This is a genomic window from Lacrimispora sp., assembly GCF_046972725.1.
In the GTDB taxonomy this organism is placed as follows: Bacteria; Bacillota; Clostridia; order Lachnospirales; family Lachnospiraceae; genus Lacrimispora.
This window is the reverse complement of record NZ_JBKVXF010000001.1, coordinates 230,685-288,355: the sequence shown is the minus strand read 5'-3', so window position 1 is coordinate 288,355 and position 57,671 is coordinate 230,685. Positions and strand designations below refer to the sequence as shown.

Annotated in this window: 56 protein-coding genes (2 of these 56 cut by a window edge); 3 read left to right on the top strand and 53 right to left on the bottom strand. The window is 42.5% G+C overall.

The window, feature by feature from the left end; translation table 11 throughout:
* A protein-coding gene (gene lexA / locus ACLTWA_RS01395) for a transcriptional repressor LexA (protein ID WP_412325765.1) crosses the window boundary here: on the bottom strand, positions 1 to 257 show its 5' end (the start). Its footprint begins 364 nt before the window's first position; 257 of the gene's 621 nt are visible here — the first part of the coding sequence; the start codon lies at positions 255 to 257; the stop codon falls past the left edge of the window.
* A gap of 173 nt (positions 258 to 430) precedes the next feature.
* Here lexA and ACLTWA_RS01390 point away from each other — a divergent pair, with 173 nt between their 5' ends.
* The gene (locus ACLTWA_RS01390; protein WP_412325764.1) at positions 431 to 736 is read left to right on the top strand and encodes a LysM peptidoglycan-binding domain-containing protein; all 306 of its coding nucleotides are present in this window, start codon (positions 431 to 433) and stop codon (positions 734 to 736) included.
* Between the two features lie 710 nt (positions 737 to 1,446).
* On the top strand, positions 1,447 to 2,508 hold the full coding sequence (ytvI, locus tag ACLTWA_RS01385; RefSeq protein WP_412325763.1) for a sporulation integral membrane protein YtvI: 1,062 nt from the start codon (positions 1,447 to 1,449) through the stop codon (positions 2,506 to 2,508).
* Positions 2,509 to 2,567: 59 nt separating this feature from the next.
* On the opposite strand, the gene ACLTWA_RS01380 is transcribed toward ytvI, so the two are convergent.
* The 11 genes from ACLTWA_RS01380 to ACLTWA_RS01330 all read right to left on the bottom strand — a co-directional run bounded on the left by ACLTWA_RS01380 (position 2,568) and on the right by ACLTWA_RS01330 (position 14,361).
* Positions 2,568 to 3,170 (bottom strand): DedA family protein, encoded by a 603-nt coding sequence (locus ACLTWA_RS01380; protein WP_412327157.1) that lies wholly within the window; start codon positions 3,168 to 3,170, stop codon positions 2,568 to 2,570.
* A 35-nt stretch (positions 3,171 to 3,205) separates the two neighbouring features.
* Positions 3,206 to 4,261, bottom strand: coding sequence for a tyrosine-type recombinase/integrase (locus ACLTWA_RS01375; RefSeq protein WP_412325762.1), 1,056 nt, complete (start codon positions 4,259 to 4,261; stop codon positions 3,206 to 3,208).
* A 401-nt stretch (positions 4,262 to 4,662) separates the two neighbouring features.
* On the bottom strand, positions 4,663 to 5,088 hold the full coding sequence (locus ACLTWA_RS01370) for a VOC family protein (protein WP_412325761.1): 426 nt from the start codon (positions 5,086 to 5,088) through the stop codon (positions 4,663 to 4,665).
* A gap of 17 nt (positions 5,089 to 5,105) precedes the next feature.
* A complete protein-coding gene (locus tag ACLTWA_RS01365; RefSeq protein ID WP_412325760.1) occupies positions 5,106 to 6,665 on the bottom strand; it encodes an LCP family protein in 1,560 nt (519 codons plus the stop codon).
* Positions 6,666 to 6,763: 98 nt separating this feature from the next.
* Positions 6,764 to 8,320: a C40 family peptidase gene (locus ACLTWA_RS01360; protein ID WP_412325759.1), complete on the bottom strand. Its 1,557-nt coding sequence runs from the start codon at positions 8,318 to 8,320 to the stop codon at positions 6,764 to 6,766.
* 102 nt (positions 8,321 to 8,422) lie between these two features.
* Positions 8,423 to 9,280: a Cof-type HAD-IIB family hydrolase gene (locus tag ACLTWA_RS01355; RefSeq protein ID WP_412325758.1), complete on the bottom strand. Its 858-nt coding sequence runs from the start codon at positions 9,278 to 9,280 to the stop codon at positions 8,423 to 8,425.
* Complete coding sequence (locus ACLTWA_RS01350; RefSeq protein WP_412325757.1) at positions 9,277 to 10,017, bottom strand: glycerophosphodiester phosphodiesterase; 741 nt, start codon at positions 10,015 to 10,017, stop codon at positions 9,277 to 9,279. The genes ACLTWA_RS01355 and ACLTWA_RS01350 overlap by 4 nt, the downstream gene beginning before the upstream one ends.
* Before the next feature lie 25 nt (positions 10,018 to 10,042).
* The gene (locus tag ACLTWA_RS01345) at positions 10,043 to 11,431 is read right to left on the bottom strand and encodes an ABC transporter substrate-binding protein (protein WP_412325756.1); all 1,389 of its coding nucleotides are present in this window, start codon (positions 11,429 to 11,431) and stop codon (positions 10,043 to 10,045) included.
* A gap of 43 nt (positions 11,432 to 11,474) precedes the next feature.
* On the bottom strand, positions 11,475 to 12,383 hold the full coding sequence (locus tag ACLTWA_RS01340; protein WP_412325755.1) for a carbohydrate ABC transporter permease: 909 nt from the start codon (positions 12,381 to 12,383) through the stop codon (positions 11,475 to 11,477).
* Positions 12,383 to 13,249: a carbohydrate ABC transporter permease gene (locus ACLTWA_RS01335; RefSeq protein ID WP_412325754.1), complete on the bottom strand. Its 867-nt coding sequence runs from the start codon at positions 13,247 to 13,249 to the stop codon at positions 12,383 to 12,385. The genes ACLTWA_RS01340 and ACLTWA_RS01335 overlap by 1 nt, the downstream gene beginning before the upstream one ends.
* 11 nt (positions 13,250 to 13,260) lie before the next feature.
* The gene (locus tag ACLTWA_RS01330) at positions 13,261 to 14,361 is read right to left on the bottom strand and encodes an ABC transporter ATP-binding protein (protein ID WP_412327156.1); all 1,101 of its coding nucleotides are present in this window, start codon (positions 14,359 to 14,361) and stop codon (positions 13,261 to 13,263) included.
* 467 nt (positions 14,362 to 14,828) lie between these two features.
* Here ACLTWA_RS01330 and glmS point away from each other — a divergent pair, with 467 nt between their 5' ends.
* Positions 14,829 to 16,646, top strand: coding sequence for a glutamine--fructose-6-phosphate transaminase (isomerizing) (gene glmS / locus ACLTWA_RS01325; protein WP_412325753.1), 1,818 nt, complete (start codon positions 14,829 to 14,831; stop codon positions 16,644 to 16,646).
* 92 nt (positions 16,647 to 16,738) lie between these two features.
* On the opposite strand, the gene ACLTWA_RS01320 is transcribed toward glmS, so the two are convergent.
* From ACLTWA_RS01320 to ACLTWA_RS01120, 41 genes are all read right to left on the bottom strand, one after another.
* Positions 16,739 to 17,209 carry a pyridoxamine 5'-phosphate oxidase family protein gene (locus tag ACLTWA_RS01320; protein ID WP_412325752.1) on the bottom strand — a complete coding sequence of 157 codons (471 nt, stop codon included), beginning with the start codon at positions 17,207 to 17,209 and terminating at the stop codon, positions 16,739 to 16,741.
* A gap of 1 nt (position 17,210) precedes the next feature.
* Entirely contained in the window at positions 17,211 to 17,849 is a 639-nt protein-coding gene (locus ACLTWA_RS01315) for an AAA family ATPase (RefSeq protein WP_412325751.1), read from the bottom strand.
* Positions 17,850 to 18,089: 240 nt separating this feature from the next.
* The gene (locus tag ACLTWA_RS01310) at positions 18,090 to 19,007 is read right to left on the bottom strand and encodes an RluA family pseudouridine synthase (RefSeq protein ID WP_412325750.1); all 918 of its coding nucleotides are present in this window, start codon (positions 19,005 to 19,007) and stop codon (positions 18,090 to 18,092) included.
* On the bottom strand, positions 19,004 to 19,522 hold the full coding sequence (gene lspA / locus ACLTWA_RS01305; RefSeq protein ID WP_412325749.1) for a signal peptidase II: 519 nt from the start codon (positions 19,520 to 19,522) through the stop codon (positions 19,004 to 19,006). Before lspA ends, ACLTWA_RS01310 begins: the two co-directional genes overlap by 4 nt.
* A gap of 10 nt (positions 19,523 to 19,532) precedes the next feature.
* Positions 19,533 to 20,621, bottom strand: a complete 1,089-nt coding sequence (gene aroB / locus ACLTWA_RS01300) for a 3-dehydroquinate synthase (RefSeq protein WP_412325748.1) — start codon at positions 20,619 to 20,621, stop codon at positions 19,533 to 19,535.
* Between the two features lie 170 nt (positions 20,622 to 20,791).
* Positions 20,792 to 21,313, bottom strand: a complete 522-nt coding sequence (locus ACLTWA_RS01295) for a cell division protein SepF (protein ID WP_412325747.1) — start codon at positions 21,311 to 21,313, stop codon at positions 20,792 to 20,794.
* Positions 21,310 to 22,014 carry a YggS family pyridoxal phosphate-dependent enzyme gene (locus ACLTWA_RS01290; RefSeq protein WP_412325746.1) on the bottom strand — a complete coding sequence of 235 codons (705 nt, stop codon included), beginning with the start codon at positions 22,012 to 22,014 and terminating at the stop codon, positions 21,310 to 21,312. Before ACLTWA_RS01290 ends, ACLTWA_RS01295 begins: the two co-directional genes overlap by 4 nt.
* A gap of 12 nt (positions 22,015 to 22,026) precedes the next feature.
* Positions 22,027 to 23,466, bottom strand: coding sequence for an HlyD family efflux transporter periplasmic adaptor subunit (locus ACLTWA_RS01285; RefSeq protein ID WP_412325745.1), 1,440 nt, complete (start codon positions 23,464 to 23,466; stop codon positions 22,027 to 22,029).
* Between the two features lie 101 nt (positions 23,467 to 23,567).
* Positions 23,568 to 23,987: a twitching motility protein PilT gene (locus ACLTWA_RS01280; protein WP_412325744.1), complete on the bottom strand. Its 420-nt coding sequence runs from the start codon at positions 23,985 to 23,987 to the stop codon at positions 23,568 to 23,570.
* A gap of 89 nt (positions 23,988 to 24,076) precedes the next feature.
* On the bottom strand, positions 24,077 to 25,045 hold the full coding sequence (locus ACLTWA_RS01275; protein WP_412325743.1) for a D-alanyl-D-alanine carboxypeptidase family protein: 969 nt from the start codon (positions 25,043 to 25,045) through the stop codon (positions 24,077 to 24,079).
* A 14-nt stretch (positions 25,046 to 25,059) separates the two neighbouring features.
* On the bottom strand, positions 25,060 to 25,455 hold the full coding sequence (mgsA, locus tag ACLTWA_RS01270) for a methylglyoxal synthase (protein ID WP_412325742.1): 396 nt from the start codon (positions 25,453 to 25,455) through the stop codon (positions 25,060 to 25,062).
* 16 nt (positions 25,456 to 25,471) lie between these two features.
* Positions 25,472 to 26,596: an FtsW/RodA/SpoVE family cell cycle protein gene (locus ACLTWA_RS01265; protein ID WP_412325741.1), complete on the bottom strand. Its 1,125-nt coding sequence runs from the start codon at positions 26,594 to 26,596 to the stop codon at positions 25,472 to 25,474.
* A gap of 1 nt (position 26,597) precedes the next feature.
* A complete protein-coding gene (gene minE, locus ACLTWA_RS01260; protein WP_412325740.1) occupies positions 26,598 to 26,876 on the bottom strand; it encodes a cell division topological specificity factor MinE in 279 nt (92 codons plus the stop codon).
* Positions 26,877 to 26,887: 11 nt separating this feature from the next.
* Positions 26,888 to 27,679, bottom strand: a complete 792-nt coding sequence (gene minD, locus ACLTWA_RS01255) for a septum site-determining protein MinD (RefSeq protein WP_412325739.1) — start codon at positions 27,677 to 27,679, stop codon at positions 26,888 to 26,890.
* A 34-nt stretch (positions 27,680 to 27,713) separates the two neighbouring features.
* Positions 27,714 to 28,379, bottom strand: a complete 666-nt coding sequence (gene minC / locus ACLTWA_RS01250) for a septum site-determining protein MinC (RefSeq protein WP_412327155.1) — start codon at positions 28,377 to 28,379, stop codon at positions 27,714 to 27,716.
* A 20-nt stretch (positions 28,380 to 28,399) separates the two neighbouring features.
* Positions 28,400 to 31,264, bottom strand: coding sequence for a penicillin-binding transpeptidase domain-containing protein (locus tag ACLTWA_RS01245; protein ID WP_412325738.1), 2,865 nt, complete (start codon positions 31,262 to 31,264; stop codon positions 28,400 to 28,402).
* Positions 31,257 to 31,775, bottom strand: a complete 519-nt coding sequence (gene mreD, locus ACLTWA_RS01240) for a rod shape-determining protein MreD (protein ID WP_412325737.1) — start codon at positions 31,773 to 31,775, stop codon at positions 31,257 to 31,259. The genes ACLTWA_RS01245 and mreD overlap by 8 nt, the downstream gene beginning before the upstream one ends.
* 14 nt (positions 31,776 to 31,789) lie before the next feature.
* Positions 31,790 to 32,668, bottom strand: a complete 879-nt coding sequence (gene mreC / locus ACLTWA_RS01235; protein WP_412325736.1) for a rod shape-determining protein MreC — start codon at positions 32,666 to 32,668, stop codon at positions 31,790 to 31,792.
* Positions 32,669 to 33,364 (bottom strand): RadC family protein, encoded by a 696-nt coding sequence (gene radC / locus ACLTWA_RS01230; protein WP_412325735.1) that lies wholly within the window; start codon positions 33,362 to 33,364, stop codon positions 32,669 to 32,671.
* A 49-nt stretch (positions 33,365 to 33,413) separates the two neighbouring features.
* Entirely contained in the window at positions 33,414 to 33,665 is a 252-nt protein-coding gene (locus tag ACLTWA_RS01225; protein ID WP_412325734.1) for a DUF4321 domain-containing protein, read from the bottom strand.
* A 91-nt stretch (positions 33,666 to 33,756) separates the two neighbouring features.
* Positions 33,757 to 35,037, bottom strand: a complete 1,281-nt coding sequence (locus ACLTWA_RS01220) for an aminotransferase class I/II-fold pyridoxal phosphate-dependent enzyme (RefSeq protein ID WP_412325733.1) — start codon at positions 35,035 to 35,037, stop codon at positions 33,757 to 33,759.
* Positions 35,034 to 35,990, bottom strand: coding sequence for a tRNA (adenosine(37)-N6)-dimethylallyltransferase MiaA (gene miaA, locus ACLTWA_RS01215; RefSeq protein ID WP_412325732.1), 957 nt, complete (start codon positions 35,988 to 35,990; stop codon positions 35,034 to 35,036). The genes ACLTWA_RS01220 and miaA overlap by 4 nt, the downstream gene beginning before the upstream one ends.
* Positions 35,990 to 37,960, bottom strand: coding sequence for a DNA mismatch repair endonuclease MutL (gene mutL, locus ACLTWA_RS01210; RefSeq protein WP_412325731.1), 1,971 nt, complete (start codon positions 37,958 to 37,960; stop codon positions 35,990 to 35,992). The genes miaA and mutL overlap by 1 nt, the downstream gene beginning before the upstream one ends.
* Positions 37,961 to 37,978: 18 nt before the next feature.
* The gene (gene mutS / locus ACLTWA_RS01205; RefSeq protein ID WP_412325730.1) at positions 37,979 to 40,633 is read right to left on the bottom strand and encodes a DNA mismatch repair protein MutS; all 2,655 of its coding nucleotides are present in this window, start codon (positions 40,631 to 40,633) and stop codon (positions 37,979 to 37,981) included.
* Between the two features lie 27 nt (positions 40,634 to 40,660).
* Positions 40,661 to 42,109 (bottom strand): tRNA (N6-isopentenyl adenosine(37)-C2)-methylthiotransferase MiaB, encoded by a 1,449-nt coding sequence (miaB, locus tag ACLTWA_RS01200; RefSeq protein ID WP_412325729.1) that lies wholly within the window; start codon positions 42,107 to 42,109, stop codon positions 40,661 to 40,663.
* 63 nt (positions 42,110 to 42,172) lie between these two features.
* The gene (gene abc-f / locus ACLTWA_RS01195) at positions 42,173 to 43,687 is read right to left on the bottom strand and encodes a ribosomal protection-like ABC-F family protein (protein WP_412325728.1); all 1,515 of its coding nucleotides are present in this window, start codon (positions 43,685 to 43,687) and stop codon (positions 42,173 to 42,175) included.
* 308 nt (positions 43,688 to 43,995) lie between these two features.
* Positions 43,996 to 44,685, bottom strand: coding sequence for a flagellar motor protein MotB (locus tag ACLTWA_RS01190; RefSeq protein ID WP_412325727.1), 690 nt, complete (start codon positions 44,683 to 44,685; stop codon positions 43,996 to 43,998).
* A gap of 18 nt (positions 44,686 to 44,703) precedes the next feature.
* Entirely contained in the window at positions 44,704 to 45,510 is an 807-nt protein-coding gene (locus ACLTWA_RS01185) for a motility protein A (protein ID WP_412325726.1), read from the bottom strand.
* A 158-nt stretch (positions 45,511 to 45,668) separates the two neighbouring features.
* Positions 45,669 to 46,913 carry a glutamate-5-semialdehyde dehydrogenase gene (locus ACLTWA_RS01180; protein ID WP_412325725.1) on the bottom strand — a complete coding sequence of 415 codons (1,245 nt, stop codon included), beginning with the start codon at positions 46,911 to 46,913 and terminating at the stop codon, positions 45,669 to 45,671.
* Entirely contained in the window at positions 46,910 to 47,479 is a 570-nt protein-coding gene (locus ACLTWA_RS01175) for a 5-formyltetrahydrofolate cyclo-ligase (RefSeq protein WP_412325724.1), read from the bottom strand. Before ACLTWA_RS01175 ends, ACLTWA_RS01180 begins: the two co-directional genes overlap by 4 nt.
* Entirely contained in the window at positions 47,457 to 47,678 is a 222-nt protein-coding gene (locus ACLTWA_RS01170; RefSeq protein ID WP_412325723.1) for a DUF896 domain-containing protein, read from the bottom strand. Before ACLTWA_RS01170 ends, ACLTWA_RS01175 begins: the two co-directional genes overlap by 23 nt.
* Positions 47,679 to 47,688: 10 nt before the next feature.
* Positions 47,689 to 48,552 carry a glutamate 5-kinase gene (proB, locus tag ACLTWA_RS01165; RefSeq protein WP_412325722.1) on the bottom strand — a complete coding sequence of 288 codons (864 nt, stop codon included), beginning with the start codon at positions 48,550 to 48,552 and terminating at the stop codon, positions 47,689 to 47,691.
* Between the two features lie 64 nt (positions 48,553 to 48,616).
* Entirely contained in the window at positions 48,617 to 50,212 is a 1,596-nt protein-coding gene (locus ACLTWA_RS01160) for an NAD(P)/FAD-dependent oxidoreductase (protein WP_412325721.1), read from the bottom strand.
* Entirely contained in the window at positions 50,209 to 51,441 is a 1,233-nt protein-coding gene (locus ACLTWA_RS01155; RefSeq protein ID WP_412327154.1) for an NAD(P)/FAD-dependent oxidoreductase, read from the bottom strand. The genes ACLTWA_RS01160 and ACLTWA_RS01155 overlap by 4 nt, the downstream gene beginning before the upstream one ends.
* Before the next feature lie 50 nt (positions 51,442 to 51,491).
* The gene (locus ACLTWA_RS01150) at positions 51,492 to 51,878 is read right to left on the bottom strand and encodes a hypothetical protein (RefSeq protein ID WP_412325720.1); all 387 of its coding nucleotides are present in this window, start codon (positions 51,876 to 51,878) and stop codon (positions 51,492 to 51,494) included.
* Between the two features lie 53 nt (positions 51,879 to 51,931).
* Complete coding sequence (locus ACLTWA_RS01145) at positions 51,932 to 53,608, bottom strand: polysaccharide biosynthesis C-terminal domain-containing protein (RefSeq protein WP_412325719.1); 1,677 nt, start codon at positions 53,606 to 53,608, stop codon at positions 51,932 to 51,934.
* Complete coding sequence (locus ACLTWA_RS01140) at positions 53,595 to 54,740, bottom strand: DUF3048 domain-containing protein (RefSeq protein ID WP_412325718.1); 1,146 nt, start codon at positions 54,738 to 54,740, stop codon at positions 53,595 to 53,597. Before ACLTWA_RS01140 ends, ACLTWA_RS01145 begins: the two co-directional genes overlap by 14 nt.
* Entirely contained in the window at positions 54,737 to 55,234 is a 498-nt protein-coding gene (gene ybeY / locus ACLTWA_RS01135; RefSeq protein WP_412325717.1) for an rRNA maturation RNase YbeY, read from the bottom strand. The genes ACLTWA_RS01140 and ybeY overlap by 4 nt, the downstream gene beginning before the upstream one ends.
* On the bottom strand, positions 55,224 to 56,240 hold the full coding sequence (locus tag ACLTWA_RS01130) for a PhoH family protein (protein ID WP_412325716.1): 1,017 nt from the start codon (positions 56,238 to 56,240) through the stop codon (positions 55,224 to 55,226). The genes ybeY and ACLTWA_RS01130 overlap by 11 nt, the downstream gene beginning before the upstream one ends.
* Positions 56,227 to 57,471, bottom strand: a complete 1,245-nt coding sequence (gene yqfD, locus ACLTWA_RS01125) for a sporulation protein YqfD (protein WP_412325715.1) — start codon at positions 57,469 to 57,471, stop codon at positions 56,227 to 56,229. Before yqfD ends, ACLTWA_RS01130 begins: the two co-directional genes overlap by 14 nt.
* A gap of 25 nt (positions 57,472 to 57,496) precedes the next feature.
* Positions 57,497 to 57,671: the 3' portion of a YabP/YqfC family sporulation protein gene (locus tag ACLTWA_RS01120; RefSeq protein WP_412325714.1), read on the bottom strand. The gene runs 92 nt beyond the window's last position; 175 of the gene's 267 nt are visible here — the last part of the coding sequence; its start codon lies beyond the right edge, outside the window; it ends in the stop codon at positions 57,497 to 57,499.

The following is a 57,671-nucleotide window of genomic DNA, read 5'->3' as shown; positions in this document are numbered from 1 at the left end:
GGAACATTCACTAATTCTCTGCGGGTCAGATTAAAGCAGTCATCAATAATTTCAATAGTTCTTGGTTTGGTAGGATCTCTTCTTATGTATCCCTTTTCTTCCAGTGTCTCCAAATGAGAGTGAACGGAAGATGTTGATTTCAAATGAACCGCTTCACAGATTTCCCTGACTGCGGGGGGATAACCCTTCTTTAAAATCGTCTCTTTTATATATTCTAAAATCTCCTGCTGCTTGGGTGTTATCTTTTCTTGTGCCATAGCACAGCCTCCTCAATCCTTTGTCATTAAATCTATAGTAACATATGTTCGAAGAAAATGCAAACCTTTGTTCGAAAAAATGCAAAACGAATTGACAAACGTATGTTTGGATGTTATTATCTTCTTGGAAATAAGAACATATGTTCTGAACGCATTTTACAGGAGGTATCTGTATGATAAGACAATTAATTGTACTGTTATTAATTACGTTACTGGGATCCCGTGCATTTGGAAGTTCAAAGGGACAAAACTCTGCCGACGGTTTTGATGCTGCGGCAATAGAAAGATATTACACCAGTATACAGATTCAGCAAGGAGACAGTTTGTGGAGCATTGCATGCAAATATAAAGAAAACAGCGGACTAACAGTTGAACAATATATAAGGGAGTTAAAGAACATCAATGGATTAAAGGAAGATACTATTCACAGCGGACATTATCTGACTGTCATGTATGTTACCTCTGATCAGCTCCCTTAATACTCATTCTGTAATATTTTTAAGGAACATACCGAAATTCGTTGATTTTATAAGGATAATAACTTAGAATAAAGGCAGTATTAATCATTGAGCCTCAGGATGGTTCTTATGAAAATATAGTTGATCGGAGAGGAGCTTGCTGCCTGATATTGCAGTTCATTTAAGTTATGAACGAAAACATATCCGGCGACTGCATTCGATACAGAGAATGTGATACGATAAACCTGTGTAATTTAACAAATGAATCGGAACCACATATTATTTCAGCACTTTAATATTAATTTTTGTTAAACTAATAATTCATGTTAATGTATTCTCCATTTTTAACAGTTACCATTAACAACTATCTCCATAGTATTTATATTAAAATATATATTAAAAATAGAAAGGAAGTATTTCAGATCAGATGGTTACTGTTATCCGAATGTTAGTGGTTATTATTTATCTAATAACGGGTATAACTAAAATATAGAACTTAAGCAAACATCCTGTATCAAATAATACAATTAATAGGGAAACGCTTGACTTAGGAAGGATAAACGTTATAATACAACCAAGGATTCCTAAAAAAAGTATTCTTTTGTGCAACCAATCATTTAATTTCCGGCATTTTAAGTTGAAGTAATGTCTATAATGGATTTTAAGAATGTAAAAATCATTATCAGGTATTAAGGCTTATGAATGTTAAAAACAGAAAGGTATAGTGATACATGAGTTTAGAAAAGCAGAAAGCATTTATTATCCATTGTATATTTGCATTTATTTTATTAATTATCGTATATGCAGGAGTTAAATATGTTTTCCCCCTTTTAATGCCATTTATAATCGGTCTGATCATTGCTATGGCATTCCGTAAACCCATTGATTTGTTAGTTAAGAAATTAAAAATCAAAAGGACATTTGTCTCCATTTTTGTTTTACTGATATTCTACAGTGTTTTAGTATTAATTATCAGCTTAATCGGCGTCAGGTTTTTTCAGTTTATCAGTACCTTATTTAATAACCTGCCTTCTTTATACAAAGGAACCATCCAGCCGGTGCTGCTTTCATTCACGGATCATTTATCTGCCAGGTTTCCAAGTATAAAAGATTATCTGGATAATTTTATTAATAACATTGGGCAATCCATATTTACTTATATCTCCAATATTTCGACAAAAGTAGTATCGACGGTAACCGGATTAGCCGGTCAGGTGCCAACCTTATTGATAAAAGTGATTTTTACCATTGTTTCATCCTTTTTCTTCACTATTGATTATTATAAGCTAAGCAAATTTATTATACGTCAATTTGGAAATGAACGCAGAGAAGTTATTATTAACTTAAAGAATAATGTTATAGGAACCTTAAGTAAGTTCATTCGGGCATACGCATTGATTATTTCTATTACATTTATAGAGTTATCCATAGGTTTTGCAATAATTGGAATCCCTACACCGTTTCTTATTGGTTTAATTGTTGCGATTATCGATATCTTACCGATTCTAGGCACCGGAGCAGTGCTTTTGCCCTGGTCCATAATTGCCTTCTCCATGGGAGATACACGGGTGGGAGCAGGTATGTTGATTCTTTATATCTTTATTACGGTAGTGAGGCAGATCATTGAACCTAAGATTGTTGGACAGCAGATTGGCCTGCATCCTATAGTAACTTTAATTCTAATGTTTGTAGGCGCCCAATTAATGGGGATATTAGGTCTGTTTATGCTTCCGATTATTGCAACCATTCTTATTAAGCTGGATAAAGAGGGCAGTATTCATCTATTTAAATAAACGTTATCTTTAATAAACAGGCAGGGACTTTTCAGCCCCTGCCTGTTTTGTCAAAAGAGTTATTTTCGTTTTTTAATAAACCATACAATAACAGCAACGCCAATAACAGCCAATCCTATAACTGTTACATGGGAATAAACATCCATATATCCTACAATGCGTTCCCAACGGGAGCCGGCAAAGGCGCCAAGAAACACAAGGACAATGTTCCATATAAATGTACCAAGAGTTGTATAAAGAAGAAATTTCCCTATATGCATCCTGGCCATGCCTGCTGGAATGGATATCAAACTACGTATAAGCGGAATAAAACGGCAGAAGAAGATGGTTGGGGTTCCCCGCTTTTCAAACCAGCCTTCCGCGCGCTTAATATCAGCCCTTTTCAATCCAAGGATATGTCCCCATTTATCAACCAGCAGTTCCAGTCTTTCTACGGGCAGCAACAGACCAACGCTATAAAGAACGCAAGCACCCACAACAGATCCAACGGTCGCAAACAGGACGACTAACCATTTATTCATTTCGGTATATGTGGTCATAAAGCCGCCAAAAGTCAGAATCAGTTCTGATGGAATCGGTGGAAATATGTTTTCGATTGCTATAAGCAAAGCAATCCCCAGGTATCCATATTGATCCATAGTATTAATTATCCATTCCTGCATGTTCAAGTCCTTTCTTGATTTATTATTATCGGTAACTAGCTTTCTCGTAATTTAACCTTATTTCTTGCACTTCGGCGCCGTTCATCCTCTATAGCTGCATAATGTTTTTTGGTGGTATTAACATCTGAGTGGCCAAGAACATCCGCAACCAGATAAATATCACCCGTTTCTTTGTATAAACTGGTTCCATACGTGCTGCGCAGCTTATGCGGAGTGATCTTTTTTAAGGGAGTAACGAGTCTGGAATATTTCTTCACCAGGTTTTCGACGCTGCGAACAGCAATGCGTTTTTTCTGAAGAGAGAGAAAAAGTGCTTTTTCATGGCCCTCCTGGGGAATTATCACGTTTCTTTCTTCCAGATAATCGAGTAAAGCATCCTCGACCTCTGAGCCGAAATAGACCATAACTTCTTTGCCGCCTTTTCTGACAATACGAATTCCGCCGTTTTTAAAATCAATATCATCCAAATCCAGCCCAACACATTCTGATACACGGATTCCTGTACCAAGAAGCAGTGTGAGAAGAGCCAAATCACGTATTTTTGTTTTCGCATGGTAGGCCTTTTGCTTATCAGTCAGAGCATCCCCGCTTTCAACCTCATCAAGCAGAAGAGCAACTTCATCCACATCTAACCGAATAATATCCTTTTCATGAAGCTTTGGCAGCTGAACAAGAGCCGCCGGATTGTTTTGAAGCCGTTCATTCCGGTAATAATAATTATAAAAGCTTTTCAATGAGGAGATTTTCCTCATAATTCCCCGTTCTTTATTGGTTACTTGTTGATTTTTGTCATTGAAACGATATTTAAGGTATTCCATGTATTCTTCAATATCCACAACCTTGAGATTATCCAGGTTATCAAGGGAAATATTATGCATATCAGTCTTGCATAGAGACGGATTTTCTTTTTGCAGGAAATCAAAAAAAACTTTTAAATCATATGCATAAGCGATTCTTGTACGCGATGATGTACGTGGCTCAATGCCACGGAAGAAATCTCCGCAGAAATTGGGAAGTTCTTTTATTAATTCTCTAAGATGCCTTATATTTTCAATATCCTTTTGCTGATGATAGGATAGAGGAGCACTCATAATTTCACCTCATTTCTTTAATCGTAGTAGAATAATAGTTCCGTAAGGACTGGATCCGATTAACAATTGCATGGCCGATGAATAAATTAAAAATACATAACTTGAGTTGCACAATAATTAAACACATGAGTCATAGTCATATAAATAAGAGAAAGAAGATAGTCTAAGAAATATTTGTATACAGAGAGAAAACAATGCATAAGCACCTGAAACAAAATTCAAGTATAATTAGCAGATTGAACGAAAGTCTAATTTACGCCTTCCAACTATTCGTTAAACTAGACTTTCGCGAATAGTTGGAAGGCGCCATCTTATAAAGTCATTTTTTTATAACAAAAAAACACTTCTCTGTAAATTTTCCTTACACCAAATACTAGACTATTGCTTCTGCTTATAATCATCTACAACAATCCAAAATGCTCACTCTCCATAATTGCTTTCATCTGGCATAAGCAAAAAGGGTGTCCGGCAGGATCAAACATGACTCTCCAATTATCAGAAAATTGCTGATCTGCGGTTTTTGCTCCACACTGGATGGCATATTCAACGGATTTTTCTAAATCATTAACAGCGAAGTCTATATGTGCCATTTGCTGTTGAGCATCAGGCTCTTCCGGCCATACAGGAGGTTTATATTCACAATTCCGTTGAAACAATATGCTGGGATATGATCCTTGATTGGTTCCTGGAGCATATGCACAGGCATAGTCTTCATCCATAACCAGAACTTCCCACTTGAGCAATGCGGCATAAAATTTTGCTAATTCATTTGGGTCTTTGCAATCCATGGTAAATGCATACATTTTGATTTTCAATTCATCAGCCATTAAGCTATCCCTCCTTATTATTGAACTCCCGGACCGGCCTCTTCGTTATCTTGCAGCCCGGTCTTTTCTTCAGGATTTTCCTTTGTTCTGGTTTCTTCTTTTGTATCTTCTTTTGTTTCCTTTTTTGCTTCTGTTTCTTTTTGCTTTTCTTTCTGATCTTTTTGGGGTTGCTGCAAATCGGCACCTGGGCCTATGAGACTGCCATCTCCATTGGTTGGAACTGCAGTACTCTCCTGTTTCTCTGTCTCTGGTACTGTTTCCTCCGTACTTTCGTCGGATGGTTCGGTTATAGTTTCAGCCGTCGTTTCCACCGGCGCTTCCGTCTGGGGTACATCAGTATTTACAGATCCGGAAGAATTTTTCTTTTTGCTTTTCTTTGTGCCTCCTCCGGAAGGAGCATTTTCCCCAGGTTCAGAAATACCGCTTTCTTTGGCAATTCTGCTGCTGATTGCTTTAACGGTTGCTGATGGATGATAATCGGTTGTGCCATAAAGAAATTGCTGGAGCTGTATTACATTGCTTTCCAGCGTTGTGGCAATGACACAGTCCATGCGTCCCATTTTCATGGTAATACGTGAAAATGGAAAACCGGCAGTCTCTCCAATATGATATTTACTGATTCCTTTCGCAATCGACAGCACATCATTCATGCCGATACTGGTTGATATCTGAGGAAATACGGCAGTTACCAGACTGCTTCGCGTTGCAAAGTCAGCATTCTTTGCTTTTTCCATAGCCAGATTCACTACTTTACGCTGCCGTTCCGTCCGGTTAAAATCCGTATCCATAAGACGAAGTCTGGCATATGCAACTGCTTGTACCCCATCCAAATGATTCATACCGGCATGCTTTAACTGATAGGAGCCGATTCCTGTGGAATTAACGGTCTCTGTAATAAATCCATTTATGTATTTGAATTCCGAATCTGTAATCTCCAGGTCAATTCCTCCCAGAATGTTGATGGCATCGGCTACAGACTTCCAGTTAAATGTGGCATAGTCATCAATGTTAAGATCCAGATTTTCATTTAATGCTTCAATTCCCTGTTTATGACCGCCTTTAAAATAGGCCTCGTTGATTTTATGATAAGTCCCCTTGCTGTTGATTTTTAAATAAGTGTCCCGGAATACAGAAGCCAGCTTAATTTCTCCGGTAGCTTTATTGATGTTGCAAATCATTATCACATCGGACAGAGCACCCTTATCCAACTTTCCATCCCTGGAATCCACGCCGAAAATGGCAATGGTCCAGAATCCTTTCTGGTGAGTGCGCTGCTTCAGCATAAAGAATCCTGCAAATACCACCAAAACAAGGATTGCAAGCTCCATTAATATGATTCGCCGCTTATTCTTTCTCTTCCGCTTTTTTGCATTCCTCTTTTGACCGCTCGGAGAGCCTGCACGATGGGCCCTGGGGTTCCTTCCGGCTCCTTCGCTGTAATAGGTCCTGTCCCTTCCTGACGCCTGCTGCCGGTGTTTTCTTTGCGTTGACCGTTCCGTTTCACTGCTTTGCCCTCTCTTACTGTTCCCGCGTTTTTTACGGGCTCGCATCCGGTCTAATTCATCCTCATAATCCATGATCGAATCATCTATCCTTTCCTGAATTGTCTTAGACAGACTCTATTTCATTTTACCAGAAATGCATCTGTTAGTTCTTGCTTTTCTCTTAATTTTTTTCAATCGATTAATTTTCGGTAATAGGGCCAGTTAGCATCCATTGTCGTAACGGTAACATTGTTTACCAATGCACTGGATTCATGGATTACGGTCATAGTTCCATCCCTTTCCCAGCATAAAAACATAACTACATGCCCCTCATCTCCTGTCTTTAAAATGATATCACCTGGCTGCAGATCATTTCTTTGAACAGCTTCTCCGGCAGCTGCAAGACCAGATGTACTTTCAGATGAAAGCCTTTTATGGATCGAAGACCAGTACACCCAACTGATCCATCCGGAACAGTCAAGACCTTTCATGGCTCGTCCCTTTTCATCAGGTGTTACAAGTGCTCCAAAATTATTATTTTCATAATCTGCACAAGCCGGTTTTCCACCCCAGTAATAGGGAACTCTTCCTACGGATGCCAATGCATAATGAATCAGCTTACGCCTGTTCTCAGAAAGGTTTTCTGGAAGACGGTTCATATAGTTGTCAATTTCTTCATAGGAAAGAGGCTTTGTAAGAAAAGAAGGGGTCAGAGTCAGGCCGTAAGCTTCCGTCCAATTCTGATTCGCCAGGTTCCTGGCGCTCTTTTTAGTTTCCTCTGTCCACCCGGGCCAATTTACAGTATTATTTTGAGTATTGCCTATGGCGTCCAGGGAAAATAACCCTTTTTTACTGTCTGATAATCCTGCAATGACAGCCTTCACATGAAGATCCACATGCCCTGGACATGCAGTTTTCACAAAAGTCTCCGCTGGTTCTGTTGGCTGGGCTTCCGCTGTCACAGTCTCCGCTTTTATTAAGTCAATGCCAGGACCGATTTCCTTTGACGGTTCTGTTTCATTTTGTTGGATTTCCTCAGCGTCTGGCAGATCTGCCTGCGATGGAGAAGCCTCATAAGCTGCAGCGAAAGAATTCTCAACCAGATTTCCTTCAAGGGAACCTCCGCAATCATAGATGTCACTGATGGAGTATTGAAAGCTATGGGAGCTTTCCCACAGCTGATTGGCATAACTTAAAAAAGCATCGTAGTCTTCCGGTGCAGAATAATAAAGATATGTATTGGCCATGGACATGATTTCCTGTATGTTGGATCGGGGAGAAATCTGTTTTCCATTTTCATCATAAAAGCAAATATCTGCGTTTTCAAAAGAAAGACCTTTCAAAGAACCAGATGGCATCCCAAGGCTTGCAGCCACCTTTTCCGGGCTTTCATTTGCCAGTTGGTATATAGAGGCCAGCCATGCAGAATCCTTTAGAGACAGCATTTCTGCTGCCTCTGCTCCAAGGCTTTTTTCCTGGCTGCCGCCTTCTCTATAAAGAAAGGCCAGATTCAATGCTGTAAGGGAAGGAACATAAGGAGCAGGTATCTCCTGCACCTCTTTTATCCTGACAGGATGTTTTTTTTCTGCTGCTGCTTTCGGTTTGGGTAATGAATCATCCGCAAACGCAGCCAAAGGTCTGTCATAAAAGGAAATATAAGATTGGGAGAACCTGCAAAGACCGCCTCCCAAAAGAGCCATTAATATGGCGGCTGATATCTGTACTTTTGCTGTTTTTTTTCGTTTCATCTGCTATTGTTCCTGTAATTATTCTTCTAAAACAGAACTATAGCACAACACAGCAGTAAAATACAGACAAAAAGATTTAATAGTTTATTAAGATTGAAGGAATCAGCAGACTGCTGCTGCCTCTGAAAGAATAAGGGCTTCAATAGCAAATGCCACGCCATCTTCCTCATTGGTTCTTGTGGTAAGACGTGTACTTTGTTTGATAAGATCGGAAGCATTTCCCATGGCGATGGTATATCCAAACGGCAGGCTTAGCATGGATAAATCATTTTCACTGTCGCCGATAGCCAGGATCTCTCTCGGATGGATCTTGGATTTTATGGCGTATTCCATAAGCGCAGAACCTTTTTGTGCCTTCTCGTGAGTCAGTTCCAGATTGTTGGGAGCGGAAGAAGCAATGGAAATCCCATTTTCCTTTTCCAGCAAAGCTCGAATCTGCTCCAGTACCTCTTGATTTTCGTGAACCACCGACATTTTGTAAATATTCATGGCGGATCTTAACAGTGACTCCTCCGTTGTAAACTTAAAGCGGCTTTCTATGGTTTCATATGTATGTTCATCAGATACCATGGAAAGAAATACTTTATTTTCAAAACTATTCTTAAGTTCTTCCCGGCTGGCGGTAGTATAGCTTCCCTCTTCTGTCATGAAATCAAAGATAACAGGATAAGGACGGCAGATATTAAGAATACTGGTTACCTGGCTTTCCAGTAAAGGCTGATTTCTAAGCTTTTTCCCATTCCTGTCAAATACGGCGGCACCGTTCATACAGATAATATCGCAGGAAATTCCAGCCTCTGCCAAAGGTGCATAGGCATCTTCGTAATTTCTGCCGGTACAGACAACAAGTTCAATATTTCTCTGTGCAAGTGCCTGAATGGCAGCGACATTTAATGGGGAAATTTTCCCATAGCGGTTTAATAAAGTTCCATCCATATCAGAGGCAACTAATCGAATCATATGTTATTTCCTTTCTTATCTATAATTTTTCTGGCAATATCAGGGGTATTGGTAATGATTGCGGCAACCTCCTGCTCTGCCAGGTATTCTATCAAATGTTCATCATCGACTGTCCATACGTGAAGCGGAAGCTTTCTTCTTCTGGCGTCTTTCATCAGCTTATCGTTTCGGAACTGATATACCGGCGGATGCAGCGCATCAGCACCGATAAGCCTGGTGTAGCCTATGACATTGATCCAGCCGTCTGAGTAAAGAAGTCCTGTGACAGCATCAGGATCCAGTTTCTTTATCTTTACAATACTTGGATGGCAGAAGGAAGAATAGATCACTCTATCTTCCATTCCAGCCATTTTTACCTCAGTCAAAACCTTTTCTTCAATGCCTTTGTAGCGGAAGATTCCGGTTTTCAATTCGATATTGACCGTAAGAGACGTTGGCTTTAACAGCATCAATACCTCCCAAAGCTCCGGAATTACCGCATCTTTATATTCCGGACACAGTATATTGCAGGGAAACCGCTTCAGTTCTTCCAGGGTAAAATCCTTTACATATCCGCTTCCATCACAGGTACGGTCTATGGTTTCATCGTGAATTACCACCAGTTTTTTATCTTTTGTCAGCTGTACATCCAGTTCAATTCCATCTGCATCTTGTTTGATTGCGAGTTCAAATGCTTCCAGTGTATTCTCTGGTGCATAAGCGGAGGCGCCTCTGTGTGCCCAAACCTTTGTCTTCATTTGCCAATACCTTTCTGAGGATCATTTAATTGTTTAATAAATTATAATCTTCAATAGATTTATTGATGTTTTCTGCCATTTTTGCAACTGCATCTTCCGGTGTACCGTTATTGTTGATCATATTTTCAATTTCCGTTTCCACGATCTGTCTTGCTTCCGGGAATACGCTTAATAATGCACCGGCAGATTGAGGAGTGGAATCATGAAGCTGGTCAATAGCAGTCTGAAACTGAGGGAATTTTTCAATGTTTTCCTTGAAAACAGGCTCATCATGTGCGGCTACCGTAACAGGGAAATATCCGGTCTGTGAATTCCAGTAAGCCTGGCTTTCCGGTGATACCAGAAATTTTACGAATTCCCATACCGCCTGCTGCTTTGCAGGATCTTCGTTGTTCAACGCCCATAAAGAACCGCCGCCAATGGAAACGCCGCCTTTGTCATCATCACTTACTTTAGGAAAATATGCAGTTCCTACTTCAAATTTTCCATTAACATCATTTAAAATCTGTTTTAAGGATGCGGTAGAGCCCAAGGTCATGGCTGACTTACCGGCACTGAAATCTGCAAGACCTGCATCTCCGCCTCTTCCTACATTAGGTGCATAGCCTTTTTCTGATAATTCTTTCCATGCTGCCAGGGTCTTTACACCTGCTCCGTTTTTGTCAAAATCCACTGCGGTTGCTGCTGCTTCTCTCCCGTTTCCGTTGTCTGCATAATGAGCCTGCTGTTTACAGATAAACTGCTCAAAAAACCAGCCGTAGATACCAAGGGAAATAGCCTCTCCGGCTCCGCCTTTGCTTGTTAAATCATCTCCGATTTCAGCAATGCCTGGAAGACTGTCGGGAATCTCTGTAATTCCTGCTTTCTCAAAGATATCTTTGTTATAATAAAGAATTGGTGTGGAGGAATTAAAGGGCATGGAATAAAGTTTGCTGTCCACAGAATAATAAGCGGCGATGTTTGGTTCTATCTGAGTAACATCCCATTTATCCTTATCAATTAAATCCTGCATTGGGACCACCCAGCCGGAATCGATCATAAAGCGGGTTCCGATGTCATAAATCTGTACCAGATCGGCGCCCATATTGCCAATCTGGGCACTCTTAAGTTTATTAATGGCATCGTCATAGCTTCCCTGGTACTGGGCTTCCACTTGAATGCCGGAAGTATTTTCTTTGTTAAACTTATCCACAAGTGTATTGATAGCCTCTCCGTTGACACCTCCCATGGAATGCCAGAAGGTTATGGTCGTTCCTTCCGGGGCCTTGGTTGTTTCGGCGTCGGTAGTCTCTGCGGTTGCTGCTGCAGATTCGCTGGAACCGGAATCATTAGTTCCTGTCTGGCTTGCACATCCAGACAGCAATCCTGTTGCCATCATGATTGCCATAGTTAAGGCAAATATTCTTTTTCTCATTTTCTTTCCTCCAGATTTTAATGGTTTTATGTTCTGAATCAGGTCAGCCTTTGACAGCCCCTGAAAACATTCCTCGTATCAGCTGCCGCTGTCCTGCGATAAATATTGAAATTGACGGAACAATGATCATGACAACTCCTGCAACCATCATTGATATTGATTGTGAATCCACACTGTCCAGCATCCCGATTCCGATCTGTACCGTTCTCATCCGGTCCGTACCGGTAACCAGAAGAGGCCACATATACATGTTCCAGGCATTAATAAACGTATAGACAGCCATGGCCCCTATGGCGGATTTCGTTAGCGGCAGCAAGATACTGTAAATAAATCTTAAGTTGGAACAACCATCTATCTTTGCAGACTCATATAAAGAGATGGGAAAGGATTTATAAAACTGCCGGAAAAGGAAAATTCCCATAGCTGAGGTCAAGTAAGGAATAATAAGCACCTGATAGCTGTCAAGCCATTTTAACCCGCTTACAGTTAAGTAATTTGAGATAATGGTAGCCTCTCCGGGAATCATCATGGTCGCCATAACAAGCATGAACAGCAGATTTTTTCCCTTAAAGTCCAGAAATGAAAAGGAAAATGCTGCAAGAGAACAGGATATCATCTGACCAAATGTAATACAGCCTGCAACAAAAAAGGAATTTACGATAAACCGGCCCAATGGAATTTTAACCATGGCCTGCCGGTAATTCTCAAAGGTAGGACTTGACGGAATTAAGTTCATACTTGTTGTGAACAGTTCGCTGGAAGGCATAAAGGCAATACTGACTGCATACAAAAGAGGAAGCAGTATAAAGACGGACATAACCAGATTTGCCATTACAAGTGCCAGTTTCCCTGCCCTTCTGCGTAAAATAGCTCTCGTAACGGCTGACCGTTTGAGTTTTTCAAGTTCTTCCTGATTCATATCTTTAGTGGCATTTGCAATTACAGATTCCATCAGTAGTTTACTCCCTTCTTTTCTAACCGGAACATACACAAGGTTAGAATCATTATAATGATAAACAGAATAACCGACTGAGCAGCAGCGCTTCCAAAACGGTAGTTAAAGAATGCATCCCGGTATATGGAATATACGATTAAATTGGTGGACTCTCCCGGTCCTCCCTGAGTCAGCACCTTTACCTGGCCAAAGGATTGAAAAGCCTGAATGATGTTGACGACCAGTGTGTAAAACATAATTGGACTTAACCCGGGTAGTGTCAGGTAAAAAAAACGGTGAAAGGAATTTGCTCCGTCTACGGAAGCTCTTTCATAAATCGTCTCATCAATGTTGCTGAGTCCTGCACTGAAGTATAGAAAATTAATTCCGCTGTTTAACCATGCCGTCAAAAGAGCGACACAGACCAGCGCATACCTGGGATCACTGATCCAGTTAATATTTAATCCCAGGACCTTATTAACAATTCCGATGGAAGGATGAAGCATGATTTTAAATATCATGGCTGCGGAACTTGAAGCAATGGCCATTGGAAGTGCATAAGCCGTACTGAATATCCGGATACCAGGAAATGTTTTATTGCAGAGAACCGCTCCCATTAACCCTAACAGCATGCTTACGGATACGACAATAAGAACAAAGACCCCGGTCACAAGCAGGCTGTTAAAAAAAGAGGAAGATTTTAAAAGCTCCGAGTAATTGCCAAGCCCCACGAAAAGCTTGGCCTGTCCCATTTTATTGGTTTTATAAAGGCTTAAGTAAATCGTCTTAAAAAAAGGATAAAACAGGAATAATGCAAATACCGCTAATGCCGGAACAAGATAAGCATAAGGACCTGCTTTCTTCACAATGGTTTTTAAATTCATAAGAAAACTCCTTAGATATATAATATATTCTGATCCGTATCCATATCAAATAACTTGATCCGGTCCATGTCCACATATACCGGGAGACTTTCCCCGGCTTCTGCTTTAATGCCAGGTATTAATCTGGCACACACTTCCGATCTTCCGATCCGTCCATGAAAAAGGATTTCAGAGCCCAGTACTTCCCTGATATCCACCTGTAAGATAAGTTTTTGTTCTTCAGGCCCAGTCTCGTGGAAATCCTCAGGTCTGATTCCCATACATACCCTTTTGCCAATGTATCCTCCCTTTATAAGCCGGCTGGCACAAACAGGATTGACAAAAAGTCTTTGATTGTTAAATTCCAGACAAATCCGGTCTTCCTTCCGTTCCACCCATACCGGTATAAAATTCATAGAAGGAGAACCGATAAAACCGGCAACAAACTTATTCACAGGATTCTGGTAAATATCGCCTGGAGATGCAGCCTGCTGGATCTCCCCCTGGTTCATAACTACAATCCTGGTTCCAAGAGTCATGGCCTCCACCTGATCATGGGTCACGTAAATAATGGTGGCTCCCAGTTCTTTATGCAGCTTTGAAAGCTCCACTCGCATCTGTGTCCGGAGCTTTGCGTCCAGATTTGATAAAGGTTCATCCATCAGATAAGCTTTTGGCTGACGTACAATCACACTTCCGATGGCTACCCGTTGTTTCTGCCCTCCGGATAATGCGTATGGTTTTCTGTCCAGTAAATGGCTGATATGAAGGATATCAGCCGCTTCTTTTACTCTTCTGTCTATTTCTTCTCTGGGAACTTTATGTACTTTTAACCCAAAAGCCATATTCTGGTAAACTGTAAAATGCGGATACAGAGCATAGGACTGAAAAACCATGGATAAGTCTCTGCTCTGAGGGCTGGTCATATTCATGAGGCAGCCATCGATCCACAATTCACCGGAGGAAAGATCCTCCAGCCCTGCGATCATCCGCAGCGTAGTCGATTTTCCGCATCCGGAAGGGCCCACCAGAATAAGAAACTCCCGGTCTTTAATTTCGAGATTAAAATTTTTTACGGCACTTTGGCCATTTTTATAAGTCTTACAAACATTTACCAAAGACAAGCTTGACATGTTTATTTTCATTCCTTTCCCCTGGTCTTAAATTCATTGTATTGGACCGATGTAAAATGAAAAAGAAACTTTACGTAAAAAGGATGTAAATCATAGTATTGACTCACAAACCAACAAAGGCTATAATAAACTGTATTTATGAAGGAGGCATAAATTCTTAATAGCAAAGCTAAGCGCCATGCACCTGACGGTACGAACGTGAACGTTTTTCTCTGAAAAACGGTATCAAAGGTTAACGAGGTGAAAGGTTATCGAAAATTCGGCGGATGCCTTTCCATGCCCTCCGGGCGTGTATCCATCGTGAAATATGCAGGTAACTGCAAAACAAACACGCTGGAACCGGGGATATACGAAAGATGAAAATGCAAGGAAGAGCTGCCTTTCGATAAGGAAACAGACAGCCTGTTTTTTGTTTGCCGTTTTTCTCTTGCATGCATGAAATGGAAAATAAAAGGAGATCGAAAATTATGTGTGGAATTATAGGATATACAGGACCTTTAGACTCAAAAAAGATATTGCTTGAAGGACTTTCCCAGTTGGAGTACCGCGGCTATGACAGTGCAGGGATTGCTCTTTGTATGGAGAACTCGCAAATCCGCCTGATCCGGCACACCGGTAAGGTATTAAATTTAAAAGAAGGCTGCAAGGACGTGACAGAAGTGTCCCATTGCGGGCTTGGACATACCAGATGGGCAACCCACGGAGGTGTAACCATGGAAAATACCCATCCCCATCAGGCCGGACGGGTCACTTTGGTTCATAACGGCATCATAGAAAATTATCACCAGCTCACTACAGATTTTCAATTGGAGAGCAAGCTTCGTTCCGAAACGGACAGCGAAGTAGCCGCATGGGTACTGGACAGTATCTATCAGGGTGATCCGGTAGATGCTATTGCAAAACTGGTAGGTTATTTAAAAGGCTCCTACAGCTTCTGTATGATGTTTGAAGACCACCCGGGGGAAATCTATGCCATCCGCAATGTAAGCCCTCTGGTGGCTGCTTATACCCGCTCAGGGTCATTTCTGGCTTCGGACCTGACTGCCCTCATCCCTTATACCAGACAGTACTTTGTAGTTCCGGAGGATCATATCGTAAAGCTGACCTCTTACCAGGTGCAGTTATATGACTTAAATCAGCAGGAACAGCATCCGGAACTATTAGAAATCAACTGGAATATGGAGTCAGCGATGAAGAACGGATTTCCCCATTTTATGCTCAAAGAAATCCATGAACAGCCCGAAGCACTGAAAAATACCATTCTTCCCCGTCTGGTAAAAGGTCTTCCCGACTTTACCGATGATCAGATTCCGGACCGTGTATTGAAAGAGTGTAATCAGATCCATATTGTGGCATGCGGAACAGCCATGCACGCAGGCATGGCAGCCAGGGCCCTTATGGAGCCGCTTTTGAGAATCCCGGTAACAGTATCCATTGCTTCCGAATTCCGCTATGAGGAGCCGCTGGTAGACGAAAAAACACTGATCATCATCATCTCCCAGTCCGGAGAAACCATTGATACCCTTGCTGCCATGCGTCTGGCAAAAAACTATGGTGCGGCCACATTATCCGTTGTAAACGTAAAGGGCTCTACCATAGCAAGAGAAAGCGACTACGTTCTATATACCCATGCCGGCCCTGAAATCGCAGTTGCCAGCACAAAAGCTTATTCCGTACAGTTGGCTGCCCTCTATATGATTTGCTGCCGTATGGCATATGTGCGCGACAGCTACAGCAAAGAAGAAGCCAAGGATTTCATGAAACAGCTGCTGGATGCCATTCCGGCTATGGAAGCAATGATCGAAAAAAAGGATTTGGTCAAAGACCTGGTATCTCATCTGATTCAAAAGCCGGATGCTTTTTTCATCGGCAGGGGCCTTGATTATGCATTTTCTCTGGAAGGTGCGCTGAAATTAAAGGAAATATCCTATATTCACGCAGAGGCCTATGCTGCCGGAGAATTAAAGCATGGAACCATTGCACTCATAACCGACCAGGTTCCTGTCATTGCCATCGCCACTCAGGAAAAGGTGTTTTTAAAAACCATATCAAACATCAGGGAAGTGAAAGCACGGGGAGCCTTTGTTATCTTACTGACAAAAGAGAATGCCAGGGTGGAAAACGGGATTGCTGACATTCAGATCAATATACCAGACATCGGTGACCGTTTTACAGTTTTCCCAATTGCAGTAATTCTTCAGCTTATCGCTTATTATGCTTCGGTAGGGAAGGACCTTGACGTGGACCAGCCAAGAAATCTGGCTAAATCTGTAACCGTGGAATAATCAGTTTTAAACAAAATATCCCAGATAACCGCAAACGGACATTTTCAGTTAATCCTGAAAATGTCCGTTTGCTCTGTTATGCAGTAACAGATCTATTGTATAATGGCAATATCCATCTGAAAGGGAAATATCTCCGCTTTCTTTTCCTTAAAATCAACCTGATATCCCAATCCGTCTTTATAAAAGAATCCATTGACCGGATCGATTTTGATATAGCACATGTTTTCATATGCTTCGTCGTTATGTTGAAAATACCATGCTTCAAATGCATTTATTAATTTTTCCCGTATATCTTTGTTTTTCGGATCAAGGGGATGGCCGATATTAGTTGCTATTCCCTGAAAACGATGCATATCCTTACATAAGGCGACCATGGAATTGCTTTCAATTTCCCGCACCTTTTTTGTTCCGGTAAAAGTCACAATGTAAAAGCTTCCGTTATCAAACAACGTATCCACAAACCGGAGGGAAGGTATATTATTTTCTGATGTAGCCCATGCAAACTGACAATCCCGCCCGAATAGATCCTGCAGGACATTCATGCTCTTGTTGTAATCGTCCATACTATTTCTCCTTTATCCTAAGGGTTTTTGCATTCACAAATTCCTGTATAATCTTAACCGCACCATCGATTCCTACGGCACTGCGGTTGATGCATAAATCATAGCTTTTTACATTTCCCCACTTCTTGTTGGTATAATAATTATAATAGCTGGAACGCTTTTTATCCGTCTTAACCATCAGATCCTTTGCTTTTGCATCATCAATTTGGTGCAGCTCCTTTAAGGCTTCCATTCGGTCATTCTCATCGGCTGTAATAAATACGGATATCAGATTTTCATAATCGGCCAGAGCATAATCCGCACATCTGCCTATAAAGACACAGGATTTTTCTTCCGCCAGCTGCTTAATGGTTTCAAACTGGGCTAAAAAAAGTTTGTGATCCATGGGCATATCCATATGACCGGATGTCGTAAAACCCAGAGAATACGTATCCATAACTAGAGAATACAGCAAACTGTTGGCAGGCTTTTCATCATGAGAATAAAAAAGTTCTTCACTTAATCCGCTGTTCTTTGCTGCAACAGCAAACAGTTCTTTGTCATAACACTTGACGCCTAATTTTTCTGCCAGCTTTTCCCCAATCTTTTTTCCTAAACTTCCACATTGCCTATCTATTGAAATGACGGGATGCTTATTCATACCAAATCACTCCTTTAACTTATATTATATAATTAATTTTACCATCAAATTGTATAAATGTCAGTAAAATTAAAATAAAGTTGCTTACAAGGCAATGCCGGAGGAAAAGAAGCAAAAGTAACTTGTATAAGAAAGAATCCCCAACCGCCGCAGTGCGATCCTCTGGAAGTTTTTTTCCTTTTATAGGACGAACTTTCTTATACGAGAAAAAATGCGGCCATAAAATCGGCCGCATCATCTTTATATATTGGATCTTAGTTTTTTTAATAAATCTTCAAAATAATCCGGCAAAGGCGCCTTAAATTCCATGTACTCCTTGCTCCTTGGATGGCGGATTCCCAGAACACCGGCATGCAGGGTCTGCCCGTTTAACCGAAACGGAGATTTTGCCGGACCATAAACAGAATCCCCTAGCAAAGGATGGCCAATGCTTGCCATGTGCACACGGATCTGATGGGTGCGTCCGGTCTCAAGCTGACATTCCACATAGGTAAACTGCCGAAACCGCTCCAGCACCCGGTAATGAGTGACGGCATCTCTTCCGTTTTTTTCATTGACACTCATCTTTTTCCGGTCGACGGGGTGACGTCCAATGGGTGCGTTTATGGTTCCTTCATCCTCTTTCAGGTTACCGTGGACTACTGCATAATATTTTCTTGTAATGGAATGTTCCTTTAACTGCTCCGCAATGGAATTATGAGCCATATCATTCTTGCATACAATAAGGACACCTGTCGTATCCATATCAATCCGGTGAACGATTCCGGGGCGCATAACCCCATTGATACCGGATAATTCACCACGGCAGTGAGCCATTAAGCCGTTGACCAGTGTTCCGCTGTAATGGCCTGCGGCAGGATGAACCACCATGCCTTTTGGTTTATTGATGAGTATGATATCCTGGTCCTCATAAACAATATCAAGTTCCATGTCTTCCGCTTCAATTTCCGGTTCTACGGCTTCCGGGATGGATAACTCGATCTGGTCTCCAACATTCACTTTATAATTACTCTTTACCGCTTTCTGATTGACCAGTACAGTTTCTTCTTTTAGTAATTTCTGCAAATAGGAACGGGAAATCCCACTGCATTTTTCAGCCAGGTACCGGTCAATGCGAATTCCTGTTTCCTCCGCTGTTACGGTAAATCTCTGGTTCAATTGTCTTCCCCCTTCTTACCAATTGACAGACAGGATAAGTCTTCTTCCTTATAATAAAAAAAGAACAAAATCATAAAAAAGAACATGGAAACGGTAACGTAACAATCTGCCACATTAAAGATTGGAAAATCAATCAGCTTAAAGTACAGAAAGTCAACAACATATCCTCTTGAAAAACGGTCGATCATATTTCCAACTGCACCTGCGGATAAAAACATGGCGATAAGATGAAGAGGAATATATTTTTTAGTTGCCGGCATACGCGCAATTGCAAATATGGCGGCTGACAGTACAATAACTGCAACAAGCAGGAAAAAAAACTTTTTCCCCTGAAGCATTCCAAATGCAGCTCCCCGGTTCTCTGAATATAACAGTTCAAACACACCATTCCAGATATTATAGGCACTCTGATTCATAAGATGTTTTACTGCAAGGAACTTGGTCCACTGATCAAGGCCGATTGCCGCAAAAAATCCGATGAACAGTCCAAAGATTAGTTTTGTCTTCTGATTCATGAAACTCTCCTTATGCTAAGATTGGTAAAAGACCTTCTGACATTTCCGCCTCAGTGACAGTTTTATCCACGTATGCTTTTCCAATCTGTTCTAACAGAATAAACCGGATCGTTCCGGAATCCATCTTTTTATCGTTCCTGGTAAGATCAATGATTTCACCGGCAGAAAGCCCGCTCACAGTAACAGGCATATCAAATTGTTTCATGATCTCCCAGAGCCTTGAAAGCTCATGCTCTGGAATCAGTCCCCGTTTCATGGATATGGCCATCGCAGAGATACAGCCAAGACCCACACAATGACCATGAAGCAGCTTAAAATCGGAAAGCTTTTCAATGGCATGTCCAAGCGTATGCCCTAAATTTAAAAGGGCTCTTTCTCCCTGTTCCGTAGGGTCCTTTTCAACCACATCACGCTTGATCTGGTTGCTGACACGCACCATCTCCTCAAGTATAACAAGCTCTCTTTTCTTTATGGCAGGAATATGCTTTATGAGCCATTCATAATAAACTGCATCCCGAATCAAACCATGCTTGATGACTTCCCCCATTCCGGAAGAAAACTGTTCTTCGGAAAGAGTTTTTAATGCGGATATATTGGTATACACAAGCTTTGGCATGTGGAAAGCACCTACCATATTTTTATAAGCATCAAAATCCACACCGGTCTTACCGCCGATGCTGGAGTCCACCTGAGACAATAGTGTGGTGGGAACCTGAACAAAGGAGATGCCTCTTAAATAGGTGGCAGCGGCAAAACCACACAAATCTCCAACCACACCACCGCCTAATGCCAACAGATAATCATGGCGGTCAAATTTCTTATTAATCAGGGTTTCATATAAACCGCGTACGGTATCCAGATTTTTGTTCTCCTCCCCTGCCGGAAAGATAAAAGGAACCGTCTCCCTGCAACAGGCTGCTACGATGGCTTCCACCTCCTTTAAGTATAAAGGAGCAACATTAGAATCTGTAACAATGCATACCCTGCGTCCTTTGAGGTTCAATTGCCTCAGTTCCTGTTCGAGTCCATTAAATGTCATTTCCATGACGATATCATACAAAAAAGCACCATTTAAGTGTACCGGAATTCTATTTCCCATGACGCCGTTCCTCCATCGTATATTTTCTCTTCCATTACGGAAGAAAGCAAACAATTCCCCTCTCCACTTTTGCCCTGCAGCCTGGCAGTGCGAATAACAAGTGTGCAAAACGGAAAATTGTCTGCTTGTACCATTTCAACAAATACATAATCTCTTTTTCAAAAAACTTGCTAAAGGCGCAGATTCATACCGCCCATATCCAAGCTTCCGCTATTTAATAAGTCCTGAAAATCACCAGACAGTTCAACGGATTCGGGAGTTGCTATGAATATGTAGTTTGATATCTTCTGCAAATTGCCATTCATGGAATACGTGGCGCCGGAAGTAAAGTCAATGATCCTCTGAGCAACTTCCGTATGAATGCCTTCCATATTAAGAACTACCGCTTTTCCTGACAGCATATGATCACAGATTTCTTTCGCATCTTCAATAGAGGTCGGCTTCACCATTGACACTTCCATTGTCCGTGACTGTTTCATAGGAACTACTTTGGGAGAACGTGACAGGAAGCGAGGCTTCTGCTCATATTCCTCTTCTTCATCGTAGTAATCATCCTCAGTCTTCTTTGAAAAGAGTGTTTTCTTTGCAGGCTTTACTTTTTCATCCTCGTAATCGTCATCTAAGTAATAATCATCGTCATCTTCTGTATCATTTAAGCGCATGCTATCCATCAGTTTGCCTAAAATGCTCATACTTCATTCTCTCCAATCTTATATCTTGTACCAAAAATTCCGGTACCGACTCTAACAAGAGTAGCCCCTTCTTCTATTGCAACTTCATAGTCTCCGGTCATACCCATTGAGAGCATATTCATATTAACATTATCAATGTTTTTGCTTTGCATGTCAACATAAAATTGTCTTAATTTTTTAAAAACAAAGCGATTTTCCTCAGAATTTTCTACAAAAGGCGCAATAGTCATAAGGCCTTTTATCCTTACATGGGGAAACAAGGCGATTTTACGAATTGCGTCTTCTGTTTCCTCCAAACGAAATCCAAATTTACTTTCCTCTTCTGCAACATTTACTTCCAGAAGAATGTCAACCGTCAAAGCTTTTCTGGCTGCCTCCGCTTCAATCTGTTCTGCCAGGCGAAGGGAATCCACACTGTGGATAAGTACCGCTTTATCAACGACCTGCTTTACCTTATTCCGTTGAAGATGACCAATCATATGCCACCTTATGTCTTTTGGAAGCTCTCCGTATTTATCGCAAAGCTCCTGCACCTTATTTTCCCCGAAATCCCGGACTCCCGCAGCATAGGCTTCTTCTATCATGGAAACTGGCTTCGTCTTGCTGACTGCAATCAGAGTTACTTCCTGCGGATCTCTTCCAGCCTTCTTACAGGCAGAAAGAATACGTTTCTTTACTTCTTTAAGATTTTCCAGAACCAAATCAATCACCTCTTATTGATATATTAATTCCCCTTCATTAACAGTATCTGCATTAAGAACAATATGGTCATATACAGCAAGTCCGTAAGTCATGTTCTTTTTGATCGTGTAATATTCATCATTGGAGGCCAAAACGTCAATTTGTTTAAATACAGCATACCCTTTATTGATGTTATACACCCCCTGCAGAGAAGCAATGGGGCCTAATTGATAACGATCCGTGGAATTGGGCTTAACAATATAATCTCCAACCTTAAACCCGCCTTCCGCTCCAGTCTCAATATAGTAATTATTACCTTCAGAATAATAAATTTCAGCTGGAACAAAAACAACAGAAGTGCCGGACTGAGAATAAACTTCCTTATTAAAGCCGGTTTCCGTGCTGTCTCCTCCCTGGGTCAGGTAATCTATGGGAACAAGATAAAAATCCTTTTTCGTCACAGAAGTCACCGGAATCTTAAGACCGTCGACCCGGTCGGACATAATCTCAAAATCCACATAGCGCTCAGACGCAAACTGTACCATGTATTTGTCAAAATCCAATTTTCCGAATGTCTTTCCATCCTTACCAGAAAACACAGAAAAGTTTCCCGAAGCCTTTAGATTCTGCCCGGCGAATTCAACGGTAAGGCTTGTCTTATCCCCGTATACCTTTGCATCCTCTTCTGTCAAAGGAAATACTACCGACCACAAGTCCGAAGTAATAAGTTTATATACCGGAACCCCTTTTTCAATCAAATCTCCGGATTTTATTATGGATTTTGTATACTTGCTTCTGTCAAAGACATCCTCCGAAATGTCAGATGGAGTCAGCGTTTCATAAGAATCTACACCATAAGAAACAATACCGGCCTTGTCCGACTTTACCTGCTGAAAATTAACACCGGCCTTGTCCATCTTATCACCAAGATCATTCAGGGCATTTAAATTCATGTATTCCATAACTTCAGCATCTAAGGATAATTTGGTATCATAGACAGACCGAAAACGGTCACTATTGTATGCCAAGCTGAATCCGGTCAGCTGTTTTTTCAGTTCTGAAAGATTTTCAGGTTTTAAAGTCACTTTTTCCTGGGAATTCTCCGCAAGAAAAGAAGCAATACTTCCGGTTTCATCAATAGAATATACCCGGGTTCCATTCGATGCCCGTTTGCCTTCTCTGACGTAGTAATTAACGTATCCGGAACGGTCTGTATTCCTGACTTCTTCCTGCCGTAGAATAATGCCTGTATGATTTTTATTGTTTACGATGCTTCCTTCCTGCACTTCGTAAAACTGTATCTTATCTCTTCTGAAGTAAGCGGTTACACTGAACACCATATAAACAAAAATCAACGCAAAGATGATCATGCCAACATTGATATTCAGAGGCCGTCGGTAACGGATGATTTTTTTGCTTTTCTTTGGGTGAGCAGCCTGCTTTGATGGCCGCGGTGCCTTATGTCTTGCCAACCTGACGCCTCCTTTCCCTTTACACATTATAAAAGGAAATTCATAAAAATTCAAGAAAAATAAAGGGGACCGTCATGCAGCCCCCAGTTTAATATCTATGATTATAATGAAACAATCACATCGGCCTTGGCATTCTCCGGCAGATGCTCTGCATCCAACGAAATGCTGAGAACGAAAGTTACGTGATACTTTTCACCGATTTTTTCCAAAGTTGCAATGGTCTCAGATATATCTTCCCCTTCCAAACAGGCCAGTTTTAAAAAACTGTCAAAAAACATCATTTCCAAATCGTGATCCTGAGATATGATGCCACAGATCAAACCTATAAAACCTTCGCTTGATGTTATTGGGTACTCATTCACATTAATGAGGCGGACTTTGTTGCTTAATTCATACATGTGTTTAGAACTTTTATCCAAGTATACAATGGAGCCTTTTGAGTTTTTTACAGCGAAATTCGCCCGGTCTAACAGATGCTTTGTCTTTCCCTTACCCTTTTTTCCCGCTATTATCTGAACCATAGCAATCTCCTCCTTGCGTTATATAATTTGTATAAAAAGTCTATTCGGATTAATGTAATTATAGTACAAATCCATAAGAAAGGCAATGACTATTCTACAATTTTATTCAATATATCTGTCATATTATCGTAAAGGCCAACGTGGTTGGGTGCTTTTAAGACTACAGTAATATATTCACGCTTAGAGGAATCAGAACTCCCCATAATCAGACAGCTTCCTGCCGCCTGAGTGGTGCCCGTCTTTCCGCCAAGAGCTGTAAGGCCTTCTGGCATTTTACGCTCTCCTGAAAGATACCAGTTTGTATCTTTCCAGGTCACATTTATCGGTTTCCCTGCTTCATTCTGATAGGTAGTGCTGTATTTTTCTGTACCAACAATTTTACGAAATTCCGGATACTTCATCGCTTCATTAAAAATCAGGTACAAATCGTAGGCTGTGGTATAGTGATTTTCATTGTTCAGTCCATGAGGATTCATAAAATGGGTGCCCGTGGCTCCGATTTTTAAAGCTTCATCGTTCATCATCTGGGCAAAAGGTTCTATTCCCCCCGCAATATGAGTTGCGATTGCCGCTCCTGCATCATTTCCGGAAGGAAGCATAAGCCCATATAAAAGCTGTTCCAGAGTCAGTTTGTCGCCTGGCTTAATGCCGCACAAGCTGGCACCTGGTTCTGTAATGACCGCATCTTTCGTAATGGTGATCTTATCAGTTAAATTGCCGTATTTTAACGCCACCAGCGCTGTCATGGTTTTCGTAATACTTGCAGGATAAAGACGCTCAAAGGGATTCTTTGCAAAAAGCACTGTCTTATCCGTAAGATCAAAAACAGCCGCCGCTTCTGCAGTCACTTTATCATCCTGACTGGGAGTATTCTCTGTAACTATGCAAAGTTCCTGGGCAAAGGTTGCGGCTTTGTCCATTGTACTGCCTGCTTCATATAAAGCTGATCTTTCGGAATATACATAAGGATTGTCAAGCTTACGCAGACCAGAACAGCCCGTTAACAGTGCAGCGGCTAAAAAAAAGCCGCCTGATGTTACAAAAGCTTTTTTCTTCACAGAATATTACCTCGTTATTTATACATTTCGCGCCATTCCAAATCGCCGCGCTCCAGAGATTTAATCAAAAGCTCTGCAGTAGCCAGATTGGTAGCCAAAGGAATGTTATGCATATCGCAGGTCATCATAATGTTTACAATATCCGGTTCATGAGACTTTTGAGTAAGAGGATCTCTTAAAAAAACCACAAGATCAATCTCATTATGCTCAATCTGAGACCCCAGCTGCTGTTCTCCGCCCAAATGGCCGGCCAGATATTTATGAACATTTAAATTTGTAACCTCTTCAATCAAACGTCCGGTGGTACCGGTCGCATATAACATGTGTTTACTTAAAATGCCTCGGTAGGCAATGCAGAAATTCTGCATGAGCTTTTTCTTTGAATTATGAGCAACTAATCCTATATTCATAACGATATACCTCCTTTTAATTACCGATTTTGCGTTGCAATCCAACATTCAGCACCAGTCCCATGCCCATAAATATACTGATAAGAGAACTGACTCCCGAGCTGATAAACGGGAGGGGGAGGCCTGTATTCGGGAAAATCTGTGTAGCTACAGCAATATTGGCAAATGCCTGAAAACCAATTAAAGCAGCCATGCCGGTACAAATCAGTTTTCCTGACATATCCCTGGCACGGGATGCCATATAGAGACATTCAAAAACAACAAGACCAATAAGAAGAATGACAATAGCACTGCCTCGAAATCCCATTTCTTCGCCGATAATGGCGAAAATGAAGTCAGTTTCCCCGGCTGATAAAAAGTTCCCATCTTTGACTGATGCGATGGTCGTATTAAAAAGTCCCTTCCCCTGAAGCTGGCCGGAACTGATTGCCATAATTGAATTTTTTTGCTGGTACAGATTCTCTGCATATTGCTCCGCATGAGGATAGATCCATGCAAGGATACGCCGTGCCTGATAGTCATGAATAAAAGGAATTAGTCCCTTTGTCAGCAGGAAAATAAAAAGTGCACCTGCCGGCACTGCCACCGCAAGCACTCCGCCGATCCAGCGGTAACTGATTCCTGCGGAATATACCATACAAAGGATAATGATGGTAGTCACAAGGCTGGTAGACAGGTTTGGTTCTGCAAAAATAAGGCCAATAGGAATGGCAGCAAGTCCAGCAGCCATTCCTACCATGACCGGCATATTCATCTTCTCCTGATATTTATTCCAATACCAGGAGAAAAATACAATTAATCCGATTTTTACAAATTCAGAGGGCTGGACTCGTCCAATACCAGGAAGATTGATCCATCTGGTGGCCCCTCCTGCCGTATGCCCCATAACAAGAACTGCACCCAATAAAAGAATGCAGCCTGCATAAACCAAAGCATACAACTTTGTGATATTATGATAATCTATGATGGAAATTCCAATTGCCAGAGCAAATCCCACCATTACACCTATTATCTGTTTCGTTACCGTAGCGGAATCCTGATTGGAAGCGCTGGCCACAACCAGAATCCCTATAACAGATAACGACAGCATGTACAAGACCAAACGGTAATTATAGTGCTTTAAATTAAATTCTGAAAACATATTAATATATCCCCTTTTCAGGTACATCGCGAATAGGGATGTTAGCATAAAGCACCGGTGTAAAACGCTCACAATCCGGCAGCTTTAACTTCTTCATCTGTATCTCTATTCTGTCGGAATCAATATCCATGTATCTTGAAACTACACGGACCATATCGTCTTTTATCATCTGCATGATTTCAGGAGAACAGTCAGCCTTGTCCGCAACCAGCAAAAGTTTTAGACGATTTCTTGCAATTTCTCCTGAATTCTTCTTACGGAACACAGGAAACAGGCTCATGTCAAACCCTCCTATGCTCTCTTTAGGAGATTCGAGAGTTTGAAAAACAGGCCTTCGCGCAAAGCAGGGTTCTGGATCGGAATGGTTTCTCCGATGATCCTCCTGCAGACATCCATATAAGCCTGCCCAGCCGGGGTTCCCATACCTACAAGCGGTTCCCCCTGGTTTGTGGAAATGACGATGTCCTCGTCATCCGGAATAGCACCAATAATATCGACGGCAAGGATGTCCATGACATCATCCAATGACATCATATCTCCGCGTTTGACCATGTCTGCCCGTATCCGGTTGACAATAAGTTCAATGCGTCCCATATCAGCGGCCTCTAAAAGCCCGATGATCCGATCCGCATCCCGGATTGCAGAAACCTCCGGTGTCGTGACAACAATTGCTCTGCCTGCACCGGCAATGGCGTTTTGAAACCCCTGTTCAATCCCGGCCGGACAATCGAGGATAATAAAATCATAATCATCTCTCAAATCGTCAACCAGCTTTACCATCTGTCCGGGAGTGACTGCAGTCTTGTCCCTCGTCTGTGCAGAGGGCAGTAAAAATAAATTCGGGTATCTTTTGTCTTTAATCAGGGCCTGCTTCATACGGCAGTTCCCCTCTACCACGTCTACTAAATTATAGACGATCCGGTTCTCCAGACCCATTACAACGTCCAGGTTACGTAGCCCGATATCTGTATCAATCAGAACTACCTTTTTACCAAGAATCGCAAGTCCGGTACCGACGTTGGCAGAAGTTGTCGTCTTGCCTACCCCGCCTTTTCCAGAAGTGATTACGATGATTTCACACATACCATATCCTCCTGCTTTTATACCTTATTTTATTTTACCTTAATTTTCGGAATATTTCCATACTTTTTTTCATTGGTTTTATAATGACTTTATTATTTTCCAGATAAGCCTTCATAGGGCCCCTCCCTAACCGCCTGCCCCGTCCGTCAAGACCAGCGGTGCAGTCTCCAATCCGAAGCTGCAGCGGAGCCATCTCAAGAGCGGTTATCAACGTATTCCTGTTACCGGCTACACCGGCACATACCGTTCCTGTGATCTTGCCAAGAACAACTACATTTCCCTTGGCAAGAACTTTTGCTCCCTTGCATACATCTCCGATAATAACGATACTGGCTTCTGATTCCAAAGTCTCTCCGCTTTGCAGATTGCCTTTAAAAAACTGTCCTGTCTGACAGGACAATTCCATTAGTTTCTCGTTCAGTGCTTTTTCACATCGTTCCAATCGACTTGCATCCGTATCGACCAGACAGATGATTTCCACATTAGAATTCTCCGTAATCTGATTAATGATTGCGAACTCTTCTTCTGAAGTTAATTGCCTGCCCTCTAAGGTCAGGGTCATTTGTACAGATCCCCAGAATTTTGCATTATCCCCAAATTTTTTCCCAACATCAGAAAGAAGCTGAGGGAAAGGGATATCCGGGTCCAGGATGACAATCATACCTGCTCTGTTGCTTTTTATCACTACGGTATTATGCATCATATCACCTCTTATCCTAGTTAATCGCGAATGTTGACTTTCGCTGCATCCAGGGCACCCGCATTGACAATAGATTCCAAGTCTGTATAGCCATAATAATACTTATAGACATTCTTCGCTATATTGGCCGCGTTGGAGGATGAATAGCCGTAAGGAATATTCACGGTAACGCAGATTTCCGGATTGTCATATGGCGCATAAGAAATGAAGAACGCATGGTTCGGTTTGTTGCGGGCTTCCTGGGCTGTACCTGTCTTGCCTGCAATCTCCACTTCAAGGTCTGCAAACAACCTTTTTGATGTACCATTTGCAATCACCTGTCTCATTCCCTGTTGTACAGTATCCCACGTTGTAGCCGCTGCGTCAATATGAGAAGAAATCTCAGGGGTATAATCTTTTATCAGATTACCTTCAGAATCCGTTGTTTTATCCAGCAAACTGAGTTCAAAAACGGTTCCTCTGTTTGCAATGGCTGCCACATATCTGGAAAGCTGAACATTAGTGTATGCATGGCTTCCCTGTCCCATGGCAGAACGCTCCGGAGCATCTTTGGATATCTGGGGATCAAGCTCTGCAATTTCCACGCCAGACTTATGATCAAGTCCGAACATGGCTGCGTATTTACGTAAAGCATCAAGGCCCACATCCGGTGTATATACACCGCTTGCATCCATGGATAGCCGATGCCCTAAATCCGCAAAGAATATGTTACAGGAGTTTTCAATGCCTCCGATAATATTTAAAGGCCCATGATGGCCAGGATAGATCCAGCATTTGATCGGTGGTTCCACATCGGTATAAATACCCGTACAGTTAATGGTCTCATCGATGGTAATCGCATGTTCCTCCAAAGCAGCTACTGCGGTAATCGGCTTAAAGGTAGATCCTGGGGCTTTTCTGGTCTGGGTTGCATTGTTATAAAGCGGCAATGATAAATCTGACTGGAGCTGACTGAAATAGGTGCCATCACCGATCCGGTTATTATCATATCCCGGATAGGATACAAGAGCCAGAACCTCTCCGGTTTTATCGCTTGTCACTACAACGCCTGCATTACAGGGATAGAGAGCCAGCTGGGCCGGTGTGATTTCCAGTTTGGACAGTTTTTTCAACAGAAATGTATAGGCATCTCCGGTTGCCCGCAGCTCCGCTGCATCCTGCCCGTCATCATTTAACACTCCCTGGTCATATAAAGCCAGACACAATTCCTGACCGGTTATAATATCATCGTTGATCAGATAACGATAAATTCTTTTGGTAAAATTACGGTCCCCTTCCAGATTCCCCAGCACATAATTGACAAGCTGTTCAAAGGTATCATCTGCATTGGTATATTTAGAACCGGTTTCCAACTTGGTGGTGTCTACCCAGCCTTTTGCAATTCCATAATATAAATAATTCCGCAGGCTGATTTCATCGGACTTCCATGCCTGATACTCTTCACTGGAGGTATCAATGGAATCTTCGTTTATAATTCCCACCGTAGGACCGGACAAATAGGAGTAAATATAAAACATATATGCTTTCATATCTTCAGGGAGATCTTTCATAGCAGTGGAATGATCACTCATCAGTTCATTCCTTAAGCTGGTGAAAATCTGCTCCTGGGAAGAAACATATTTTCGGTAGATATTCTTCTCTGTTTCAGAGGCATCGGCTTCTTCCAGCGCTTTCAGGGAAAGCACATTGTTGTTCACAAGCTGGTAATATGCATCTTTTACCGGGATCTTCATATTGGAGCCGTCCGTAGTGCTGCCTGCCTGATAATCCCCATTTACAATGGTTTTAATTAAAACACCTGCAAGAGACTGTTCGATCAGGTGATAAATTCCCTTTTGCAGGTCTGCATCCAGAGTCAGGTATACATCGTTTCCTGCGGAAGCGTCGGTTTCATCTTTTGTTTCCCGAATCCGCCCCACACTGTCTTTGTATATGGTCTTTTTTCCTTTTGTGCCCTGAAGGTCGTGTTCCATGGTATATTCAATGCCTGTCCGTCCAACGATGTCATTGATATCATAATCCTCTTTTTTCTGCTGGAGCCCTTCCAGCTGATCCTCCGGAACCTTTCCGGTATAACCGATCACCGGCGCAAAAGGAATGCTGTCATTATATGCACGAATGGTGGTTTCTTCTACGTTAACCCCCTGCATATCACTGAGATGTTCCAGGATATCTGCTACGGTTTCATCAGATACCTGTGTTGCCACAGTCGTCGATTCATATTTGCGGTAAGACATAAGACGGAGTGCATATTTAATATTAATAATATCAAGAGCTTCCTGGTCTGTCAGGGTGACCGGGGTTCCTTGCTCATCTTTTAATTCAGATAGGCCATTTTCCTTGCAGGCACGTTCAAAAAGTTCTCTTGCACTCAAATTAGAAGAATAGTCTCCCTTTTCATCATCTAAGTCCTCTACCCTTTTTATGCCGTAATAATCCCTCAAAAAGCGCTTTCTTCCTGACTCGGAGGAGGAAGTATAGACCATGTCTCCGTTAGGATCAATAGCTACTTCGAATTTACCCTGTATCGTTTCTCCGTGTCTTTGAAGTATCTTTACCAGTCTTAAATACATATTATTTCTGGATGCAGAATCTTTATATGCTCCCGTATCCTGCACAGTCACGGAATAAGCAAGTTTATTGTAAGCCAGCACCTTTCCGTTCCGGTCATATATATTGCCTCTTGTACCGGCTGTGGTAATGGTCTGTTCCGTCAGCTGCATGTACTCATTAAGGGCTTTTTCTCCATTAATAATCTGCATGTTGAATAATTTGTTGATTAATCCGGCGTACATGGCAAAACAGACAACTCCCAGAACAAAAAGCCGCGAAGAAACCGCCTTTTTTAAAAACTCTGCAAAAATTTCCATTAAATCCTTAAACAATGTTTGAATCCCCTTTTTTTCCTATCTCTTCCAAATGACGGTTCAAAATCATTAATACCCGGTAAAGAAGCAGTGTCGTTACAACCGTAAAGATTATTTCCGGAAGCACTATGTTGATAAAATAATACCCAATCCTGACCTTCTGACGAATCAGGAACCGGAAAACATAGATGTATAAGTTGTAAGTCAATTCGTTTAATACGCTGAGTATTAATGGAAGGGTGATATAATCTTCATAGTAGTATTTGGTGCAGATACCATTAACATACCCGACATACAGAAAAATCAGTGTGTAGAAACCGAAAGGTCCGGTGTAAAAAAGATCCATTAAAAGTCCTGAAAGCAGCCCATAATACATCCCGGCTTCTTTTCCATGCATGAAGCCAAAGGAAAACGTGAGAATCAGAAGCAGATTCGGGGAGGCTGATAAAAACGGCAGCAACGGAAATATACAGCTTTGGATGGTAAATGCCAGAATAATCAGCAGTACATTGAAAAAAATACGTCTCATGTTACTCCTTTTCGCTATTGAGAAGCAGACTCCGGCTGCAGAGCAGAGGGACTTTCTTCTTTCATCATTTCCGACTTTAACTTTGTAATAACCAAAACTTCCTGCAGACTGTCAAATTCTGCCGCAGGGATCAGATATCCGGACTTTGTGACGTTGTTAGTGTCATTGGTTATATCCGCTGCATATCCGATCAAAAGACCTGGAAGGAACACCGAACTGATGTTAGACGTTACGATCTTATCTCCGTCTTTTAAATCACTTTCCTTTAAGACATTGGTAATCCGCAGCCTTCCCTCTTTAAACAAAGTCAGATCACCGGCAACAATGCAGCTGTCACCAGACTGCATGGCCATACCGCTTACACGGCTGGAATCGTCGATAATCGAACGGACTGTAGCGTAATTAGCTCCTACATCCGTAACAAGTCCAACCAGTCCGCCTCCGGCAACTACATTCATATCCACAGCAATGCCATCCTTTGAGCCTTTGTCAATACGGAATACCTGAAACCAGTTGCTGGAGTCATTGGCAATGACCCTTGCTCCTACTTTTTCATACTGTCCGTATTGCTGGTCAAGGTCATAAAGCTTACGAAGGCGGTTTAACTCAAGTTCCTCTGACTGGAGCCTGGTATTTTCTTCGGTTAATTGTGTGATAATGTCTTTCATCTCTTTATTTTCTTTTTGTGCGTTTTTTAATTTTGTCAAATCGGTCAGCTCGTCATAAATCGATGATCCAACGGAATTTACACCGGACTGTACCGGAATCAGAATATAACCGACACCTGTCCGAAGCGGCGTCAGCCATTCGTCATGAATGGAGGTTAAACCGATCAGCAGTACACAAAATACGGTTAAAGATATAAGAACATATTTACTGCGCTTTGATTCCATCTATAAGATTCCCCGTTCCTTCAGACTGATATAGGAATTATCTCCTATAATGATGTGGTCCAGCAACCGGATTCCCAGTAACTCCCCAGCTTCCTTTACCCGCTTTGTAAGGCTGATATCCTCTCTGCTGGGGGAGGGATCCCCGCTTGGATGGTTGTGGACCAGTACCAGGCTTACGGCATGATACTTTACAGCTTCAATGAAAATCTCCCTGGGAGAAACTACGGAAGCATTCACCGTTCCCTGAGAGATCATTACGTCCTTAATCAGGACTCCTTTTGTATTTAAGAGCATGATATATACAAGCTCCTGTTCCCTGTGACGCATATCTTCTACAAAGTAGTTGACAATGTCAAGGGGATTATGGAAAGATGCTGTCTCCAGGCGGGCAGTTTTTTTCCATATCCGTCTGGAAAGCTCACCGATGCACAAAAGCTGCGCACCCTTGACCCTTCCGATTCCCTTAATCTGCATAAGTTCCTGCATAGAAAGGTGTAAAAGCCCTAAAATACCCTTCTTCGGATAATTTAAGGCCAGAATCTTTTGTGCCAGTATCAGAGAATTTTCTTCTCTGGTACCTGTGCGGATAATGATGGATAAAAGCTCCGCATCGCTTAAGCCCTGAGCCCCTTCTTTCAAGCACTTTTCATAGGGCCTCTCATCCGTAGGAATATCTTTCATGGTTATATGTTTCATATGCCTCCTGACCGTTACTCTCCAGGCACGTAAAAGACATATGTAAGAATCAAATGAACCGATACGTAATGAGGGCTGCCGCCACCCCTATAATGCCAGCCATAGTGATCTTAATATTAATCCCAAAGGTAATGACTAATATTCCGAAATTTACTACAAGAGGAGTATCAAATCCAAAGGATTGTCCCGCATTCAGCCATGACAACCCGGAGATTCCCTGAGTTAAATTTCCGACAAAACCTCCTAATACAACACCGGCAAGTATAAGAAGAAGCAGTACCCAGCAGTTTTTATGCTTCATCTGCTCTATTACCCCTTTTGGTTTTATGGCAGGAATGTCCATACCTATCAAAATATTTTAGCATAGATTTCCAGTTGTGTATACCGTTTTTTTATAATTGAATCAATCCGGTATCCAAAAGTTTTTGCAGGGACATTAAAATACCCAGCTTTGCATGATACCAGGTAAGGCCTCCCTGAAAATAAACGGTATAGGGCGGTTTGATAGGACCATCAGCGCTTAATTCAATGGATGAGCCCTGAACAAACGCTCCGGCTGCCATAATGACAGGCGCATCATATCCCGGCATATCCCAGGGTTCCGGAGTTACGAAGCTGTCTACCGGAGCCGCTGCCTGAATTCCCTGGCAGAAGGCGATAACTCCTTCTGGATTTCCAAAGGTCACTGCCTGAATAATATCGTGTCGTGACTCACTTCCATTTGGCACCACCTGGTATCCCAGCTTTTCATAAACATTGGCTGCAAATATTGCGCCCTTTAAAGCGCCAGCCACAACAGCAGGTGATAAAAACAGTCCCTGGTAAAAAGACTGGTTGAGTCCAAGACTGGCTCCCACCTCTTTTCCAAGTCCTGGCGCTGTCAGCCGGTAGGATGCTCTGTCAATACACTCTGTCTTACCGGCAATGTAGCCTCCAATGGGGGCAAGTCCACCGCCCGGATTTTTTATAAGAGAACCAACGATCATATCCGCACCTACATCAGAAGGTTCTATTCGCTCAACAAATTCACCGTAACAGTTATCCACCATACAGATCACATCTGGTTTCAGCTTTTTTATAAATGCAATGAGTTCACCGATCTGGGTAACGGAGAAGGTCGGGCGCGTGTCATAGCCTTTCGATCTCTGAATCGTGACCAGCTTTGTCTTATCATTCACTGCTTTTTTGATGGCTTCATAATCAAAGGTTCCGTCTGGCAGAAGATCCACCTGACGGTAATTGATTCCGTATTCTTTTAAAGAGCCGGTACTTTCCCTGATTCCTATGACTTCTTCCAGAGTATCATATGGTTTTCCTGCTGGGGAGAGCAGTTCATCTCCAGGCCGGAGGTTTCCGGAGAGCGCAATGGAAAGCGCGTGCGTTCCGCTGATCAGATTGGGCCTTACCAGGGCACTTTCCGTATGAAATACGCTGGCATAAACCGCTTCCAGGGTATCTCTGCCGAGATCATTGTATCCATAACCGGTAGTTGCAGCAAAATGTATGTCACTGACACGATTGTCCTGCATGGCTTTGATCACTTTCATCTGGTTATATTCCGCATTCTCATCGATTCCTTCAAACCGCCCTTTTAATTCCTTTTCAATCTTTTTCCCAAACTCCAGTACATTCCGGCTGATTCCAAGCTTATCATACATTGCATCTATTTTCATGTTGCCTTATTCTCCAATCCGTACCTTTCGTTGATGTCTTCTATCATCTTTTTAAGTACCTTATCTAAATCATAACCATAATCAGGAAGATTGAGCCACCTTACGTCTTTTTCACGCTTAAACCATGTAATCTGGCGTTTTGCAAAATGTCTGGTGTCTCTTTTCAGCAGATATAGAGCTTCCTCCAGAGAATATTCTCCCTGCAGGTAATCAAGGATTTCCTTGTATCCAAGCCCCTGCATGGATACCATATCTTTTGTGCAGCCGGAGTCCTTTAGCTTTTTCACCTCATCTACCAGCCCCTGTCCCATCATATCATCCACCCGCTTATCGATCCTCTGATACAGGAGGTCACGGTCTGTATTGACTACAAAGTAAAGAAAATCATAGGGGGATTTCTTTTCCCGTTCCCGTTTGTTGTGTTCAGAAATCCGTTCCCCTGTCTGCCGGTAAAACTCAATTGCACGGATGACCCGTTTGACGTTATTGGCATGGATCTGTTTCGCGGATTCCGGATCAACGGTAAGAAGAAGGCCATGGAGATATTCCGCACCTTTTTCTTTTGCGATCCTCTCCAGTTCTCTCCTTATAGAAGGATCTTCTCCTGTTTCCGTAAAGTCAATATCATTAAGAAGGGCCTGGATATAAAAACCGGTTCCGCCGGCCACAATGGGAATGTGCCCGCGGGAGTATATCTCCTCTACCGCGGCCTTAGCCATCGTCTGAAATACGGTTACATTAAACTCCTCACTTGGTTCCAGAACATCAATCAGGTGATGGGGGACTCCCATCATTTCTTCTTTGGTAATCTTTGCAGAACCAATGTCCATGCCCCGGTAGACCTGCATGGAATCCGCACTGATGATTTCCCCTCCGATTGCCTTGGCAAGACGGATAGACAGTGCGGTTTTTCCTACTGCGGTGGGTCCGGTTAAAATAATCAGTGGTTTCATTACACAATCCTCTTAAATTTCTTTTCTAATTCATACTTGCTCATGGAAATGATGGTAGGTCTTCCATGAGGACAGGCGTAAGGATTCTCAAGGCCAAGAAGCTGATCGATCAATTCATTGGCTTCCGCAAAAGACAGACGGTTGCCTCCCTTGACTGCTGCCTTGCAGGACATGGAGGCAACCCGCTCATAAATAATATCCGAATTACTGACGGAACCTTCCTCTGACAGACCATCAATCATCTCAATTAACAGTTCTTTCTTTGCAATGGAGAATAAGTTGGCAGGAACTCCCCGGACCGCATACTCCCTGCCTCCAAAGGGTTCTATTTCAAATCCCATTTCTGTAAAGTACTTTAAATGCTGGTTCAGAAGGATTTCTTCATTCCGGTTCAAAGTGAGAATAATGGGCGGATTAACCAATTGGGAAGTATATTCCCTGGTTTTTAGTGTTGCCATTGTTTTCTCATATAAAACCTTTTCATGAGCTGCATGCTGGTCGATGATATAAAGCTGCTCATTAAATTCCACCAGCCAGTAGGTATCAAAAAGCTGGCCGATCAGCTTATGCAGGGACCGGGCTTTGGGTTCCAGAAGTTTTCCGTCAAACAGATCCATCTGCTTTGGCTTTTCCGCTTTTACAGAAGAACCTTCTGGAATTTCTTCCGGTTGAACCGGTACATCCGGCTGGCCGGTCAGGGGCGCCCGGGACTGCGCCAAAGGATTCAGCCAGTTCTCCAAAAGATCATCTGGTTCCTTCACCGTATTTACATTGTCAGCAGAAGGCTGTGGGGTTAAACGCTTTTGGAACCCTTCCGTAAATGCAGGGGATGATTCTTTTAGTTCCTCTGTGGCAGCCTGCTGCTGCATTGCCATAAGCCGCCTTTTTTCAAAGGGTTCCGGTGCCGGTTCATGCTTTTTCCCTGTCAGATTCTGGAGATTATCCTCCGTTTTTTTCTCAAGTTCCACCTCCGGGATCAATTCCTTATGGGCAAGGGCATTTGCAACCGCCTGATATACCATATGGTATACCATTTCACCATCCCGGAAACGCAGTTCCATCTTTGTAGGGTGGACATTTACGTCAAGCATCTCCGGTTCAATGGTGAAATGAAGCATGGTAAAGGGATATTTATGTTGCATCATAAACGGTTTATATGCCTCCTCGATGGCACGACAGATTATGCTGCTTTTAATATACCTTCCATTGATAAAATAATTCTCATAATTCCGGTTTCCTCTGGCAATCACAGGCTTTCCTATATAACCTTCGATGGAAATCTCCGGTTTATTTACCGAAACCTCTAAAAGATTGGAAGCAATCTCCCGTCCAAATATCGTGTATACAATATCCTTTAAATTATGATTCCCGGATGTATGCAGCTTGTTCTGATTATTCTGAATAAAACGAATGGATACTTCCGGATGGGATAAGGCCAGCTTTTCTACCAGATCAGAAACATGTGCGCCTTCTGTCATGGGAGTTTTTAAAAACTTCTTTCTGGCCGGTGTGTTATAGAAAAGATTCCTGGCAATAAAGGTAGTGCCTTCCGGAGCACCGATCTCCTCCAGGGTCCGTTCCTCTCCTCCGTCAATCTGATAACGGGTTCCGGTTAAACCTGTGCTGGTTTTTGTAATAAGCTCCACCTGGGCGACTGCCGCAATACTGGCAAGGGCTTCCCCCCGGAAACCTAACGATGAGACAGTAAATAAGTCTTCTACTGATTTTATCTTGCTTGTAGAATGGCGCAAAAATGCCAGCGGCACCTCTTCCTTCGAAATCCCGCAGCCATTGTCTGTTACACGGATAAACGATGTGCCGCCTTCTTTAATTTCTATTGTCACCGCAGTAGCTTTGGCATCAATGGCATTTTCCAGTAACTCTTTTACAACAGATGCCGGCCGCTCAATTACTTCTCCAGCAGCAATCTTATTAATGGTATTTTGGTCCAGTACAGTTATATTCGGCATGACATCAGCTCCTTTTTCTTACTGCCAACGGTTCTTAAGCTTTGTCTGCAAACGGTATAAGGTATTGAGGGCATCAATCGGTGTCATATTGCCAAGTTCCAGATCTCCCAGTTCTTTAATGATGTCGTTGTCTTTCACTGTATCAAAGAGAGACATCTGCTGTAAGTCCACTTCATCCGGTTTGGGTACGGCTTTTCTCTGAGTAATATTTGAATTGATCTCTGCAATTTCCCTTGCTTTCACAGTAATATCCGCATCGCTTAATTCTGCCAGCAGATCTTTGGCTCTGACAATGACGGAATCGGGAACGCCGGCAAGTTTGGCAACCTGAATTCCATAACTTTTATCCGCTCCGCCTTTTATGATCTTTCTTAAAAAGACAATATCATCGCCCTGTTCTTTTACCGCTATACAGTAATTGTTGACTCCGTTCATAGTACCTTCCAACTCCGTCAGTTCATGATAATGGGTGGCAAACAAAGTCTTTGCGCCGAGAATTTTCGGATTGCTGATATGTTCTACCACTGCCCACGCAATACTTAAACCATCAAAGGTACTTGTCCCCCGTCCGATCTCGTCCAAAACAATAAGACTGTTTTTTGTGGCATTGCGAAGGATGTTGGCAACCTCTGTCATCTCTACCATGAACGTACTCTGGCCGGAAGCCAGATCATCGGATGCTCCCACTCTGGTAAATATCCGGTCACAGATCCCAATATTGGCTTCTTCCGCCGGAACAAAACTTCCGATCTGGGCCATCAGGACGATCAAAGCCGTCTGTCTCATATAAGTGGATTTACCGGCCATATTGGGACCTGTAATGATGGAGAGGCGGTTTTTACCATTGTCCAGATAAGTATCATTGGCAACAAACAGATCATCCCGCATCATTTTCTCAACCACCGGGTGGCGCCCGTTTTTAATATCAATCAGACCTTTTTCATTGATATGAGGCTTTACATAGTTATTTCTTGTTGCTACGGAAGATAACGAAGCGAGAACATCGATTTCCGCAACAGCCCTTGCTGTCCGCTGAATCCGGAGTACCTGATCAGCAACAGAATCCCGGACTTCACCAAACAGGCGGTATTCCAGAGTAAAAAGCTTATCTTCCGCACCGAGGATCACATCCTCCAGTTCTTTTAATTCATCGGTGGTATACCGTTCTGCATTGGCCAGGGTTTGCTTGCGGATAAAGTAATCCGGAACAAGATCTTTAAAAGAATTGGTAACTTCAAAGTAATAACCGAAGACCTTATTGAACTTTACTTTTAAATTTTTTATTCCAGTTTTTTCTTTTTCCCTCGCTTCCAGTTCTGCCAGCCAGTTTTTTCCCTCAGTTTTGGCATGGCGCAGCTTATCGGCTTCCCCGTCAAAACCTTCTTTTATGATTCCGCCTTCTCTGACCGTAATAGGCGGATCCTCAATAATGGCTCTATCAATCAGTTCCCTGACATCATTTAATGGGTCCAGTCCCTCATGGAGTTCCTTTAATCTTTCGCTGTTAAATTCTCCAAGAATATTTTTAATGAACGGAAGCATCTCAAGGGAATTTTTAAAGGCAATCATATCCCTGGGATTGGCTGTTTTATAGCTGATCCGCCCAATCAGACGTTCCAGATCATAAATCGGATTCAGATATTCACAGATTTCCTCTCTGGAAATATAGTTCATGTTAAGTTCTTCAATAGCATTCTGTCGCTTGATAATCTCCGCTTTGTGAATCAACGGCTGTTCTATGTATGTACGGAGCATTCTGGCACCCATAGCGGTTTTTGTACGGTCCAGAACCCATAAAAGGCTGCCCCGTTTCTGCTTTTCCCTCAGCGTTTCCAAAAGTTCCAGGTTTCTTCTGGTCGAGGTGTCAATGATCATGAACTGACTGGTGGAGTAGGGAGTAATGGTTGTGATATGGGATAAGCTGTTCTTCTGTGTCTCATACATGTATTGCATTACTGCACCAGCTGCAATCACTCCGTTGTCATAATCATCAAGCCCCAATCCGGAGAGTGCGCCTACCTTATAATGCTCTTTTAGAATTTTCCGGCAGACTTCATCCGAAAAGAAATGATTATCCAGAGATGAAACAACCGTCTGATAACGGTTTCTGATTTCCTCAATATCCACTCCTGAGACATAGAATGCCTCGTTGCAGATGATTTCAGATGGTGTGAATTTGTTGATTTCATCGGTCAGCTCCCGTTCGGATTCAACCTCAGTGACAAGAAAATCGCCGGTACTGATATCAGCAACAGCAATTCCAAATGTCTCTCCAATGTATACAATTCCCATCAGATAATTATTCTTTGTCTCATCAAGGGCCTGGGCGCTTGTAATGGTTCCAGGTGTTACCACACGGATAACCTCTCTCTTTACCAGTCCTTTTGTCAGCTTGGGATCTTCCATCTGCTCGGCAATAGCCACTTTAAAGCCTTTTTGAACAAGACGGTTCAAATAAGTCTCAACGGCATGATGAGGAACGCCGCACATCGGTGCCCGTTCCTCTAATCCGCATTCTTTTCCTGTTAATGTTATTTCCAATTCCCTGGAAACTGTTATCGCATCCTCAAAGAACATCTCATAAAAATCTCCCAGTCTGTAAAACAGAATGCAGTCAGGATATTCTTTTTTCGTCTCCAGGTAATGGGTCATCATCGGTGATAAACCAGCCATGCTATTTTGTATCCTCTTTTCTTATGTTTATGGTCTCAAAGTTCCCATATAATAAAAGCCTTTGGATTCCTCCAGATACACATTCACGATTTTTCCGATAAGAGAAGCATCTCCTTTAAAATGCACCGTTGTATTATTGCCCATGCGTCCGGTCAAAAGGCCTTCTGCATGATCGTTCACATCTTCAACCAGAACCTTTTGTTCTGTATGCTCATCTCTTCCGCAAACCTCTGAAGATATCTTCTGTACTTCCGTCAATAAGCGGTCAAAACGGTCCTTGATCACATCTTCCGGAATCTGGCTTTCCAGCTTGGCAGCCGGTGTTCCGGTACGTTTGGAATAAATAAAGGTAAACGCACTGTCGAAACGGACCTTTTTCACAACATCCAAAGTCTCTAAAAAGTCTTCTTCCGTCTCGCCGGGATATCCTACAATAATATCTGTGGTCAGTGAAATATCCGGCATGGCTGTCCTGATTTTCTCCACAAGTTCCAGATACTGTTCTTTTGTATAACTCCGGTTCATAGCCTTTAAGATACGGCTGCTTCCCGATTGAAGTGGTAAATGGAGATGACGGCATACTTTCTTTGAATTTTTCATCGCCTCAATCAGTTCATCGGATAGATCCTTTGGATGAGACGTCATAAAACGAATCCTCTCAAGACCTTCAATCTGATCCACCTGTGTGAGAAGCTCCGCAAAGGTTACCGGCTCATCCAGATTTTTTCCGTAAGAGTTGACATTTTGTCCAAGAAGCATGATTTCGATTACACCATCCTCAGATAGCTTTCTGATCTCTTCCACAATATCCTTTGGGCTTCGGCTGCGTTCTCTGCCCCTGACATAAGGAACGATGCAGTAACTGCAGAAGTTGTTACAGCCAAACATAATATTAACGCCTGATTTAAACGGGTACTTCCGGTCAGTCGGAAGATCTTCCACAATGCGGTCAGTTCCTTCCCAAATATCTACAACCATCTTTTTCTTTTCCAGCCGTTCTGCCATCAGCTCTGCCAGCTTAAAGATGTTATGAGTACCAAAAATAATATCAACGAACCGGTAACTCTTTTTAATCTTTGCAACCACTTCTTCTTCCTGCATCATGCAGCCGCAAAGAGAAATCATCATATTGGGGTTCTTCTTTTTTAAACTGTTTAAATAACCCAAACGGCCGTAAACTCTTTGATTTGCATTCTCTCTGACCGTGCAGGTATTGTAAAGTACAAAATCGGCTTCTTCCGAATCTGTTTCCACAAAACCGATTGTTTCCAATATACCCTGCAGCTTTTCGGAATCTCTGGAATTCATCTGGCAGCCAAAGGTTGCAATATGGAAGGTAAAGGGAACCTTTCCCGACACCTCCTGCAGCTTTTGAAGCAATGCCTTGCAGTATTCCATAAAAAAGTACTGCCTTGCGGGTTCTTCCACCGGTGCGTAATGACAGGCTTCTTCATAAGTCATATTTATATAATCCATCTGCTTAACCTCTTACTTTTATTCGATTTCCCCATTATATCATAAATACCATTTATTGCAAAGTCAAAAATCCACTTGTTCCAGATGTACCGTATGGGTAGAGACACGGCTGGTAAACGCTTCATCATGTTCAACAAAAAGCATGGTAGGCTTAAATTCCAGGATTAACTCTTCAATCTGGATTCTGGAATATACGTCGATAAAATTCAACGGTTCATCCCATATATAAAGATGTGCCTGCTCACACAGACTGCGGGCAATAAGAACTTTTTTCTTTTGTCCCTCACTGTATGTTTCCATCTGCTTTTCAAACTGTTCCCTGGAAAAATCCAGTTTTCTAAGAACCGCTTTAAACAAAGAATCTTCAATCCCACATGCTTTGGCATATTCTGTCAGACCACCTTTTAAAAAGGAGGTATCCTGGGACACATGGGAAATCCTTATTTTGCTTGCCCTTTCGATTGTCCCCTCATAGGACATCCGGCTTCCAAAATCCTTTCCCCCTGTAATAAGTTTGATAATGCTGGTTTTACCGCTTCCGTTCTTTCCCTGCAAAGAAATACGCTGTCCCTGCTCCAATTGAAAGCTCACCGGTTTACACACCGGCCGGTCAAAGCAGGGAACCACATCCTTTAAGGATAAAATCCGTTCCATATGGTGCACTTGGGGATATAGTTTTAATCGTTCGGCTTCCTCTACATTTTTCAAAAGTCCCTTTTTCTCATCAATTGCCTGATCCTGTCTGTGTTCCAGATTCTTTCTTCGCATCTGCATTCTTCTGGACTTTTCCCCTATATAAGCCCGGGAATCAATAGACTTTTCGCGTCCCATGGATTTCTTTCCTATTTTTGTAGATTCCACCTGATCCGCCCATTCTTTTGACTGCCTTGCCGCCGACTCCAAACGGCGTATTCCTTTTTTCAATCTTTCATTCTCTGACTGTTCAAACTGATCCTGTTTTTGTTTATTTTCATACCAGGAGGAAAAATTCCCTTTTTGCACTTCTATATTGGTCTTATTGATGGAAAGTATATGATCTACTGAATTATCCAAGAATTTTCTGTCATGAGACACCAGTATAAACCCTTTTTTGCTGTTTAAATACCGGCTGACCAATTCTCTTGCTTCTCTGTCTAAATGGTTGGTAGGCTCATCAATTAAAAGAAAACGGTCTTCTTTTAAAAACAGTGCAGCTAAAAGTATTTTCGTACGCTCCCCATTCGACAAGGTAAAAAAAGGGCGGTACAGCACATCTTCCGTAACCTGTAATCTGGAAAGTTCTCTCTTAAGCTGCCATTGTTCGTAATCTCCAAGTAAAGAATCTACGATTTCCAAAGTGTCTCTTTCCAGGTCTGGCACTGGAAATGGAAAATAATCAAATTCCACGCTGGAAACAATACTTCCGGAATATTCATAACGCTTCATCAGAAGATTTAGAAAGGTAGTTTTTCCTCTGCCATTCCTTCCCGTAAATCCCAGCTTCCAATCAGTATCAATCTGAAATGATACATGCTCAAATACAGGGTCATATTCACCCTCGTAAGTAAACGATAAATCCGTAACCTGTATTAACGACATATACATACCTCCATACTTGCAGAATTAAATTTCTGCATAAAAAATGACTGCAAGATATCAATTCTCACAGCCGCCTGTCAAACTTTTTTCTGGCACGGACTATATATGCTCTTAACCTGTTACACAATAAAAAAAGAGCCTGAGAATGGAGTGATATTCTTGCAAAACAGGCACGAAAAAAAAGACTAAATCTTATCTTTTCTTCATGCAGTTACTTCGGCAAGAATTATAACTCCATTCTTTCACCCCTTCCTATTTCATATACCAACAGCTTATCATACAAATTTAAAAAAGTCAAATCCTTCGTCTTAATTTGCACTGCCTGTAATCGTAATTTCCACCCTTCGGTTCTTGGCCCTGCCCTCTTCCGTATCGTTGGACGCAATCGGATTATAGTGCGAGTTTCCTTCGATGGACATCTTATCCGCTTCCAATCCAATAGAAGTCATTTGATTTAAGACCGTTACCGCACGGTTTACTGAAAGCTGCCAGGAATCCGCTTCATTATAAGCATCCCTGTTTCCTAAATCAGCAGTATTTCCGGTAATTGTGATATGGTTAATATCCGAATAAATCGTTTCCAAAGTTCTTGCAATCTCTTCAATGACCGGCTTGCTTCCCGGCAGTAATTCCGCTGTGTCCGGTTTAAACAACATCGCATCTTTCATACGAATGGTAATCGTCGTTCCAGTGGAAGTCAAATCAATCGTCTGCTCCAAATTCCGTTCCTTTATGTAAGCCTGCAGGCTTTTATATACATTCTCCAGATTATCTGCAGAAACAGAACCGCCTTTGACTGTCTGAGTTTTTGAAGTGCCATGATTCAGTGCCTGTTCCAGTCCCTGTGACATCTCTTTTACTTTCTGTGAATCCACAGAACTCATGCCATACATGATAATAAATAAGGCCAGGAGCAGAGTGATCATATCTGAATATGTAAGCAGCCAACGCTCTGAATTATCTTTTTCGGCTTCGGGTTCTATGCTTCTTCTGCCCATCTTACTTTCCTCCTTTGTTTAGTTATCGATTCCCTGCTTATATCTCTTTCCGCCATCAGAAAATGCCTGGAAATAAAGTGCAAGCTCGTTTTCGATATTTCTGGAGGTGCTTCCTCTTGCGATCATGCAAACACCGTCAACAACCATTTCCTTCTGAATGTGCTTTCTCTTTAACTGTGTCTTTAATTTGGTTGCAATCGGCAAATAAACAATATTGGCTAAAAATACGCCGTAAAGAGTTGCGATAAACGCAGTACCAATGGAACCGGCCAGCTTGGAAGGATCATCAAATCCGGAAGCAAGTACCATGATCAGCCCCATAACAGTACCGATAACTCCCATGGTCGGCGAAAAACCCCCTGCAGCTTCAAATACACTGACTTCAATGCTTTTCTGCTGCACATATGCTCTGATATCAGACTCCAGAGTATACTGGATGTCTTCCGGCGATTTTAATTCCTGTATCAATACCAGGCCTTCTTTCAAAAGCAGATATTCCTCCTGATTAAGCTCAGAATCACGGCTGATTTCTTCGAGACAGGTTACCCCTTCGGTTCTGTAACGGGTCGCTATCATGGAGATCTTGGATATCATGCGTTCCATGCTGCCTGAATGGGGATGCTTAAAGCTCTTGAGCATCGCCCTCATAGCCATAGAGATATCATTGAGGGAAAAGGAAGCCACCACGCAGCCTACAGTCCCTCCAAAAACTATAACAAAGGGGCTAATCAAAAACAAAGATGATATTACACCGTGTTCCAGCACATAGCCCGTTAAAAGCGCTGCTACACCAATAATAATTCCAATAATCAGTGAAAAATCCATAATATTCTCCTTTGTAACCAATGATGTATTTATACAGCTTTCATTTTATCACATTATGTCGAATATGAAACGCTAAAAAAGTGCTAATTTTAGTTTCAATCTCAAACGAAATGCTCAAACACATAATTATTCTGTAACAATATGCAGAGTACGGCACATTATGGACGGATTTGTCCGCTTCCATAAATAATATATTTTGTTGTTGTCAATTCCTTTAAACCCATGGGGCCTCTTGCATGAAGTTTCTGAGTGCTGATACCAATTTCTGCTCCGAATCCAAATTCATATCCATCGGTAAACCTGGTAGAAGCATTGACATAAACAGCAGCCGCATCGATTTCATTTAAAAATTTCTGGGAATTGGCGTAATCAGATGTGATGATGGCTTCTGAATGCCCGGTGCTGTAGCGGTTTATATGGCTGATGGCCTCATCGACTGACCCTACCAGTTTTAAAGATATGATATAATCTAAATACTCCTGGCCCCAATCCTCCTCTGTGGCCGGAACAAAACTGCTAATCATTGAACATGCTTCCTCATCTGCCCTTATTTCCACAGATTTAAGGGACAGCCTTTCTTTTAAGAGAGGAAGAAATTCAGCGGCAATCTTTCTATGAACCACCAGGGATTCACATGCGTTGCACACTCCGATTCTCTGTGTCTTTGCATTAAAAATGATATCCAATGCCATATGAAAATCCGCAGACTCATCCACAAAAATGTGGCAATTGCCCGTTCCTGTCTCAATGACAGGAATTGTGCTGTTGTCCACAACCGCTTTGATCAGTCCGGCACCGCCTCTTGGAATCAATACATCCACATACTCCCGCAGACACATGAACTGTCTCGTCACTTCCCGGTCCGTATCCGTAATGAGCTGAATGGAATCTTCTGGAAGACCGGCCGCTGAAAGTCCGGCTCTCAGCCATTTTACAATTGCAATATTGGATTCAAGAGCATCGCTTCCGCCTTTTAGGATTACTGCGTTGCCGGATTTAAAGCAGAGTCCGAACGCATCAGCCGTTACATTGGGTCTGGCTTCATAAATAATCCCTACAACTCCCAACGGAACACGTTTTTGACCAATTACAAGGCCATTGGGGCGCTGCTTCATAGAAAGGACTTCTCCCACAGGGTCCTCGAGAGCCGCAACAGACAAAAGACCATCTGCCATGGCCTCAATTCTTTCTGAAGTCAGTTTCAGACGGTCAATCAAACCTGCATTCATGCCTGATTTTACTGCTTTTTCCACATCACGGTCATTAGCAGCAAGAATTTCAGCCGTTCCTTCTAACAGGGCTGCTGCTGCCGACTTTAAACCTTCGTTCTTTTTTTCAGAACCAAGGATGCCAATCATACCGGTCATTTTTTTTGCTTTTTTTCCAATTTCTGTAATGGTCATAGAAAAATCCCCCTATCTAATCCTTTCGGAGTAATGATCCGGTCAACCCTCTTGTCGTAAGGTTCTGCCGGGATTCGGTCAAGCAGCTGAAAATCATAGGCAATTGCCAAACGGGGATGAGACGGTTCCCGTTCAAAAAAGCGGTCATAATATCCGCCCCCATATCCCAGGCGGTTCCCTTCTTTATCAAAGGCAACTCCCGGGACGATCACCGGAGCTTCCGGATCATAGATCTTTAAACAGGTGGATTTCGGTTCCATAATACCCATAACCCCTTCTTCCAGATCTTTCTTTCCGCTTATTGCATAAAACTCCAGTTGTTTTCCTTTTACTTTGGGAACCGCTATGTATTTGCCCTGGGTAAGTAACGCCTCGATAAACTTCCATGTCCCTGCTTCTCCATGGAACGAAGCATAGCAGTAAACACAGAAGGCCTGGCGTATTTCAAGCAGGTCAAGCAGCTTCCGGCAGATGGTTTCATTCCATAAATGCTCGGTAGCTGAATCCAGGCCCTGCCGCTGTTCCTTTATAAGTTTTCTTATTTCATTTTTCTTTAGCATTTCCATATTTTTTACCCAGATCGGTAATGGTACCGTCTTTTTCCTGAACGGAAATATTATTTAAATTTCCTCTTAAACTGTTACGGATCGATGCAATGTATTCTTTTCTTAAAGCCGCCTGCTCTGCCAGTTCCTTTTCGTCAAGCCCTACAGACTTTGATTTGTGGTAAAGTACGTTAATGCGGTCTATTTTTTCCTGGTTCATCGGTTTCTCCTTAATACTCGTAATTAATGTAGTTCATTAAATCAAAATCATGGTTGGGATGGGCTATAAATAAAGTTCCTTTTTCCTCACCTGCCATGATCTGCTGTATCACTTCCACATGGTCTCCATTGGCAATCACCATATCCGACCCTCCATCCGTGGCAATCCGGGCTGCGGCCAGCTTTGCTGCCATGCCTCCGGTGCCTACATCGCTGCCGGAAGTAGCTTTGCCCATGAGAAGAAGCTCAGGGGTAATCTCTTTAACCAGGCCAATGAATTTTGCATCCGGATTCCGTCTTGGATCATCCGAATATAATCCGTCAATATCGGATAGAAGAATTAATAAATCAGCTCCAATAAGGGCTGCTACAATGGCAGAAAGCCGGTCATTATCTCCAAAATTATCCACAAGAGGAATCTCAGAAGTAGAAACCGTATCATTCTCATTCACAATCGGAATGGTCCCAAGCTTTAGCAGCTCGTCAAATGTATTCTGAGCGTTGTAACGGTTGGTGTCATGAGTCATGGTATTCTTCGTCAAAAGAACCTGTGCGGCGATTTGATTGTATTCTGCAAAAAGCTTTTGATAAACCATCATAAGCCTGGCCTGGCCAACTGCCGCAAATGCCTGTTTTTCCGCAATCGTATCCGGCCGTGAATGATGTCCCAATGCCTGCCGGCCAGCAGCAATCGCTCCGGAAGAAACCAATACAACCTCCTTGCCTTCTCCCTTTAAATCACTGATTACCCGGACCAGTTTTTCGATTTTCGTCAGATTTATATCTCCGGTGCAGGCATGAGTTAAGGATGAGGATCCGATTTTTATTACAATTCTTTTTTTGTCTTTTAGTATATCTCGCTCCCTGATGTTCATTTTTCCATCCACTTTCTCCAGTTCTTTTGCTAAATATCTTACATCATTTTTTAACATTCGTCAATTATATGGGAAACCTTTGAAATCTGGAAGCAACCGCTTCTGCTACTTTTAATCCGTCCATAGCTGCTGATGTGATTCCTCCTGCATACCCTGCCCCTTCTCCACAGGGATAGATTCCTTTGATTTCGGATTCAAAAAATTCGTTTCTGGGAATACGTACGGGAGAGGAGGTCCGGCTTTCCACACCGGCAAGAATGGCATCCCGCCTTGCAAAACCGCGGATCTTCCGGTCAAAGGCTTCCACTCCTTCGATCAATGATTCTGATAAATAAGCAGGAAGAAACTCTCTGACAGAAGCAAATTCATACTGCCCTTTAAATGCCGGCTCTACATCTCCAAAAGATGTGGATAACCGGTTGTCTTTAAAATCACCATACAACTGTACCGGAATTTTGCCTGCACCGCTTAAAAACGCCGCCTGTTCCAGCTTTCTCTGATAAGCAACTCCTGAAAGAGGTCCCATCCCCCTAAAATCATCAGGTGAAACCGTAACAATCAGGGCGCTGTTGGCATTTGTTCCGGCCCGGTCGTGATAACTCATTCCGTTTACAGCCAGCATGCCTGTTTCCGAAGAAGCATTGACTACATATCCGCCCGGACACATACAGAACGTATAAACGCCTCTTCCGCTGGAGCTTTGATGGGTCAGCTTATAGTCTGCAGCCCCTAATACATCATGGTGCCTGCTGCCATACTGGGAGTTATTGATACATTCCTGGGGATGCTGAATCCTAAGGCCCACTGCAAATGCCTTGGCCTCCATTGGAATTCCTCTTTTTTCCAGAATCTCAAATGTATCTCTGGAGCTGTGCCCTATGGCCAGAACAAGAATCTCAGCCGGAATCTCTTCTTCGCCCCCCACGACCACATGAGAAAGCCGTCCATCTTTTATAATAAAGTCCGTAACCCGGCTGTTAAATCGAACGTCTCCTCCGTGACGGTTGATTTCTTCCCGCATACGTTTTACGATGTCACTTAATATATCGGTTCCTATGTGAGGTTTATTCATATAAAGTATGGAGGGATCTGCGCCAAATTCCACAAATAGTTCAAGCACCTTCCTGTTTCTCATAAAAGGATCTTTTACCAGGGTATTTAACTTACCGTCAGAAAAGGTTCCTGCTCCGCCCTCCCCAAATTGTACATTGCTGTCAGGCTTTAAGATACCATTCTTCCAGAATTCATCCACTGCCTGTCTGCGCTTTTCTACTGCCTCTCCACGCTCCAGAAGAATCGGGCGGTAGCCATTTCTCGCAAGCATGACACCGCAAAAAAGGCCGGCTGGTCCCGCACCGATGATAACGGGCCGGCTGGACATCTTTTCTGATCCGGAACCGGGGAAACAGTATTCTTTTTTTTCAGATAGTACGACGTTTACATTTTTAGCTTTATGTATAACTGTTTCTTCATTTGGAAGCACTACATCAACAGAGTAGGTAAAATGGATTTCGTCCTTCTTTCTTGCATCAATGGACTGCTTGATAATTTGAAGATCTTTTATCTCTTTTACAGGAACCTTTAATGTTTTTGCTGTTTTTGCCCAAAGAGCCTCTTCCGTATGATCCACCGGAAGCTTTAATTGATTAATTCTGATCATGCTTTTCCTCTTCCTGCATGTTTTCCCGCCAACACACCGCTGGCCCATGCCCATTGTAAGTTATATCCGCCGCAAATTGCATCCACATCAAGAATTTCACCAGCCAGATACAGTCCGTTTATATTTTTTGATTCCATGGTTTTTGCATTTACTTCCCTGGTGTCAATTCCGCCGCTACACACCTGAGCCTGCTCATATGAATTGGTGGCAGTGATCACTGTTTTTAATCCCTTTAAGGCGGCTGTGAGATTTTTTATCTGGGCAGGAGTGATCTGTTCAGCATTGCCTGATTTGATGCCTGCCTCCTGCAGGAGTATGGGGATCAGTTTTTGATTGATTACACCGTTTAAATACTCTGATGCCGGCCTGTAACCAAAGCGTTTTCTTCTCTCGATAAGCATTTGCTGAGTTTTTGTAAAATCAACAGCCGGAAATAAATCAAGTTCTGCCGTGACCTGTTTTCCATCTTGGAGTGCTCTGGCAGCAAACCGGCTTATCTGGAAAACAGGAATTCCTGAAATGCCATAATCCGTAAACTGAAGCTCTCCCCGGTCCCAGGCTATTGCTTTTCCATCTGTTTTTAAGGTAACAAGAGCCTCCGTCCGGACGCCTGCGGCCTGTTTATACCATTTCTCTTGGCATCTAAGCTGCACCAGGGCAGGTAAAGGCGGAATGATATGATGCCCCAGTTCCTTTGCAAGCGCATAACCACTTCCATCGGAACCGGTTTTGGGCGCTGCCATGGAACCGGCTGCCAGAATCACCGCATCTGCTTTTTTCTTTCCCTTTGCAGTTATGACGGTTAAATCAGGTTTAATCTTCTCCACCTTGCATTCGGTAACAATGGAAACTCCCAGATGCTTTAGTTCAAAAAGCAGTGCTTCCAAAACAGTAGACGCTTGACCGGAATTGGGATATACATAACCGTTTCTATCCGTCAACACGATTCCAATATCCTGAAAGAACTTTAATGTATTCTCCACCGTAAAACTTTTCAGCACCTTTTCCGCAAATTCCGGCTGACCGCTGCGATATGCGCCTTCAGGCATGGATAAATTGGTCAGGTTGCATTTGCCGTTTCCTGTGGAAAGGAGCTTTTTCCCCGGCTTTGACGTATGTTCCATAATTGTAACAGAAGCTCCCGATCTGGCAGCTATAATTGCCGCTGTAAGACCGGAAGCGCCTCCTCCTACAACTATTACCTGTTGTTTCATAAAATCCTCCTGTATCTTCAGACAAGCCGGTTGTAACCAGCCGGCCTCTTTGTTTCAAGAATTTCTTAGCTTGTATAGGATTCCAGATAATTAAATACCTCTATCATGGAAGAAAACCATATGCCCTCCATTAATTTTCCACGTTCTTCCTCCGGAAAATCCGTCACTGGCATATGGGTATAAAGGCAGATGGTGGTCTTATCCTGATAGAGGACGAGTAAATATCCGTCCTCTGAGACAAGATAATATTTTTCTTTTCCCGTTGCGTTCGCTGGCTGGACTTCTTCCTGGTTTATGACGATCTGAGCTTCTGTCACCGTTTCGGTTTCCAGCGTGGCGCCCGGCACAGCTTCTTCCGGTCTTACGCTGTCTTTCGTAATGATAAAGCCGACGCCCAGGCAGATCGCCGATGCCGTGACAAACAAAAGAAAGCAGAACATATACTTCTTCATGAAATGATACCTCCTTAAGTAAGTATAGTATCTGCCTTTTTTGGTATTTTTAATCATAATAAATGGAATTTTCTTGCAATATTTACTATTTTCGCCCCTCCTGGCAAAGTAACCAGCTCTTTTTCATCTACACAGCGAAGTTTCAGCAGAAGAATACCATATACCCCTGCTGCCACCACAATGGAAACTAAAACTCCCAAAACATTGCTTTTTAAGACGAAATGAACCAAAAAATAAGCTCCGTAAGCAGCTGCCCCCATAACCCCTGAGGCCAGTGCCGGCAGAATAAAAGTCTTCTTCACTTCCTGCCTGTAGTTTAAAAACCTTCCGATTGCCAGACCGTTAAGGATACACATTGTCAGAGCAAACAGAATGTTAGAATAAAGCACTCCATATATTCCCATCTTAAATACAAATAACATGACGCAGAGAATTCCAATATGAAGGATCAGGGAAATAACCGCATTCTTCAATGGAGTCTTCATACGGTTGATTCCCTGCAATACCGCATTGGTAACTGTTGACAGGGAGAAAAGCACAACTGCTACGGATCCGTATATCATCATATTAATCAGTGACGTATTGTCGGTTCTTCTGAATAAAAGATTGCAAATGGGTTCTGCCAGTACGGTAAGTCCCACCGTAGCCGGAATGGAAATTATCATGGAAAAACGAATTACCATGGAAATCTTTCTGAGGATCTGCCCTCTGTTTCTTTCCGCAACCGCCTGAGATAAAGACGGTATAAGAGCTGAAGCCAGCGAGTTTGCAATCGCTACCGGAATATTAAACAGCAAACGGTATTTTCCGGAATAGATTCCCCAGTTGGAAGCAATTTCTGAAGCACCCATTCCAAGAGAAGCCATCCCATTCCCATAAATGCTGTTATCAATGATAAGGCTGACGTTATACGCAACACTGCTCAGTACGATAGGAAAAACCGTCAGAACCAGAACTCGCGACAGTTCCTGATAAGTCTCCCAATGTCTGGTACGGTCTCTCCTGGCCTGTTTTTTCATTACCGGACGGTAATTGAACAAGATAAATCCAAGGAATATAAGAGCGGCCAAAGCTCCCGCACCGGTACCAATGGTTCCGCCGGCTGCACCAAAGGCATAGGAATATTGCGATGAACCATAAATCACATTGGATTTAAGGCCTGCTTCAAACAGCTTTGCCGCAGCATAGATGCTGATGACCGCATTGACAATCTGCTCAAATACCTGGGATATGGCAGTAGGCAGCATGGTCCCTAAGCCCTGGAAGTATCCACGGAATACACCAAGATAGGCTATAATCCAAATAGTGGGAGCCAGCGTTTTCAACGCGTAGCTGGTATAAGGCATCTTTAAAAACTGGTTGGCAAACACATCTGCTCCAAACCATAGTACCGCTGCCCCGGTTCCGCCAACCACAGTTCCATAAAACAACGATACCTTTAAGACACGAAAGGAATTTACATATTCTTTTCGTGCGACTCTCATGGCGACCATCTTAGAAACTGCAGTAGGCAGACTATAGGAGGATACGATTAATAGAATCGAATAGATGGAAAATGCCGAGCTATAATATCCGTTTCCCTCATTACCCAGAATACCTGCAAGCGGAATACGGTAAAACATTCCGATGATACGGACGATAATTCCGGCAACCGCAAGAATTGTACCCTGAACGAGAAAATTCGAGGTCCCTCTTTTTGTTGATGTTCTTCTTATCCTATTGTTTTCCATATAATTCTACATTGGGAGAATCCTGTGCGGATATAATGCAAACCCAGGTTTTCCCCTGGTTCAGGATAATCTCATTATTCTCCATGTCGTAATAATGTGTTGGACCGAATTCATTATCCTTCGACCACTTGACGGGAATGGCACGTCCTCCTGTAATGAAGGTACCGAAAGAATCACTCTGAACGTTAATGTCCAGATAATCCGTGGTCGCATAGTGAGCAGCAGGACAATACTGCAGAATAATATTCTTCACTTTAATCTGTCCTTCATCCCCTTTATGTGCGGCTCCGTATTGAAAGCGGTAATAAAGCCCTTCATCCTCGTGGTATTCAAACCACGGCTTATTCAGCCTGTACCCCGGATAAACCTTATATGCCTCCTTAACACCAGTCTTTCCCAGAAGGGTAACTTCTTTCCCTGCTGCAGCAAAACGGTAATGCCCCTGATAGGAAGGATCATATTCCTGGGAATATCCCAGTTTTAGAATGGCTTTATTTAACCGCTTGCCGCTGGTGTAGGCATTGTGAGGAGCCTTGCGGTCGCTGGACCGGAAATATGCGACATTGCCAATGGCTTCCACCCCATTGATATTGTCTACATTGGCCAAGTAAGGTTTGGCAAAGGTACTTTGCCCGTAATGGGCATAGATTGCATCAAATTCACGCGCAAAGTATGTATAGTACGTACGGCAGCTCCTGACGGAACCAATACGTTCCAGATTGTCATAATCCTCCAGTATGGCCATATAGCGGTTTATGCCGCCTTCGGCAGGGGCTTCATAAACAACTCCGGCCCGGTTAATACCGTATTGGGGAAGCGCTTCTTTATCATTGCTCATCATTACCGCAACCGGTCTCCGGTTTCCAATGGCTGCATCCACCATCTCTCCGGTCAGATAACTGCGTACCATTCCGTCTTTTTCCTGGCGTTCTGAAAAGGTATAGTAATCACCGGAGCTCTCATTCGGTGTCTGCACGGCATCCGTACTGCTGTTTATCTTGATTTCCTCTGTGCCCGCCTCTTTTGTTGCCTGCTCCGTTACCGATACTGCTTTATATGGTTTTCCGCATCCAAACAAAAAGGTGCAGGACAGCATGACACCGGCAAGCCCAAACCATACCTGTTTCATCATCTCACATATCCCCTCCGACTTAAAATTTCCTCCTGCTTCTTCTCCATCAGCAGACGTTCATCTTCTTCCATATGGTCATAGCCAAATAAGTGGAGCATGCTGTGAGCCACCAAAAAAGCCATCTCTCTCGTCTCAGAGTGTCCGTACTTTTCTGCCTGTTCTTTTACCTTATCAACGGATACTACAATGTCTCCCAGCAAAAGCTCCCCTGTTTCCGGATTAAAATAATCATTTGCCATCTCCTCCAGACGGTCAAAATCTGAAGGGGTCTCATAATCGACCATTGGAAAAGAAAGCACATCTGTAGGGCTGTCTATGTTTCGGTATTCCTTATTAATCTGACGGATGTCTTCGTCATCGGTGATAAGAACATTGACCTCTGCTTCATAAGGGCAGTTCTCATAGTCCATGGCTTCCTCCACCACATTGTTAATAATCTCCTTATACGGAATATCCAGCATTTTTTCAGCCTCGTATTCAATATTAATTGTCATAATGCGCCTTTCTGCCTCTGACGGTCTTAGTCTTTCGCTCTTCGGTCTTTTTCTTTGACTCAAATTCATCATAAGCCTGTACAATTTTTTGCACAAGAGGATGACGGACCACATCATTGCTCGTCAACTGACAGAAGCTGATATCATCAATCTTTTTTAAAATCCTCATTGCCATGTCAAGACCGGATACCGTACCTGACGGAAGATCCTTCTGGGTCTGGTCACCGGTAACAATCACTTTGGAACCAAAGCCGATTCTTGTTAAGAACATCTTCATCTGGGCAGGAGTGGTATTCTGGGCCTCATCAAGAATAATATAGGCATTGTCAAGGGTACGCCCCCTCATGTATGCCAGCGGAGCAACTTCAATCAACCCTTTTTCCGTATTATGGAGAAAGCTTTCCGCACCCATGATCTGGTATAAGGCATCATACAACGGTCTTAAATAAGGATCAATCTTGCTTTGGAGATCACCAGGAAGAAACCCCAGCTTTTCTCCTGCCTCAATGGCTGGTCTTGTGAGAATGATCCGGTTTACTTCTCCGTTTTTAAATGCCTGAATCGCCATCGCCATGGCAAGATAGGTTTTTCCCGTTCCGGCAGGTCCGATTCCAAATACAATCATCTTTTTACGGATCTGATCCACATACTGCTTCTGCCCGAGAGTCTTGGGCTTTACCGGCTTTCCTGCAATGGTCCGGCAGATAATATCTTTATCGATCTCAAGGATCTGGCTGTCGTTTTCAGAAAATGACAGAGAAAGGGCATAATCCACATTTTGCTCCGTAATGGTATTCCCCCGTTTGGACAGTTCGATCAGGTTGCTGAATACGCTTTTTGCTTTCTGGACCATCTGTTCCGGTCCAATAATTTTAAGAACACCATCTCTTCCGATCATGGTAACATGAAGGGTTCGTTCAATTTTCTTTAAGTAGCTGTCAAACTGTCCGCATACATTCTTCTCATGTTCTGTTGGAATATCTATGATTGTCTCAATTACGCTCATTTGAATGATTTGTCTCCTCCGGTTCCTCTGTTCTTTGTATCTCCAATGCTTCCTGCTTTCCAAACGGTTCATCAGTCACGAAATCTATGGTGAATTGGCACAGAGATTCATTATCTAGTATTTTAACATGATTTTCTAGAATTTGTACCCCTTTTTCCAATAATTTTTTTTCATAATCTTTGTTAAACTTATCGGCAAGTTCTTTTTTCTCTTCATCCTTATAAGGACGCTCATAAGATATAAATTCTTTCCCCGTTATGGTTCCTGTATAAATGGGCAGGTAAAAATTCTCGAATAAATGAAGCTGCTCTTCTTCCATGGTCCTCTTCCATGAAGTTCCCTCCGGTCTTGGACGCATGAGCAAAAAGGAGTATTCAAATACCTTAATATAATAACCTTTCCGGACTTTTCCCGTTTCCACATCGATTTTGCGGTACATCGGTATCTGCCTGGTGTAATGATATTCGGTTCTGGCACGGATATCCGCATCGGAATGGACATAATGGGTGTTCATAATCTCTTCACTGTCACCAATGACAGGAAGCGTACCGCTGACTAAGATCTGTCCTTTGGTCACCGTATCACCGACCGCTACCATAGGAACTCCGGTGCGTACAATCATGGAAGTGATGACTCCGTCTTTTTCTGCTACAATATCACACGGAGTCTCATCTTTTGCCGGAATCTCCGACAGCACTTCATTTTCTTTTATCTTAACCAAAAGTCTTGTTCCTGATACTCTTGCCGATACCCAGGTTATTTCAGGAAATGCCGTACGAAGGGATTCTTCCAGTCCGTCACAATCAATTTTCGACTTTTGCATGCCGTAACGGATCTGTTCTGATTCACAATATTTCAATAAAGTGTCGTATGTATACATCCGATTCCCCTCAAATTCAATGTCCCAGAGGAAAAGAGACAAGGAATAAAGAATCAGAAAAAAGCTTAAGAATCCGAGGGCATAAAATTTCCGCCTTTTATTGCGGTATAAAAAAAAAGGAAGTCCAAACTTTTTTAAAATCCTAAGTCTGACCTTCGATTTACGGACAAGGGGCTTTATTTTGCGGAACCCGGAGACAGTCATGAAAAATTGATAAGTCTGACCCGAATTTACCACTTCCCATAATTCAATTTCATGAACCGTACACATATTTAAAAACCGTTCCGGAGAAAAACCGGACATTTCTATAAAAAGATAACCGAAGAAACGGCGATTCAGCCATTCAAGCACTTTCTTACACCTCCAGTTTCCCTATTTATTCAAATTCCAGGGATTTGATAAATCCGTTGATTTTCATCTCTTCATTGGTGTAATACTCAATCATCAGCCGGCTTCCGCTGATAATTACCCGGCAATTTTTTGCCTGGATCTTAATGGAGCAATCGGTGTATAAAATGATGCTCCGGTAATTTTCAATCACAACACTGTGA

Excerpts from the sequence above, each read along its gene's own strand:
- mreD (WP_412325737.1), bottom strand. The coding sequence starts at position 31,775 with ATGAGACGTATTTTTTTCAATGTACTGCTGATTATTCTGGCATTTACC.
- mutL (WP_412325731.1), bottom strand. The coding sequence starts at position 37,960 with ATGCCGAATATAACTGTACTGGACCAAAATACCATTAATAAGATTGCT.
- ACLTWA_RS01360 (WP_412325759.1), bottom strand. The coding sequence starts at position 8,320 with ATGAAACGAAAAAAAACAGCAAAAGTACAGATATCAGCCGCCATATTA.
- ACLTWA_RS01375 (WP_412325762.1), bottom strand. The coding sequence starts at position 4,261 with ATGAGTGCTCCTCTATCCTATCATCAGCAAAAGGATATTGAAAATATA.
- glmS (WP_412325753.1), top strand. The coding sequence starts at position 14,829 with ATGTGTGGAATTATAGGATATACAGGACCTTTAGACTCAAAAAAGATA.
- ACLTWA_RS01190 (WP_412325727.1), bottom strand. The coding sequence starts at position 44,685 with ATGGGCAGAAGAAGCATAGAACCCGAAGCCGAAAAAGATAATTCAGAG.
- ACLTWA_RS01145 (WP_412325719.1), bottom strand. The coding sequence starts at position 53,608 with ATGGAAAACAATAGGATAAGAAGAACATCAACAAAAAGAGGGACCTCG.
- ACLTWA_RS01220 (WP_412325733.1), bottom strand. The coding sequence starts at position 35,037 with ATGAAAATAGATGCAATGTATGATAAGCTTGGAATCAGCCGGAATGTA.
- mreC (WP_412325736.1), bottom strand. The coding sequence starts at position 32,668 with ATGGAATCAAAGCGCAGTAAATATGTTCTTATATCTTTAACCGTATTT.
- ACLTWA_RS01185 (WP_412325726.1), bottom strand. The coding sequence starts at position 45,510 with ATGGATTTTTCACTGATTATTGGAATTATTATTGGTGTAGCAGCGCTT.
- ACLTWA_RS01350 (WP_412325757.1), bottom strand. The coding sequence starts at position 10,017 with ATGAAGACAAAGGTTTGGGCACACAGAGGCGCCTCCGCTTATGCACCA.
- minE (WP_412325740.1), bottom strand. The coding sequence starts at position 26,876 with ATGAGCCTGTTTCCTGTGTTCCGTAAGAAGAATTCAGGAGAAATTGCA.
- ACLTWA_RS01390 (WP_412325764.1), top strand. The coding sequence starts at position 431 with ATGATAAGACAATTAATTGTACTGTTATTAATTACGTTACTGGGATCC.
- ACLTWA_RS01265 (WP_412325741.1), bottom strand. The coding sequence starts at position 26,596 with ATGTTTTCAGAATTTAATTTAAAGCACTATAATTACCGTTTGGTCTTG.
- aroB (WP_412325748.1), bottom strand. The coding sequence starts at position 20,621 with ATGGGAAATAGAATTCCGGTACACTTAAATGGTGCTTTTTTGTATGAT.
- ACLTWA_RS01175 (WP_412325724.1), bottom strand. The coding sequence starts at position 47,479 with ATGGAAATGCTAAAGAAAAATGAAATAAGAAAACTTATAAAGGAACAG.
- mgsA (WP_412325742.1), bottom strand. The coding sequence starts at position 25,455 with ATGAATATAGGATTAGTTGCTCATAATTCAAAGAAAAAGCTCATGCAG.
- minD (WP_412325739.1), bottom strand. The coding sequence starts at position 27,679 with ATGTGTGAAATCATCGTAATCACTTCTGGAAAAGGCGGGGTAGGCAAG.
- ACLTWA_RS01225 (WP_412325734.1), bottom strand. The coding sequence starts at position 33,665 with ATGAAGCATAAAAACTGCTGGGTACTGCTTCTTCTTATACTTGCCGGT.
- miaA (WP_412325732.1), bottom strand. The coding sequence starts at position 35,990 with ATGAAACCACTGATTATTTTAACCGGACCCACCGCAGTAGGAAAAACC.
- ACLTWA_RS01295 (WP_412325747.1), bottom strand. The coding sequence starts at position 21,313 with ATGAGCATTTTAGGCAAACTGATGGATAGCATGCGCTTAAATGATACA.
- ACLTWA_RS01160 (WP_412325721.1), bottom strand. The coding sequence starts at position 50,212 with ATGATCAGAATTAATCAATTAAAGCTTCCGGTGGATCATACGGAAGAG.
- ACLTWA_RS01370 (WP_412325761.1), bottom strand. The coding sequence starts at position 5,088 with ATGGCTGATGAATTGAAAATCAAAATGTATGCATTTACCATGGATTGC.
- miaB (WP_412325729.1), bottom strand. The coding sequence starts at position 42,109 with ATGGATTATATAAATATGACTTATGAAGAAGCCTGTCATTACGCACCG.
- ACLTWA_RS01340 (WP_412325755.1), bottom strand. The coding sequence starts at position 12,383 with ATGGAATCTGTAATTGCAAATGCCACTAAAGATATGAATCAGGAAGAA.
- ytvI (WP_412325763.1), top strand. The coding sequence starts at position 1,447 with ATGAGTTTAGAAAAGCAGAAAGCATTTATTATCCATTGTATATTTGCA.
- minC (WP_412327155.1), bottom strand. The coding sequence starts at position 28,379 with ATGCATAATACCGTAGTGATAAAAAGCAACAGAGCAGGTATGATTGTC.
- ACLTWA_RS01320 (WP_412325752.1), bottom strand. The coding sequence starts at position 17,209 with ATGGACGATTACAACAAGAGCATGAATGTCCTGCAGGATCTATTCGGG.
- ACLTWA_RS01380 (WP_412327157.1), bottom strand. The coding sequence starts at position 3,170 with ATGCAGGAATGGATAATTAATACTATGGATCAATATGGATACCTGGGG.
- ACLTWA_RS01315 (WP_412325751.1), bottom strand. The coding sequence starts at position 17,849 with ATGAATAAGCATCCCGTCATTTCAATAGATAGGCAATGTGGAAGTTTA.
- ACLTWA_RS01150 (WP_412325720.1), bottom strand. The coding sequence starts at position 51,878 with ATGAAGAAGTATATGTTCTGCTTTCTTTTGTTTGTCACGGCATCGGCG.
- lspA (WP_412325749.1), bottom strand. The coding sequence starts at position 19,522 with ATGAATCAGAAGACAAAACTAATCTTTGGACTGTTCATCGGATTTTTT.
- ybeY (WP_412325717.1), bottom strand. The coding sequence starts at position 55,234 with ATGACAATTAATATTGAATACGAGGCTGAAAAAATGCTGGATATTCCG.
- ACLTWA_RS01365 (WP_412325760.1), bottom strand. The coding sequence starts at position 6,665 with ATGGATTATGAGGATGAATTAGACCGGATGCGAGCCCGTAAAAAACGC.
- ACLTWA_RS01280 (WP_412325744.1), bottom strand. The coding sequence starts at position 23,987 with ATGGTTCAGATAATAGCGGGAAAAAAGGGTAAGGGAAAGACAAAGCAT.
- ACLTWA_RS01345 (WP_412325756.1), bottom strand. The coding sequence starts at position 11,431 with ATGAGAAAAAGAATATTTGCCTTAACTATGGCAATCATGATGGCAACA.
- ACLTWA_RS01335 (WP_412325754.1), bottom strand. The coding sequence starts at position 13,249 with ATGAATTTAAAAACCATTGTGAAGAAAGCAGGTCCTTATGCTTATCTT.
- ACLTWA_RS01330 (WP_412327156.1), bottom strand. The coding sequence starts at position 14,361 with ATGTCAAGCTTGTCTTTGGTAAATGTTTGTAAGACTTATAAAAATGGC.
- abc-f (WP_412325728.1), bottom strand. The coding sequence starts at position 43,687 with ATGTCGTTAATACAGGTTACGGATTTATCGTTTACTTACGAGGGTGAA.
- proB (WP_412325722.1), bottom strand. The coding sequence starts at position 48,552 with ATGAACATCAGGGAGCGAGATATACTAAAAGACAAAAAAAGAATTGTA.
- ACLTWA_RS01180 (WP_412325725.1), bottom strand. The coding sequence starts at position 46,913 with ATGACCATTACAGAAATTGGAAAAAAAGCAAAAAAAATGACCGGTATG.
- radC (WP_412325735.1), bottom strand. The coding sequence starts at position 33,364 with ATGAAACATATAACCATGAAAGATATTCCTACGGATGAGAGGCCCTAT.
- ACLTWA_RS01130 (WP_412325716.1), bottom strand. The coding sequence starts at position 56,240 with ATGAGCGTAATTGAGACAATCATAGATATTCCAACAGAACATGAGAAG.
- ACLTWA_RS01140 (WP_412325718.1), bottom strand. The coding sequence starts at position 54,740 with ATGATGAAACAGGTATGGTTTGGGCTTGCCGGTGTCATGCTGTCCTGC.
- ACLTWA_RS01355 (WP_412325758.1), bottom strand. The coding sequence starts at position 9,280 with ATGATTCGATTAGTTGCCTCTGATATGGATGGAACTTTATTAAACCGC.
- mutS (WP_412325730.1), bottom strand. The coding sequence starts at position 40,633 with ATGGCTGGTTTATCACCGATGATGACCCATTACCTGGAGACGAAAAAA.
- ACLTWA_RS01170 (WP_412325723.1), bottom strand. The coding sequence starts at position 47,678 with ATGAACCAGGAAAAAATAGACCGCATTAACGTACTTTACCACAAATCA.